At 58.0% G+C, this 54,247-nt stretch carries 62 protein-coding genes and 1 tRNA gene (1 of these 63 only partly in view); 52 read left to right on the plus strand and 11 right to left on the minus strand.

The window, feature by feature from the left end; translation table 11 throughout:
- From tuf (CKW29_RS19065) to bfr, 44 genes are all read left to right on the plus strand, one after another.
- The coding region (gene tuf, locus CKW29_RS19065; RefSeq protein WP_095148935.1) for an elongation factor Tu at positions 1 to 892 on the plus strand (892 nt) is incomplete at its 5' end.
- Between the two features lie 53 nt (positions 893 to 945).
- A tRNA-Trp gene (locus tag CKW29_RS19070) sits at positions 946 to 1,021 on the plus strand.
- 45 nt (positions 1,022 to 1,066) lie between these two features.
- A complete protein-coding gene (secE, locus tag CKW29_RS19075) occupies positions 1,067 to 1,435 on the plus strand; it encodes a preprotein translocase subunit SecE (protein ID WP_095147411.1) in 369 nt (122 codons plus the stop codon).
- Positions 1,436 to 1,444: 9 nt separating this feature from the next.
- Positions 1,445 to 1,978, plus strand: a complete 534-nt coding sequence (nusG, locus tag CKW29_RS19080) for a transcription termination/antitermination protein NusG (RefSeq protein ID WP_003186097.1) — start codon at positions 1,445 to 1,447, stop codon at positions 1,976 to 1,978.
- A 117-nt stretch (positions 1,979 to 2,095) separates the two neighbouring features.
- Positions 2,096 to 2,527, plus strand: a complete 432-nt coding sequence (rplK, locus tag CKW29_RS19085; RefSeq protein ID WP_095147410.1) for a 50S ribosomal protein L11 — start codon at positions 2,096 to 2,098, stop codon at positions 2,525 to 2,527.
- The gene (gene rplA, locus CKW29_RS19090) at positions 2,527 to 3,222 is read left to right on the plus strand and encodes a 50S ribosomal protein L1 (protein WP_095147409.1); all 696 of its coding nucleotides are present in this window, start codon (positions 2,527 to 2,529) and stop codon (positions 3,220 to 3,222) included. Before rplK ends, rplA begins: the two co-directional genes overlap by 1 nt.
- A gap of 198 nt (positions 3,223 to 3,420) precedes the next feature.
- A complete protein-coding gene (gene rplJ / locus CKW29_RS19095; RefSeq protein ID WP_095147408.1) occupies positions 3,421 to 3,921 on the plus strand; it encodes a 50S ribosomal protein L10 in 501 nt (166 codons plus the stop codon).
- A gap of 77 nt (positions 3,922 to 3,998) precedes the next feature.
- On the plus strand, positions 3,999 to 4,364 hold the full coding sequence (rplL, locus tag CKW29_RS19100) for a 50S ribosomal protein L7/L12 (protein WP_095147407.1): 366 nt from the start codon (positions 3,999 to 4,001) through the stop codon (positions 4,362 to 4,364).
- 220 nt (positions 4,365 to 4,584) lie between these two features.
- Entirely contained in the window at positions 4,585 to 8,658 is a 4,074-nt protein-coding gene (gene rpoB / locus CKW29_RS19105) for a DNA-directed RNA polymerase subunit beta (RefSeq protein WP_095147406.1), read from the plus strand.
- A gap of 64 nt (positions 8,659 to 8,722) precedes the next feature.
- On the plus strand, positions 8,723 to 12,922 hold the full coding sequence (rpoC, locus tag CKW29_RS19110; protein ID WP_095147405.1) for a DNA-directed RNA polymerase subunit beta': 4,200 nt from the start codon (positions 8,723 to 8,725) through the stop codon (positions 12,920 to 12,922).
- 216 nt (positions 12,923 to 13,138) lie between these two features.
- Complete coding sequence (rpsL, locus tag CKW29_RS19115) at positions 13,139 to 13,510, plus strand: 30S ribosomal protein S12 (RefSeq protein ID WP_003186084.1); 372 nt, start codon at positions 13,139 to 13,141, stop codon at positions 13,508 to 13,510.
- Positions 13,511 to 13,628: 118 nt separating this feature from the next.
- On the plus strand, positions 13,629 to 14,099 hold the full coding sequence (rpsG, locus tag CKW29_RS19120; RefSeq protein WP_002555493.1) for a 30S ribosomal protein S7: 471 nt from the start codon (positions 13,629 to 13,631) through the stop codon (positions 14,097 to 14,099).
- Positions 14,100 to 14,129: 30 nt separating this feature from the next.
- Positions 14,130 to 16,235, plus strand: coding sequence for an elongation factor G (gene fusA / locus CKW29_RS19125; protein WP_095147404.1), 2,106 nt, complete (start codon positions 14,130 to 14,132; stop codon positions 16,233 to 16,235).
- A gap of 30 nt (positions 16,236 to 16,265) precedes the next feature.
- Entirely contained in the window at positions 16,266 to 17,459 is a 1,194-nt protein-coding gene (gene tuf / locus CKW29_RS19130) for an elongation factor Tu (RefSeq protein WP_003186103.1), read from the plus strand.
- Positions 17,460 to 17,600: 141 nt separating this feature from the next.
- A complete protein-coding gene (rpsJ, locus tag CKW29_RS19135; RefSeq protein WP_003186070.1) occupies positions 17,601 to 17,912 on the plus strand; it encodes a 30S ribosomal protein S10 in 312 nt (103 codons plus the stop codon).
- Between the two features lie 80 nt (positions 17,913 to 17,992).
- Positions 17,993 to 18,628 (plus strand): 50S ribosomal protein L3, encoded by a 636-nt coding sequence (gene rplC / locus CKW29_RS19140; protein WP_003186059.1) that lies wholly within the window; start codon positions 17,993 to 17,995, stop codon positions 18,626 to 18,628.
- A gap of 12 nt (positions 18,629 to 18,640) precedes the next feature.
- Positions 18,641 to 19,243, plus strand: a complete 603-nt coding sequence (gene rplD, locus CKW29_RS19145; RefSeq protein WP_007924200.1) for a 50S ribosomal protein L4 — start codon at positions 18,641 to 18,643, stop codon at positions 19,241 to 19,243.
- The gene (gene rplW / locus CKW29_RS19150) at positions 19,240 to 19,539 is read left to right on the plus strand and encodes a 50S ribosomal protein L23 (protein ID WP_002555488.1); all 300 of its coding nucleotides are present in this window, start codon (positions 19,240 to 19,242) and stop codon (positions 19,537 to 19,539) included. The genes rplD and rplW overlap by 4 nt, the downstream gene beginning before the upstream one ends.
- Before the next feature lie 14 nt (positions 19,540 to 19,553).
- Positions 19,554 to 20,378, plus strand: a complete 825-nt coding sequence (gene rplB / locus CKW29_RS19155; RefSeq protein WP_095147403.1) for a 50S ribosomal protein L2 — start codon at positions 19,554 to 19,556, stop codon at positions 20,376 to 20,378.
- 16 nt (positions 20,379 to 20,394) lie between these two features.
- A complete protein-coding gene (gene rpsS / locus CKW29_RS19160) occupies positions 20,395 to 20,670 on the plus strand; it encodes a 30S ribosomal protein S19 (protein WP_002555486.1) in 276 nt (91 codons plus the stop codon).
- 11 nt (positions 20,671 to 20,681) lie between these two features.
- Positions 20,682 to 21,014, plus strand: a complete 333-nt coding sequence (gene rplV / locus CKW29_RS19165; RefSeq protein WP_003103908.1) for a 50S ribosomal protein L22 — start codon at positions 20,682 to 20,684, stop codon at positions 21,012 to 21,014.
- A gap of 13 nt (positions 21,015 to 21,027) precedes the next feature.
- Positions 21,028 to 21,714 (plus strand): 30S ribosomal protein S3, encoded by a 687-nt coding sequence (rpsC, locus tag CKW29_RS19170; RefSeq protein WP_003176422.1) that lies wholly within the window; start codon positions 21,028 to 21,030, stop codon positions 21,712 to 21,714.
- Positions 21,715 to 21,726: 12 nt separating this feature from the next.
- Positions 21,727 to 22,140 (plus strand): 50S ribosomal protein L16, encoded by a 414-nt coding sequence (gene rplP, locus CKW29_RS19175; RefSeq protein WP_003186052.1) that lies wholly within the window; start codon positions 21,727 to 21,729, stop codon positions 22,138 to 22,140.
- On the plus strand, positions 22,140 to 22,331 hold the full coding sequence (gene rpmC / locus CKW29_RS19180) for a 50S ribosomal protein L29 (RefSeq protein ID WP_002555481.1): 192 nt from the start codon (positions 22,140 to 22,142) through the stop codon (positions 22,329 to 22,331). The genes rplP and rpmC overlap by 1 nt, the downstream gene beginning before the upstream one ends.
- A 2-nt stretch (positions 22,332 to 22,333) precedes the next feature.
- Entirely contained in the window at positions 22,334 to 22,600 is a 267-nt protein-coding gene (gene rpsQ, locus CKW29_RS19185) for a 30S ribosomal protein S17 (protein ID WP_003176419.1), read from the plus strand.
- A gap of 23 nt (positions 22,601 to 22,623) precedes the next feature.
- On the plus strand, positions 22,624 to 22,992 hold the full coding sequence (gene rplN, locus CKW29_RS19190; RefSeq protein ID WP_002555479.1) for a 50S ribosomal protein L14: 369 nt from the start codon (positions 22,624 to 22,626) through the stop codon (positions 22,990 to 22,992).
- Between the two features lie 11 nt (positions 22,993 to 23,003).
- Positions 23,004 to 23,318, plus strand: coding sequence for a 50S ribosomal protein L24 (gene rplX / locus CKW29_RS19195; RefSeq protein WP_042561341.1), 315 nt, complete (start codon positions 23,004 to 23,006; stop codon positions 23,316 to 23,318).
- 20 nt (positions 23,319 to 23,338) lie between these two features.
- Positions 23,339 to 23,878, plus strand: coding sequence for a 50S ribosomal protein L5 (gene rplE, locus CKW29_RS19200; RefSeq protein WP_003210069.1), 540 nt, complete (start codon positions 23,339 to 23,341; stop codon positions 23,876 to 23,878).
- Between the two features lie 13 nt (positions 23,879 to 23,891).
- A complete protein-coding gene (rpsN, locus tag CKW29_RS19205) occupies positions 23,892 to 24,197 on the plus strand; it encodes a 30S ribosomal protein S14 (RefSeq protein ID WP_093426479.1) in 306 nt (101 codons plus the stop codon).
- 209 nt (positions 24,198 to 24,406) lie between these two features.
- Positions 24,407 to 24,799, plus strand: a complete 393-nt coding sequence (rpsH, locus tag CKW29_RS19210; RefSeq protein WP_017848802.1) for a 30S ribosomal protein S8 — start codon at positions 24,407 to 24,409, stop codon at positions 24,797 to 24,799.
- Positions 24,800 to 24,811: 12 nt separating this feature from the next.
- Entirely contained in the window at positions 24,812 to 25,345 is a 534-nt protein-coding gene (gene rplF, locus CKW29_RS19215) for a 50S ribosomal protein L6 (protein ID WP_007896774.1), read from the plus strand.
- A 10-nt stretch (positions 25,346 to 25,355) separates the two neighbouring features.
- Positions 25,356 to 25,706: a 50S ribosomal protein L18 gene (gene rplR / locus CKW29_RS19220; RefSeq protein WP_003186037.1), complete on the plus strand. Its 351-nt coding sequence runs from the start codon at positions 25,356 to 25,358 to the stop codon at positions 25,704 to 25,706.
- A gap of 3 nt (positions 25,707 to 25,709) precedes the next feature.
- Positions 25,710 to 26,210: a 30S ribosomal protein S5 gene (gene rpsE / locus CKW29_RS19225; RefSeq protein WP_003186035.1), complete on the plus strand. Its 501-nt coding sequence runs from the start codon at positions 25,710 to 25,712 to the stop codon at positions 26,208 to 26,210.
- 2 nt (positions 26,211 to 26,212) lie between these two features.
- Positions 26,213 to 26,389: a 50S ribosomal protein L30 gene (rpmD, locus tag CKW29_RS19230; RefSeq protein WP_003186033.1), complete on the plus strand. Its 177-nt coding sequence runs from the start codon at positions 26,213 to 26,215 to the stop codon at positions 26,387 to 26,389.
- Positions 26,390 to 26,392: 3 nt separating this feature from the next.
- Entirely contained in the window at positions 26,393 to 26,830 is a 438-nt protein-coding gene (rplO, locus tag CKW29_RS19235; RefSeq protein ID WP_003228720.1) for a 50S ribosomal protein L15, read from the plus strand.
- Positions 26,831 to 28,159, plus strand: a complete 1,329-nt coding sequence (secY, locus tag CKW29_RS19240) for a preprotein translocase subunit SecY (RefSeq protein WP_095080431.1) — start codon at positions 26,831 to 26,833, stop codon at positions 28,157 to 28,159.
- 24 nt (positions 28,160 to 28,183) lie between these two features.
- A complete protein-coding gene (gene rpmJ / locus CKW29_RS19245) occupies positions 28,184 to 28,300 on the plus strand; it encodes a 50S ribosomal protein L36 (RefSeq protein ID WP_002555468.1) in 117 nt (38 codons plus the stop codon).
- Between the two features lie 130 nt (positions 28,301 to 28,430).
- Complete coding sequence (gene rpsM / locus CKW29_RS19250; RefSeq protein ID WP_042729624.1) at positions 28,431 to 28,787, plus strand: 30S ribosomal protein S13; 357 nt, start codon at positions 28,431 to 28,433, stop codon at positions 28,785 to 28,787.
- Between the two features lie 30 nt (positions 28,788 to 28,817).
- Entirely contained in the window at positions 28,818 to 29,207 is a 390-nt protein-coding gene (gene rpsK / locus CKW29_RS19255) for a 30S ribosomal protein S11 (protein WP_002555466.1), read from the plus strand.
- Positions 29,208 to 29,225: 18 nt separating this feature from the next.
- Entirely contained in the window at positions 29,226 to 29,846 is a 621-nt protein-coding gene (gene rpsD, locus CKW29_RS19260) for a 30S ribosomal protein S4 (RefSeq protein ID WP_003210056.1), read from the plus strand.
- Between the two features lie 22 nt (positions 29,847 to 29,868).
- Entirely contained in the window at positions 29,869 to 30,870 is a 1,002-nt protein-coding gene (gene rpoA / locus CKW29_RS19265) for a DNA-directed RNA polymerase subunit alpha (protein ID WP_007924176.1), read from the plus strand.
- A 42-nt stretch (positions 30,871 to 30,912) separates the two neighbouring features.
- Positions 30,913 to 31,299: a 50S ribosomal protein L17 gene (rplQ, locus tag CKW29_RS19270; protein ID WP_024778333.1), complete on the plus strand. Its 387-nt coding sequence runs from the start codon at positions 30,913 to 30,915 to the stop codon at positions 31,297 to 31,299.
- 228 nt (positions 31,300 to 31,527) lie between these two features.
- Positions 31,528 to 32,976 (plus strand): catalase, encoded by a 1,449-nt coding sequence (locus CKW29_RS19275; protein ID WP_095147402.1) that lies wholly within the window; start codon positions 31,528 to 31,530, stop codon positions 32,974 to 32,976.
- A 155-nt stretch (positions 32,977 to 33,131) separates the two neighbouring features.
- Complete coding sequence (gene bfr / locus CKW29_RS19280) at positions 33,132 to 33,596, plus strand: bacterioferritin (RefSeq protein ID WP_095147401.1); 465 nt, start codon at positions 33,132 to 33,134, stop codon at positions 33,594 to 33,596.
- A gap of 70 nt (positions 33,597 to 33,666) precedes the next feature.
- Here bfr and uvrA read toward each other — a convergent pair whose 3' ends face one another.
- The gene (gene uvrA, locus CKW29_RS19285; RefSeq protein WP_095145342.1) at positions 33,667 to 36,501 is read right to left on the minus strand and encodes an excinuclease ABC subunit UvrA; all 2,835 of its coding nucleotides are present in this window, start codon (positions 36,499 to 36,501) and stop codon (positions 33,667 to 33,669) included.
- Between the two features lie 191 nt (positions 36,502 to 36,692).
- On the opposite strand from uvrA, the gene CKW29_RS19290 reads away from it, so the two are divergent.
- Positions 36,693 to 38,090: an MFS transporter gene (locus CKW29_RS19290; protein WP_095145343.1), complete on the plus strand. Its 1,398-nt coding sequence runs from the start codon at positions 36,693 to 36,695 to the stop codon at positions 38,088 to 38,090.
- A gap of 9 nt (positions 38,091 to 38,099) precedes the next feature.
- On the plus strand, positions 38,100 to 38,627 hold the full coding sequence (locus CKW29_RS19295; RefSeq protein WP_095080439.1) for a single-stranded DNA-binding protein: 528 nt from the start codon (positions 38,100 to 38,102) through the stop codon (positions 38,625 to 38,627).
- A gap of 104 nt (positions 38,628 to 38,731) precedes the next feature.
- Here the strand turns inward: CKW29_RS19295 and CKW29_RS19300 are convergent, their stop codons facing one another.
- Entirely contained in the window at positions 38,732 to 39,556 is an 825-nt protein-coding gene (locus tag CKW29_RS19300; RefSeq protein WP_095145344.1) for an alpha/beta fold hydrolase, read from the minus strand.
- Between the two features lie 37 nt (positions 39,557 to 39,593).
- Complete coding sequence (locus CKW29_RS19305) at positions 39,594 to 40,148, minus strand: cysteine hydrolase family protein (protein WP_095145345.1); 555 nt, start codon at positions 40,146 to 40,148, stop codon at positions 39,594 to 39,596.
- Between the two features lie 98 nt (positions 40,149 to 40,246).
- Here CKW29_RS19305 and CKW29_RS19310 point away from each other — a divergent pair, with 98 nt between their 5' ends.
- The 3 genes from CKW29_RS19310 (at position 40,247) to CKW29_RS19320 (ending at position 43,284) form a co-directional block, all read left to right on the plus strand.
- Positions 40,247 to 41,242 (plus strand): GlxA family transcriptional regulator, encoded by a 996-nt coding sequence (locus tag CKW29_RS19310; RefSeq protein ID WP_095145346.1) that lies wholly within the window; start codon positions 40,247 to 40,249, stop codon positions 41,240 to 41,242.
- Positions 41,243 to 41,426: 184 nt separating this feature from the next.
- A complete protein-coding gene (locus CKW29_RS19315) occupies positions 41,427 to 42,542 on the plus strand; it encodes a DUF3182 family protein (RefSeq protein WP_095145347.1) in 1,116 nt (371 codons plus the stop codon).
- The gene (locus tag CKW29_RS19320) at positions 42,526 to 43,284 is read left to right on the plus strand and encodes a S9 family peptidase (protein WP_095145348.1); all 759 of its coding nucleotides are present in this window, start codon (positions 42,526 to 42,528) and stop codon (positions 43,282 to 43,284) included. Before CKW29_RS19315 ends, CKW29_RS19320 begins: the two co-directional genes overlap by 17 nt.
- A 36-nt stretch (positions 43,285 to 43,320) precedes the next feature.
- Here the strand turns inward: CKW29_RS19320 and CKW29_RS19325 are convergent, their stop codons facing one another.
- The 3 genes from CKW29_RS19325 to CKW29_RS19335 are packed head-to-tail and all read right to left on the minus strand — an operon-like array spanning position 43,321 to position 46,395.
- Entirely contained in the window at positions 43,321 to 44,292 is a 972-nt protein-coding gene (locus tag CKW29_RS19325; RefSeq protein ID WP_095148936.1) for a lysylphosphatidylglycerol synthase domain-containing protein, read from the minus strand.
- On the minus strand, positions 44,279 to 45,586 hold the full coding sequence (gene clsB / locus CKW29_RS19330; protein WP_095145350.1) for a cardiolipin synthase ClsB: 1,308 nt from the start codon (positions 45,584 to 45,586) through the stop codon (positions 44,279 to 44,281). Before clsB ends, CKW29_RS19325 begins: the two co-directional genes overlap by 14 nt.
- Positions 45,583 to 46,395 carry an endonuclease/exonuclease/phosphatase family protein gene (locus CKW29_RS19335; protein WP_095145351.1) on the minus strand — a complete coding sequence of 271 codons (813 nt, stop codon included), beginning with the start codon at positions 46,393 to 46,395 and terminating at the stop codon, positions 45,583 to 45,585. Before CKW29_RS19335 ends, clsB begins: the two co-directional genes overlap by 4 nt.
- Before the next feature lie 204 nt (positions 46,396 to 46,599).
- On the opposite strand from CKW29_RS19335, the gene CKW29_RS19340 reads away from it, so the two are divergent.
- The 3 genes from CKW29_RS19340 to CKW29_RS19350 all read left to right on the plus strand — a co-directional run bounded on the left by CKW29_RS19340 (position 46,600) and on the right by CKW29_RS19350 (position 50,729).
- Positions 46,600 to 48,738 (plus strand): mechanosensitive ion channel family protein, encoded by a 2,139-nt coding sequence (locus CKW29_RS19340; protein ID WP_095145352.1) that lies wholly within the window; start codon positions 46,600 to 46,602, stop codon positions 48,736 to 48,738.
- A gap of 184 nt (positions 48,739 to 48,922) precedes the next feature.
- A complete protein-coding gene (locus CKW29_RS19345) occupies positions 48,923 to 49,807 on the plus strand; it encodes a sugar nucleotide-binding protein (RefSeq protein WP_095145353.1) in 885 nt (294 codons plus the stop codon).
- Entirely contained in the window at positions 49,800 to 50,729 is a 930-nt protein-coding gene (locus CKW29_RS19350) for an NAD-dependent epimerase/dehydratase family protein (protein ID WP_095148937.1), read from the plus strand. The genes CKW29_RS19345 and CKW29_RS19350 overlap by 8 nt, the downstream gene beginning before the upstream one ends.
- 85 nt (positions 50,730 to 50,814) lie before the next feature.
- On the opposite strand, the gene CKW29_RS19355 is transcribed toward CKW29_RS19350, so the two are convergent.
- The 5 genes from CKW29_RS19355 to CKW29_RS19375 all read right to left on the minus strand — a co-directional run.
- Positions 50,815 to 51,513: an OmpW family protein gene (locus tag CKW29_RS19355; protein WP_095148938.1), complete on the minus strand. Its 699-nt coding sequence runs from the start codon at positions 51,511 to 51,513 to the stop codon at positions 50,815 to 50,817.
- Positions 51,514 to 51,691: 178 nt separating this feature from the next.
- The gene (locus CKW29_RS19360; protein ID WP_095148944.1) at positions 51,692 to 52,210 is read right to left on the minus strand and encodes a DUF3299 domain-containing protein; all 519 of its coding nucleotides are present in this window, start codon (positions 52,208 to 52,210) and stop codon (positions 51,692 to 51,694) included.
- A gap of 11 nt (positions 52,211 to 52,221) precedes the next feature.
- Positions 52,222 to 53,487, minus strand: coding sequence for an ABC transporter permease (locus CKW29_RS19365; RefSeq protein WP_095148939.1), 1,266 nt, complete (start codon positions 53,485 to 53,487; stop codon positions 52,222 to 52,224).
- Position 53,488: 1 nt separating this feature from the next.
- Positions 53,489 to 54,199 (minus strand): ABC transporter ATP-binding protein, encoded by a 711-nt coding sequence (locus CKW29_RS19370; protein WP_095145357.1) that lies wholly within the window; start codon positions 54,197 to 54,199, stop codon positions 53,489 to 53,491.
- A gap of 47 nt (positions 54,200 to 54,246) precedes the next feature.
- On the minus strand, position 54,247 holds a 1-nt sliver of the coding sequence (locus CKW29_RS19375) for a DUF2796 domain-containing protein (RefSeq protein WP_095148940.1). It continues 608 nt past the right edge of the window; only 1 of the gene's 609 nt is visible here; its start codon lies beyond the right edge, outside the window — the gene reads right to left on this strand; its stop codon straddles the right edge of the window (only 1 of its three bases is visible, at position 54,247).

Genomic DNA, 54,247 nt, shown 5'->3' on the forward strand with positions numbered 1-54,247 from the left:
CGCTATCCTGGTTTGCTCGGCCGCTGATGGTCCGATGCCACAAACCCGTGAGCACATCCTGCTGTCCCGTCAGGTAGGCGTTCCGTACATCGTTGTCTTCCTGAACAAGGCTGACATGGTAGACGACGCTGAGCTGCTGGAGCTGGTTGAGATGGAAGTGCGCGATCTGCTGAGCACTTACGACTTCCCAGGTGACGACACTCCGATCATCATCGGTTCGGCGCTGATGGCTCTGAACGGTCAAGACGACAACGAGATGGGTACCACTGCCGTCAAGAAGTTGGTTGAGACTCTGGACAGCTACATTCCAGAGCCAGAGCGTGCAATCGACAAGCCGTTCCTGATGCCAATCGAAGACGTATTCTCGATCTCGGGTCGCGGTACTGTTGTGACTGGTCGTGTTGAGCGTGGCATCGTCCGCATTCAGGAGGAGGTTGAGATCGTTGGTCTGCGCGATACTCAGAAAACTACCTGTACCGGCGTTGAAATGTTCCGCAAGCTGCTCGACGAAGGTCGTGCTGGCGAGAACTGTGGCGTTCTGCTGCGCGGCACCAAGCGTGACGACGTTGAGCGTGGCCAGGTTCTGGTCAAGCCAGGCACCGTCAAGCCGCACACCAAGTTCACCGCAGAGGTTTACGTTCTGAGCAAGGAAGAAGGCGGTCGTCATACTCCGTTCTTCAAAGGCTACCGTCCACAGTTCTACTTCCGTACAACTGACGTGACTGGTAACTGCGAGCTGCCAGAAGGCGTTGAAATGGTAATGCCAGGTGACAACATCCAGATGACTGTCACTCTGATCAAAACCATCGCGATGGAAGATGGCCTGCGTTTCGCTATCCGTGAGGGCGGTCGTACCGTCGGCGCTGGTGTCGTAGCCAAAGTCATCGAGTAAGTTGTTGTAATGTCTTTTTCGGGCCGGCATAATGGTCGGCCTGATTTTGTTTTAGGTCAGTAGCTCAATTGGCAGAGCGACGGTCTCCAAAACCGTAGGTTGGGGGTTCGATTCCCTCCTGACCTGCCAGATTCACTCAGTGTGTCTGGCTTTCTTTTCACAGGATCTTCATAGATGACTCCTAAAGCTGAAGCTCAAGGCTCTCGCTTCGATCTGCTTAAGTGGCTAGTGGTAGCTGCTTTGGTGGTTGTTGGCGTTGTTGGCAATCAGTATTACTCTGCTTCGCCGATCCTGTACCGTGTACTCGCTTTGCTTGCTATTGCTGCTGTAGCTGCCTTTGTAGGCCTGCAGACGGCGAAGGGCAAGTCTTTCTTTGTACTGGTTAAGGAAGCTCGCACCGAGATTCGTAAAGTCGTTTGGCCAACTCGCCAAGAAACCACGCAGACCACCCTGATTGTGGTGGCTGTTGTTCTGGTTATGGCGTTGCTGTTGTGGGGTCTTGATTCCCTGCTCGGCTGGCTTGTTTCCTTGATTGTCGGCTAAGGGTGTCCCGTGGCTAAGCGTTGGTATGTTGTGCATGCTTACTCGGGTTACGAGAAGCATGTAATGCGCTCGCTGGTAGAGCGCGTAAAGCTGGCTGGCATGGAAGATGGCTTCGGCGAAATTCTGGTTCCCACTGAAGAAGTGGTTGAAATGCGTAATGGCCAGAAGCGCAAAAGCGAGCGTAAGTTCTTCCCTGGCTATGTGCTGGTCCAGATGGATATGAACGAGGGTACTTGGCACTTGGTCAAGGACACTCCTCGTGTGATGGGCTTTATCGGCGGTACCGCTGATAAGCCGGCACCAATTACTGATAAAGAAGCAGAAGCGATTCTGCGTCGCGTTGCTGATGGTAGCGACAAGCCGAAGCCGAAGACGTTGTTCGAGCCAGGCGAAGTGGTTCGTGTTACCGACGGTCCGTTTGCCGATTTCAATGGCACGGTCGAAGAAGTTAACTACGAAAAGAGCCGGATCCAAGTGGCGGTGCTCATTTTCGGTCGCTCTACTCCGGTAGAGCTAGAGTTCAGCCAGGTCGAAAAGGTCTAGCCGAACAAGCATCCCAACCCCGCAGCCCTAGGCTGTGGGGTTTTGTCGTCACTGGGATAAACGCGCAAGTAACCGGGGAGCCTCTCGAGGCGTTTGAACCCGTAATTGGAGTGCCTCATGGCCAAGAAGATTACCGCTTACATCAAGCTGCAAGTGAAGGCCGCTCAGGCTAACCCAAGCCCACCTGTTGGTCCGGCCCTGGGTCAGCACGGCGTGAACATCATGGAATTCTGCAAGGCTTTCAACGCCCGTACTCAGGGTCTTGAAGCTGGTCTGCCGACTCCAGTGATCATCACTGTCTACAGCGACCGTAGCTTCACGTTCGAAACCAAGTCGACCCCTGCTTCGGTTCTGCTGAAGAAGGCTGCTGGTCTGACTAGCGGTTCCGCTCGTCCAAACACCGTTAAGGTTGGCACTGTAACTCGTGCTCAGCTGGAAGAAATCGCGAAAACCAAAAACGCGGATCTGACTGCAGCTGATATGGAAGCAGCCGTGCGTACTATCGCCGGTTCTGCTCGTAGCATGGGCCTTAACGTGGAGGGTGTGTAATGGCTAAGCTGACCAAGCGCCAAAAGGCTATCGCCGGCAAAATCGAAGCGGGTAAAGCCTACAGCTTCGTTGACGCTGCTGCTCTCCTGACCGAGCTGTCGACTGTCAAGTTCAGCGAGTCGGTAGACGTCGCTGTAAACCTGGGTGTTGACCCGCGTAAATCTGACCAGGTTGTTCGTAGCGCTACTGTGCTGCCACACGGCACTGGCAAGACTGTTCGCGTTGCTGTGTTCACCCAGGGCCCGGCAGCTGAAGCTGCTCTGGCTGCTGGCGCTGATCGCGTAGGCATGGACGACCTGGCTGCCGAAATGAAAGGCGGCGACCTGAACTATGACGTGGTTATCGCATCCCCGGATGCAATGCGCGTTGTGGGTCAGTTGGGTCAGATCCTCGGTCCACGTGGTCTGATGCCTAACCCTAAAGTCGGCACCGTGACTCCAGACGTAGCTACCGCGGTTAAAAACGCCAAGGCTGGTCAGGTTCGTTATCGCACCGACAAAAACGGCATCATCCACACTTCCGTTGGCAAGGTTGGCTTCGACGCCACCAAGCTGAAGGAAAACGTTGAAGCCCTGATCGCTGATCTGAAGCGTATCAAGCCAGCTTCCTCGAAAGGTATCTACGTCAAGCGCGTAACCCTGAGCACCACTATGGGCCCAGGTCTGGTCATCGACCAAGGCTCGCTGGACGTATAAGTAACATGTTGGCGTGAGTGATCGCGCCAATTGAAAGATTGGGGTCCCTGCCTGGCGGGGGCTATCCAAGACCGTAGGCGACGCAAGTCTTAAACCTCAAGCCTACGCAGATGGTGCTCCCGGTTCCTTACCGAATCAGACACCAAAACGACATCAGGCTCAGGCCAGATGAAACGGTAACAAGCAGGAGTTAAACCCGTGGCAATTAAACTCGAAGACAAGAAGGCCATCGTCGCTGAAGTCAACGAGGCTGCCAAAGTCGCTCTGTCCGCTGTCGTGGCTGATGCCCGTGGCGTAACAGTAGGCGCGATGACCGGACTCCGTAAAGAGGCTCGTGAAGCTGGCGTTTACGTACGTGTTGTACGTAACACCCTGCTCAAGCGCGCTGTTGCTGACACTGAATACAGTGTTCTCAACGACGTGTTCACTGGCCCGACCTTGATCGCGTTCTCCAACCAACATCCAGGCGCTGCTGCCCGTTTGTTCAAAGAGTTCGCTAAAGGTCAGGACAAGTTCGAGATCAAGGCAGCTGCGTTCGAGGGCAAGTTCCTCGCAGCTAACCAAATCGACGTGCTGGCAACTCTGCCGACCCGCGACGAAGCAATTTCTCAGCTGATGAGCGTGATCCAAGGCGCTACCAGCAAATTGGCTCGTACTCTGGCGGCTATTCGCGACCAAAAAGAAGCTGTTGCAGCCTAAGGCTGAGCACTTCCTTTCGCGCTTTTTTGTTTATTTCGATGGTCGCGTAGGCCGTCCCCAAATCAGGAATTAGAGTCATGTCTATCTCTCAAGACGATATCCTCAACGCCGTAGCTGAAATGTCGGTTATCCAGGTTGTTGAGCTGATCAAAGCTTTCGAAGAAAAATTCGGTGTTACCGCTGCTGCTGCATCGGCAGGTCCAGCTGCTGCTGCCGCTGTTGTTGAAGAGCAAACCGAATTCAACGTCATGCTGACCGAAGCTGGCGAGAAGAAAGTTAACGTGATTAAGGCTGTACGTGAACTGACCGGTCTGGGCCTGAAAGAAGCCAAGGCTGTAGTTGACGGCGCTCCTGCCATGGTTCTGGAAGCTGTTGCCAAAGACGCAGCTGACAAAGCCAAAGCAGCTCTGGAAGAAGCAGGCGCTAAAGTCGAGCTGAAGTAAGCATCGACTTTGCGTCTCCAGCCCGAGCGTTAAGCGAAAGGCTGATGGCTGGTGGCTCTTGCCACCGGCCTTTTTCCGTTATTGGCGGCCGACTGGGTCGGCGCCGATAACGTGCTGTAACCATCCGATGTGGTGGCGCAAACCATGGGGTTTGCACGATTTTCTGGCTGCTCCCGTCGGGAGGGGCCAAACAAGCAGGTGACCAAGCTGGGGAACGCTGATGGCTTACTCATATACTGAGAAAAAACGTATCCGCAAGGACTTTAGCAAGTTGCCGGACGTCATGGATGTGCCGTACCTCCTGGCCATCCAGCTGGATTCGTATCGTGAATTCTTGCAAGCGGGAGCGACTAAAGATCAGTTCCGCGACGTGGGCCTGCATGCGGCCTTCAAATCCGTTTTCCCGATCATCAGCTACTCCGGCAATGCTGCGCTGGAGTACGTCGGTTATCGCCTGGGCGAACCGGCATTTGATGTCAAAGAATGCGTATTGCGCGGTGTAACTTACGCCGTACCTTTGCGGGTAAAAGTGCGCCTGATCATTTTCGACAAAGAATCGTCGAACAAAGCGATCAAGGACATCAAAGAGCAAGAAGTCTACATGGGTGAAATCCCCCTGATGACTGAGAACGGTACCTTCGTAATCAACGGTACCGAGCGTGTAATCGTTTCCCAGCTGCACCGTTCCCCGGGCGTGTTCTTCGACCACGACCGTGGCAAGACGCACAGCTCCGGTAAACTGCTGTACTCCGCGCGGATCATTCCTTACCGCGGTTCGTGGCTGGACTTCGAGTTCGACCCGAAGGACTGCGTATTCGTGCGTATCGACCGTCGTCGCAAGCTGCCTGCATCGGTACTGCTGCGCGCGCTCGGTTACACCACTGAAGAAGTGCTGGACGCGTTCTACACCACCAACGTATTCCACGTGAAAGGTGAAAACCTGAGCCTGGAGCTGGTGCCTCAGCGCCTGCGCGGTGAAATCGCTGTCCTCGATATTCAGGATGACAAAGGCAAGGTTATTGTCGAGCAGGGTCGTCGTATCACCGCTCGCCACATCAACCAGCTGGAAAAAGCCGGGATCAAAGAGCTGGAAGTGCCTCTGGACTACGTCCTGGGTCGCACCACCGCCAAGGTCATCGTGCATCCGGCAACCGGCGAAATCCTGGCAGAGTGCAACACCGAGCTGAACACCGAGATCCTGGCGAAAATCGCCAAATCCCAGGTTGTTCGCATCGAAACTCTGTACACCAACGATATCGATTGCGGTCCGTTCGTCTCCGACACCCTGAAGATCGATTCCACCAGCAACCAACTGGAAGCGCTGGTCGAAATCTATCGCATGATGCGTCCAGGCGAGCCGCCAACCAAAGACGCTGCCGAGACCCTGTTCAACAACCTGTTCTTCAGCCCTGAGCGCTACGACCTGTCTGCGGTCGGCCGGATGAAGTTCAACCGTCGTATCGGTCGTACCGAGATCGAAGGTTCGGGCGTGTTGTGCAAGGAAGACATCGTCGCGGTATTGAAGACCCTGGTCGACATCCGTAACGGTAAAGGCATCGTCGATGACATCGACCACCTGGGTAACCGTCGTGTTCGCTGCGTAGGCGAAATGGCCGAGAACCAGTTCCGCGTTGGCCTGGTACGTGTTGAACGTGCGGTCAAAGAGCGTCTGTCGATGGCTGAAAGCGAAGGCCTGATGCCGCAAGACCTGATCAACGCCAAGCCAGTGGCTGCGGCGGTGAAAGAGTTCTTCGGTTCCAGCCAACTGTCCCAGTTCATGGACCAGAACAACCCGCTGTCCGAGATCACCCACAAGCGCCGTGTTTCTGCACTCGGCCCTGGCGGTCTGACTCGTGAGCGTGCCGGCTTTGAGGTTCGTGACGTACACCCGACTCACTACGGTCGTGTCTGCCCGATTGAAACGCCGGAAGGTCCGAACATCGGTCTGATCAACTCCCTGGCGGCCTATGCGCGCACCAACCAGTACGGCTTCCTCGAGAGCCCGTACCGCGTGGTGAAAGACGCCCTGGTTACCGACGAGATCGTGTTCCTGTCCGCCATCGAAGAAGCTGATCACGTGATCGCTCAGGCTTCGGCCACGATGAACGACAAGAAAGTCCTGATCGACGAGCTGGTAGCTGTTCGTCACTTGAACGAGTTCACCGTCAAGGCGCCGGAAGACGTCACCTTGATGGACGTATCGCCGAAGCAGGTAGTTTCGGTCGCAGCGTCGCTGATCCCGTTCCTCGAGCACGACGACGCCAACCGTGCGTTGATGGGTTCGAACATGCAGCGTCAAGCTGTACCAACCCTGCGCGCTGACAAGCCGCTGGTCGGTACCGGCATGGAGCGTAACGTAGCCCGTGACTCCGGCGTTTGCGTCGTGGCTCGTCGTGGCGGCGTGATCGACTCCGTCGATGCCAGCCGTATCGTGGTTCGTGTTGCTGATGACGAAGTTGAAACCGGCGAAGCTGGTGTCGACATCTACAACCTGACCAAATACACCCGCTCCAACCAGAACACCTGCATCAACCAGCGTCCGCTGGTGCGTAAGGGTGATCGGGTTCAGCGTAGCGACATCATGGCCGACGGTCCGTCCACCGATATGGGTGAGCTGGCTCTGGGTCAGAACATGCGCATCGCCTTCATGGCATGGAACGGCTTCAACTTCGAAGACTCCATCTGCCTGTCGGAACGCGTTGTTCAAGAAGACCGTTTCACCACGATCCACATCCAGGAACTGACCTGTGTGGCACGTGACACCAAGCTTGGGCCAGAGGAAATCACTGCAGACATCCCTAACGTGGGTGAAGCTGCACTGAACAAGCTGGACGAAGCCGGTATCGTTTACGTAGGTGCTGAAGTTGGCGCTGGCGACATCCTGGTTGGTAAGGTCACTCCGAAAGGCGAGACTCAACTGACTCCGGAAGAGAAGCTGTTGCGCGCGATCTTCGGTGAAAAAGCCAGCGACGTTAAAGACACCTCCCTGCGCGTACCTACCGGTACCAAGGGTACTGTCATCGACGTACAGGTCTTCACCCGTGACGGCGTCGAGCGTGATGCTCGTGCACTGTCGATCGAGAAGACCCAGCTCGACGAGATCCGCAAGGACCTGAACGAAGAGTTCCGTATCGTTGAAGGGGCCACTTTCGAACGTCTGCGTTCCGCTCTGGTCGGCCACAAAGCCGAAGGCGGCGCCGGTCTGAAGAAAGGTCAGGACATCACCGACGAAGTGCTGGACGGTCTTGAGCACGGCCAGTGGTTCAAACTGCGCATGGCTGAAGATGCTCTGAACGAGCAACTCGAGAAGGCTCAGGCCTACATCGTTGATCGTCGCCGTCTGCTGGACGACAAGTTCGAAGACAAGAAGCGCAAACTGCAGCAGGGCGATGACCTGGCTCCAGGCGTGCTGAAAATCGTCAAGGTTTACCTGGCAATCCGTCGCCGCATCCAGCCGGGCGACAAGATGGCCGGTCGCCACGGTAACAAAGGTGTGGTCTCCGTGATCATGCCGGTTGAAGACATGCCGCACGATGCCAATGGCACCCCGGTCGACGTCGTCCTCAACCCGTTGGGCGTACCTTCGCGTATGAACGTTGGTCAGATCCTTGAAACCCATCTGGGCCTCGCGGCCAAAGGTCTGGGTGAGAAGATCAACCGTATGATCGAAGAGCAGCGCAAGGTTGCCGAGCTACGCAAGTTCCTGCACGAGATCTATAACGAGATCGGCGGGCGTCAAGAGAGCCTTGACGACTTCTCCGACCAGGAAATCCTGGATCTGGCGAAGAATCTGCGCGGTGGCGTACCGATGGCCACTCCAGTGTTCGACGGTGCCAAGGAAAGCGAAATCAAGGCCATGCTGAAACTGGCGGACCTGCCAGAAAGCGGCCAGATGCAGCTGACCGACGGCCGTACCGGCAACAAGTTCGAGCGCCCGGTAACCGTTGGCTACATGTACATGCTGAAGCTGAACCACTTGGTAGACGACAAGATGCACGCTCGTTCTACCGGTTCGTACAGCCTGGTTACCCAGCAACCGCTGGGTGGTAAGGCGCAGTTCGGTGGTCAGCGTTTCGGGGAGATGGAGGTCTGGGCACTGGAAGCATACGGTGCCGCTTACACTCTGCAAGAAATGCTCACAGTGAAGTCGGACGATGTGAACGGCCGTACCAAGATGTACAAAAACATCGTGGATGGCGATCACCGTATGGAGCCGGGCATGCCCGAGTCCTTCAACGTGTTGATCAAGGAAATTCGTTCCCTCGGCATCGATATCGATCTGGAAACCGAATAACACGTGACGCGAATCGAGAGCGGGGCAGGATTGCCCGCTCTCTGCTCCGCCAGGAGGAAAGGCCTTGAAAGACCTACTGAATTTGCTGAAAAACCAGGGTCAAGTCGAAGAGTTCGACGCCATCCGTATCGGATTGGCATCGCCTGAGATGATCCGTTCGTGGTCGTTCGGTGAAGTTAAAAAGCCGGAAACCATCAACTACCGTACGTTCAAACCTGAGCGTGACGGCCTGTTCTGCGCCAAGATCTTTGGCCCGGTAAAGGATTACGAGTGCCTGTGCGGTAAGTACAAGCGCTTGAAGCATCGTGGTGTGATCTGCGAGAAGTGCGGCGTTGAAGTCGCGCTGGCAAAAGTTCGTCGTGAGCGCATGGCGCACATCGAACTGGCCTCGCCAGTTGCCCACATCTGGTTCCTGAAGTCGCTGCCGTCCCGTATCGGCTTGCTGATGGACATGACCCTGCGTGATATCGAACGCGTTCTCTACTTCGAGAGCTATGTCGTTATCGATCCAGGCATGACCACCCTTGAAAAAGGTCAGCTGCTCAATGACGAGCAGTATTTCGAAGCGCTGGAAGAGTTCGGCGACGATTTCGATGCCCGCATGGGTGCCGAAGCTGTCCGCGAACTGCTGCACGCTATCGACCTGGAGCACGAGATTGGCCGCCTGCGTGAAGAAATTCCGCAAACCAACTCCGAAACCAAGATCAAGAAGCTGTCCAAGCGTCTGAAGTTGATGGAAGCCTTCCAGGGTTCCGGCAACCTGCCAGAGTGGATGGTGCTGACCGTTCTGCCGGTTCTGCCGCCAGATCTGCGTCCACTGGTCCCGCTTGATGGCGGTCGCTTCGCGACTTCCGACCTCAACGATTTGTATCGTCGAGTGATCAACCGTAACAACCGCTTGAAGCGCCTGCTTGATCTGTCCGCTCCGGACATCATCGTGCGCAACGAAAAGCGTATGTTGCAGGAAGCTGTCGACGCCTTGCTCGACAACGGTCGTCGTGGCCGCGCTATCACCGGTTCCAACAAGCGTCCTCTGAAATCCCTGGCTGACATGATCAAGGGTAAGCAAGGTCGTTTCCGTCAGAACTTGCTCGGTAAGCGTGTTGACTACTCCGGTCGTTCGGTAATTACCGTAGGTCCGACCCTGCGTCTGCACCAGTGCGGTCTGCCGAAGAAAATGGCTCTCGAGCTGTTCAAGCCGTTCATTTTCGGCAAGCTGGAAATGCGTGGTCTCGCGACCACCATCAAAGCTGCCAAGAAGATGGTCGAGCGCGAGCTGCCAGAGGTTTGGGACGTTCTCGCTGAAGTGATTCGCGAACACCCAGTGCTCCTCAACCGTGCACCGACCCTTCACCGTCTGGGTATCCAGGCGTTTGAGCCGGTACTGATCGAAGGTAAGGCTATCCAGCTGCACCCGCTGGTCTGCGCCGCGTACAACGCCGACTTCGACGGCGACCAAATGGCCGTGCACGTACCGCTGACACTGGAAGCCCAGCTCGAAGCGCGTGCGTTGATGATGTCGACCAACAACATTCTGTCGCCAGCCAACGGTGAGCCAATCATCGTTCCGTCGCAGGACGTTGTATTGGGTCTGTACTACATGACTCGTGAAGCGATCAACGCCAAGGGCGAAGGTCGTGTGTTCGCGGATCTGCAAGAAGTTGACCGTGTGTTCCGTGCTGGCGAAGCCGCACTGCACGCCAAGGTCAAAGTGCGGATCAACGAAACCGTCAACGATCGTGATGGTGGCAGCGTCAAGAACACTCGTATCGTCGACACCACTGTCGGCCGTGCGCTGTTGTTCCAGGTTGTTCCACCTGGCCTGTCGTACGACGTCGTCAACCAGCCGATGAAGAAAAAGGCGATCTCCAAGCTGATCAACCAGTGCTATCGCGTGGTTGGTTTGAAAGAGACCGTGATCTTCGCTGACCAGTTGATGTACACCGGTTTTGCCTATTCGACCATTTCCGGCGTTTCCATCGGTGTTAACGACTTCGTTATCCCGGATGAAAAAGCCCGCATCATCGGTGCTGCTACCGACGAAGTGAAAGAGATCGAAAGTCAGTACGCCTCCGGCCTGGTAACTCAGGGCGAGAAGTACAACAAAGTGATCGACCTTTGGTCCAAGGCGAACGACGAAGTCTCCAAGGCGATGATGGCCAACCTCTCGAAAGAGAAAGTCATCGACCGTCATGGCGACGAAGTTGACCAGGAATCCTTCAACTCGATGTACATGATGGCCGACTCGGGCGCACGGGGTTCTGCTGCGCAGATCCGTCAGCTCGCCGGTATGCGTGGCCTGATGGCCAAGCCGGACGGTTCCATCATTGAAACGCCGATTACTGCGAACTTCCGTGAAGGTTTGAGCGTACTTCAGTACTTCATCTCCACTCACGGTGCTCGTAAAGGTCTGGCGGATACCGCGTTGAAAACGGCGAACTCCGGTTACCTGACTCGTCGTCTGGTAGACGTGGCGCAGGATCTGGTCGTAACCGAGATCGATTGCGGCACCGAACACGGTCTGCTGATGACGCCGCACATTGAAGGCGGTGACGTTGTAGAGCCGTTGGGTGAGCGCGTATTGGGTCGTGTGATTGCCCGTGACGTATTCAAGCCAGGTACCGAGGACGTTATCGTTCCTGCCGGCACCCTGGTAGACGAGAAGTGGGTTGAGTTCATCGAGCTGAACAGCATCGACGAAGTGATCGTGCGTTCGCCGATCAGCTGCGAAACCCGCTATGGCATTTGCGCCAAGTGCTACGGCCGTGATCTGGCTCGTGGTCACCAGGTGAACATCGGTGAAGCGGTCGGCGTTATCGCTGCCCAGTCCATCGGTGAGCCGGGTACCCAGCTGACGATGCGTACGTTCCACATCGGTGGTGCGGCAAGCCGGACCTCCGCAGCCGACAGCGTTCAGGTGAAGAATGGCGGTACCGTCCGTCTGCACAACCTGAAGCACGTTGAGCGAGTGGATGGTCACCTGGTTGCTGTGTCCCGTTCTGGTGAGCTGGCCATCGCTGATGACTTCGGTCGTGAGCGCGAGCGCTACAAGCTGCCGTACGGTGCTGTGATTTCGGTTAAAGAAGGTGACAAGGTCGACGCTGGCGCCATCGTGGCCAAGTGGGATCCGCACACTCACCCGATCGTTACCGAAATGAAAGGTACCGTGACCTACGTGGGCATGGAAGAAGGCATCACGATCAAGCGTCAGACTGACGAATTGACCGGTATGACCAACATTGAAGTACTCGACGCCAAAGACCGTCCGGCTGCCGGCAAGGACATCCGTCCTGCGGTGAAGATGGTCGATGACAACGGCAAGGATCTGTTGCTGCCAGGCACTGACGTAATCGCTCAGTACTTCCTGCCAGCCAACGCCCTGGTCGGTGTCGCGGATGGTGCGAAGATCGCGATCGGTGATGTTATCGCTCGTATCCCGCAAGAAACTTCGAAGACCCGTGACATCACCGGTGGTTTGCCGCGTGTTGCCGACTTGTTCGAAGCTCGTCGTCCGAAAGAAGCGTCGATTCTGGCTGAAGTCAGCGGCACCATCGCGTTCGGTAAAGAGACCAAAGGCAAGCGCCGTCTGGTTATTACCCCGAACGACGGTACCGATCCGTATGAAGAGCTGATTCCGAAGTGGCGTCACCTGAACGTCTTCGAAGGCGAACAAGTGAACCGCGGCGAAGTTATCTCCGACGGCCCAAGCGATCCACACGACATCCTGCGTCTGCTGGGTGTGAGTGCGCTGGCCAAGTACATCGTTAACGAGATCCAGGACGTTTACCGTCTGCAAGGCGTGAAGATCAACGATAAGCACATCGAGACCATCCTGCGTCAGATGCTGCGTAAAGTTGAAATCGCTGAATCCGGCGATTCCAGTTTCATCAAGGGCGACCAGATGGAACTGACTCACGTACTGGTAGAGAACGAGCGCTTGAGCGGCGAAGACAAATTTGTCTCCAAGTTCACTCGCGTTCTGCTGGGTATCACCAAGGCGTCGTTGTCGACCGAATCGTTCATCTCGGCGGCTTCCTTCCAGGAAACCACCCGTGTACTGACCGAAGCGGCAGTCACCGGCAAGCGCGATTACCTGCGCGGCCTGAAAGAAAACGTGGTCGTGGGTCGTCTGATCCCGGCGGGTACCGGTCTGGCTTATCACAGCGAGCGCAAGCGCCGCCGTGATGCAGACAAACCGTTGCGCGTAAGCGCCAGTGAAGTGGAAGCTGCACTGACCGAAGCGCTGAACTCGAGCGGTAACTGAGTTCTGCGATAAACAAGGGTGGGGCCCTGGCGGCCCCGCTCGTCGAATCGAGACAAAATGTCGAGGTTGGATGGGCGGGGAGGTCGGGGCCTTGTCTTGACTGGGGACAAGATCCTCTTTAGACTCTTGTACCCCTAAATTTGGCGGGAACTCGTTCCTGCCATTTTGCTTTTCTTGCAAGACAATAGCGTCGCAAGACAACAGTGGAGCTAGTAGATGGCAACTATCAACCAGCTGGTACGTCAGCCGCGTAAGCGTATCGTCGAGAAATCCGACGTGCCTGCGCTGCAGAACTGCCCGCAACGTCGTGGCGTATGCACCCGTGTGTATACCACCACGCCGAAAAAACCTAACTCGGCACTGCGTAAAGTATGCCGTGTGCGTCTGACCAACGGTTTCGAGGTTTCCTCGTACATCGGCGGTGAAGGCCACAACCTGCAAGAGCACAGCGTGGTATTGATCCGTGGCGGTCGTGTAAAAGACTTGCCAGGTGTTCGTTACCACACCGTTCGCGGCTCTCTGGATACTTCGGGCGTTAAAGGCCGTAACCAGGGTCGTTCGAAGTACGGTACCAAGCGTCCGAAGTAATCGGTCGTTTGTTGCAAAAAACTGATTTCTATTTTCTGAGTCGATAAGAGTAAGGTCGGAGGCGTCCCGCAAGGGCACCGATTCCGAGCGAACCTGAAGACCGTTTGAGGGCTTATCCATGCCAAGAAGACGCGTAGCAGCCAAGCGCGAAGTGCTTGACGATCCAAAATACGGAAGCCAAATCCTGGCCAAGTTCATGAACCACGTGATGGAAAGCGGCAAGAAAGCCGTTGCCGAGCGTATCGTTTATGGCGCGCTGGAGAAGGTTAAAGAACGCAAGAACAGCGATCCCCTGGAAATCTTCGAGAAAGCTCTCGACGCCATCGCTCCGCTGGTCGAAGTGAAGTCGCGCCGTGTAGGCGGTGCTACTTACCAGGTTCCGGTCGAAGTTCGTCCGTCCCGTCGTAACGCCCTGGCAATGCGCTGGTTGGTAGACTTCGCCCGTAAGCGCGGCGAGAAGTCTATGGCCCTGCGTTTGGCTGGCGAACTGTTGGACGCTGCTGAAGGTAAAGGTGCTGCAGTTAAGAAGCGTGAAGACGTGCACCGTATGGCTGAAGCTAACAAAGCTTTCTCGCACTACCGCTTCTAATTTTAGCGTCACTAATTTTGCGAGGGCTTTATGGCTCGTACTACTCCGATTAATCGCTACCGTAACATCGGTATCGTTGCCCACGTGGATGCTGGTAAAACCACCACCACCGAGCGCGTCCTTTTTTACACTGGCAAAAGTCACAAGATGGGCGAGGTGCATGACGGCGCCGCGACCACAGACTGGATGGTGCAGGAGCAGGAGCGTGGTATTACCATTACTTCTGCTGCCATTACCGCCTTCTGGCAGGGTTCCGAGAAGCAGCACAAAGATCAATACCGCTTCAACGTCATTGACACCCCGGGCCACGTAGACTTCACCATTGAAGTTGAGCGTTCCCTGCGTGTACTCGACGGCGCGGTCGTTGTGTTCTGCGGTACTTCGGGTGTTGAGCCTCAGTCGGAAACCGTATGGCGTCAAGCCAACAAATACGGCGTTCCACGTCTTGTTTACGTCAACAAGATGGACCGTGCTGGTGCCAACTTCCTGCGCGTGATCGGTCAGATCAAGCAGCGTCTGGGTCATACCCCGGTGCCAATCCAGTTGGCCATCGGTTCTGAAGACAACTTCCAGGGTCAGATCGATCTGATCAACATGCAAGCTGTCTACTGGAACGATGCCGACAAAGGCATGACGCCTCGTCGTGAAGCTATCCCTGCCGAGTTGCAGGAGCTGGCTGAAGAGTGGCGCAGCAACATGGTTGAGGCTGCGGCCGAAGCCAGCGAAGAGCTGATGAACAAGTACCTCGAAGGTGAAGAACTCACCATCGCGGAAATCAAGGGCGCTCTGCGTCAGCGTACTATCGCTGGTGAAATCGTTCTGGCTGTTTGCGGTTCTTCCTTCAAGAACAAGGGTGTTCCCCTGGTTCTCGACGCCGTTATCGACTTCCTGCCTGCACCAACCGACATTCCTGCCATCAAGGGTACCGACCCGGATGACGAGGAAAAGGAAATGGAGCGTCACGCAGACGACAACGAGCCTTTCGCGGCTCTGGCGTTCAAGATCGCTACCGACCCATTCGTGGGTACCTTGACCTTCGTTCGAGTTTACTCGGGCGTGTTGAACTCCGGCGACGGCGTTATCAACTCGGTTAAAGGCAAGAAAGAGCGCGTGGGTCGTATGGTGCAAATGCACGCAAACGCCCGTGAAGAAATCAAGGAAGTGCGCGCTGGCGACATCGCGGCCTTGATCGGCATGAAGGACGTCACCACCGGTGAAACCTTGTGCAACGCTGACAAGCCAATCATCCTGGTTCGCATGGACTTCCCGGAGCCGGTTATTTCGGTTGCCGTAGAGCCTAAGACCAAGGATGACCAGGAAAAAATGGGTATCGCTCTGGGCAAACTTGCTCAGGAAGACCCTTCTTTCCGCGTTAAAACCGATGAAGAGACTGGTCAGACGATCATCTCCGGCATGGGCGAGCTGCACCTGGACATCCTGGTTGACCGGATGCGCCGTGAGTTCAACGTCGAAGCCAACATCGGCAAGCCTCAGGTTTCCTATCGTGAGCGCATCACGAAGAACTGCGAAATCGAAGGCAAGTTCGTTCGTCAGTCCGGCGGTCGTGGCCAGTTCGGTCACTGCTGGATCCGTTTTGCGCCTGCTGACGAAGGTCAGGAAGGTCTGCAATTCGTGAACGAAGTTGTAGGTGGTGTGGTTCCTAAGGAATACATCCCGGCTATCCAGAAGGGTATCGAAGAGCAGATGAAGAACGGCGTTGTCGCCGGCTATCCGCTGATCGGCCTGAAGGCTACCGTGTTCGATGGTTCTTACCACGACGTCGACTCCAACGAGATGGCGTTTAAGGTGGCTGCTTCCATGGCGACCAAGCAACTGGCTACCAAAGGTGGTGGTGAGCTGCTCGAGCCGATCATGGCGGTAGAGGTTGTTACGCCTGAAGACTATATGGGTGATGTGATGGGCGACCTTAACCGTCGTCGTGGCATGATCCAGGGTATGGAAGACACGGTATCCGGCAAGGTAATTCGCGCCGAGGTTCCGCTGGGTGAGATGTTCGGTTATGCGACCGACGTTCGTTCCATGTCCCAGGGTCGCGCAAGCTACTCTATGGAATTCAAAAAATACGATACAGCTCCGACGCACATCGTCGAATCTGTTACCAAAAAACAAGGCTGATTCAGCCCTTTAGGCAAGGAGTTAATTGTCGTGGCTAAAGAAAAATTTGAACGTAACAAACCGCACGTCAACGTTGGCACCATCGGTCACGTTGACCACGGTAAAACCACTCTGACCGCTGCTCTGACCCGCGTTTGCTCCGAAGTTTTCGGTTCGGCCAAGGTTGACTTCGACAAGATCGACAGCGCTCCAGAAGAAAAAGCTCGCGGTATCACCATCAACACCGCTCACGTTGAATACGATTCGGCCGTGCGTCACTACGCACACGTTGACTGCCCAGGTCACGCCGACTACGTAAAAAACATGATCACCGGTGCTGCCCAGATGGACGGTGCTATCCTGGTTTGCTCGGCCGCTGATGGTCCGATGCCACAAACCCGTGAGCACATCCTGCTGTCCCGTCAGGTAGGCGTTCCGTACATCGTTGTCTTCCTGAACAAGGCTGACATGGTAGACGACGCTGAGCTGCTGGAACTGGTTGAGATGGAAGTGCGCGATCTGCTGAGCACTTACGACTTCCCAGGTGACGACACTCCGATCATCATCGGTTCGGCGCTGATGGCTCTGAACGGTCAAGACGACAACGAGATGGGCACCACTGCCGTCAAGAAGTTGGTTGAGACTCTGGACAGCTACATCCCAGAACCAGAGCGTGCAATCGACAAGCCGTTCCTGATGCCAATCGAAGACGTATTCTCGATCTCGGGTCGTGGTACTGTTGTGACTGGTCGTGTTGAGCGTGGCATCGTCCGCATCCAGGAAGAAGTTGAGATCGTTGGTCTGCGCGATACTCAGAAAACTACCTGCACCGGCGTTGAAATGTTCCGCAAGCTGCTCGACGAAGGTCGTGCTGGCGAGAACTGCGGCGTTCTGCTGCGAGGCACCAAGCGTGACGACGTTGAGCGTGGCCAGGTTCTGGTCAAGCCAGGCACCGTCAAGCCGCACACCAAGTTCACCGCAGAAGTTTACGTTCTGAGCAAGGAAGAAGGCGGTCGTCATACTCCGTTCTTCAAAGGCTACCGTCCACAGTTCTACTTCCGTACTACTGACGTGACCGGTAACTGCGAGCTGCCAGAAGGCGTTGAAATGGTAATGCCAGGTGACAACATCCAGATGACTGTCACTCTGATCAAAACCATCGCGATGGAAGATGGTCTGCGTTTCGCTATCCGTGAAGGCGGTCGTACCGTCGGCGCTGGCGTCGTAGCCAAAGTCATCGAGTAAGTTTCGATGAGTTGAAAAAGCCCCCGCTCAGCGGGGGTTTTTTTATTGGGTTGACACCTATCTGGGGCGTCTATAGAATTGCGCCTCCTTTTAACGGGCGCAGTGCGCCCGGTGGGAATAGCAGCCGGAGTCTGAAATCCAATGCAAAATCAGCAAATCCGTATCAGGTTGAAGGCTTTTGACCATCGTCTGATCGACCAATCCACCCAGGAAATCGTGGAAACCGCGAAACGTACTGGTGCTCAAGTGCGTGGTCCAATTCCACTGCCTACCCGTAAAGAGCGGTTCACCGTTCTGGTCTCCCCGCACGTCAACAAAGACGCGCGTGACCAGTACGAGATCCGTACTCATAAGCGCGTTCTGGACATCGTCCAGCCAACGGATAAAACCGTTGATGCACTTATGAAGCTTGATCTTGCGGCCGGTGTGGAAGTGCAGATCAGCCTCGGCTAAGACTCGGTCTTAGTCGTGTAACGCTCTGAAATGGGCGGCCATAGCGGGTGAAAGCCCCGTACACTCATGAGGTTTACAACATGACTATTGGTGTAGTCGGTCGTAAATGCGGTATGACCCGTATTTTCACCGAAGAAGGTGTCTCCATTCCGGTCACGGTCATTGAGATCGAGCCGAATCGCGTCACCCAGTTCAAAACTGAAGAGACCGATGGCTATCGTGCAGTGCAAGTCACTGTCGGCGAGCGTCGTGCTTCGCGTGTAACAGCAGCTCAGGCTGGCCACTTCGCTAAAGCGAACGTTGCCGCTGGTCGTACCGTAATGGAATTCCGCCTTGAAGAAGGCGAGTACCAGGCCGGCGATCTGATCAACGCTGAAATCTTCGCCGCTGGTCAACTGGTTGATGTAACCGGTCAGTCCAAGGGTAAAGGCTTCCAGGGTACGATCAAGCGTTGGAATTTCCGCGGGCAAGATAACACCCACGGTAACTCCGTATCCCACCGCGTCCCAGGCTCTATCGGCCAGTGCCAGACTCCTGGTCGTGTATTCAAGGGCAAGAAAATGTCCGGTCATATGGGCGCTGAGCGCGTGACCGTGCAGTCCCTGGAAGTAGTGCGCGTGGACGCTGAACGCAATCTGTTGTTGGTCAAGGGTGCTGTTCCTGGCGCTACTGGCGGCAACCTGGTTGTACGTCCAGCAGCCAAGGCTCGCGGTTAAGGGGAAGCTGACATGCAATTAAATGTAAATGACGCTCAAGCGATCGAAGTTTCCGAACTGACATTTGGCGGCGAATTCAACGAGACGCTGGTTCACCAAGCAGTCGTGGCCTACATGGCCGGCGGCCGTCAAGGTAGCAAGCAGCAAAAGACCCGTTCCGACGTTTCTGGTGGCGGTAAGCGCCCTTGGCGTCAGAAAGGTACTGGCCGTGCTCGTGCCGGTACTATCCGTAGCCCAATCTGGCGTGGCGGCGGTACCACTTTCGCAGCTCGTCCTCAGGATCACTCCCAGAAGCTGAACAAGAAGATGTATCGCGCAGCAATGCGTTCCATCCTTGCTGAGCTGGTGCGTACTGATCGTCTGGTCGTGGTTCAGGATTTCGCCGTTGAAACGCCGAAAACCAAAGACCTGCTGGGCAAACTGAACAACATGAGCCTGACCGACGTTTTGATCGTGTCTGACGCTGTTGATCAGAACCTGTACCTGGCTGCTCGTAACCTGCCACACGTTGATGTGCGTGACGTGCAAGGTTCCGATCCAGTTAGTCTGATCGCATACGACAAGGTGTTGATCACCGTGTCGGCCGTGAAGAAATTCGAGGAGCTGCTGGGATGAACCAGGAACGCGTATTTAAAGTTCTGCTTGGCCCGCACGTTTCCGAGAAGGCTACGGTTCTGGCAGACAAGAAAGGCCAGTTCGTTTTCAAGGTTGCTACTGATGCAACCAAGCTGGAAATCAAGAAGGCCGTCGAAAGCCTGTTCAGCGTGAAAGTAGAGCGTGTTACTACCCTGAATGTTCTGGGTAAGAGCAAGCGCACTGCTCGCGGTCTGGGCAAGCGTAATGACTGGAAGAAGGCAGTTATCTCCCTTCAGCCAGGCCAAGATCTCGATTTCAGCAGCAGTGCTGAGTAAGGAAGGGGTGCATCATGGCAATCGTTAAATGCAAACCGACTTCCCCTGGCCGCCGTTTTGTGGTCAAGGTGGTCAACCAGGAGCTGCATAAAGGCGCTCCTCACGCACCGCTGCTCGAGAAAAAATCGAAGACTGGTGGTCGTAACAACAATGGCCGTATTACCACTCGTCACATCGGTGGTGGTCATAAGCAGCATTACCGTATGGTCGATTTCCGTCGCAACGACAAAGATGGCATCGTCGCCACTGTCGAGCGTATCGAATACGATCCAAACCGTACTGCCCACATCGCACTGCTGTGCTACGCAGACGGCGAGCGCCGCTACATCATCGCCCCTAAAGGCGTGAGTGCTGGCGACCAGCTGATCGCAGGTGCTCTGGCTCCAATCAAGCCAGGCAACTCCCTGCAACTGCGCAACATCCCAGTGGGTAGCACCATTCACGGCATCGAACTGAAGCCGGGCAAAGGTGCACAGATCGCTCGTTCCGCTGGTGCTTCGGCTCAGCTGATCGCTCGTGAAGGTGTCTATGTGACCCTGCGTCTGCGCTCTGGTGAAATGCGTAAAGTCCTGGCTGAATGCCGTGCGACCCTGGGCGAAGTCTCGAACTCCGAGCACAGCCTGCGTTCGCTGGGTAAAGCTGGTGCCAAACGCTGGCGTGGCGTTCGCCCAACCGTTCGTGGTGTTGCCATGAACCCGGTTGACCACCCACATGGTGGTGGTGAAGGTCGTACCTCTGGTGGTCGTCATCCGGTATCGCCATGGGGCTTCCCGACTAAGGGCGCGAAGACTCGTGGTAATAAGCGTACCGACAAAATGATCGTCCGTCGTCGCAAGTAAATAGAGGGATACGACAGTGCCACGTTCTCTGAAAAAAGGTCCTTTTATCGATCTTCACCTACTGAAGAAGATCGAAGTGGCGGCGGAAAAGAACGATCGCAAACCGGTGAAAACCTGGTCGCGTCGTTCGATGATCCTGCCACAAATGGTCGGTCTGACCATCGCAGTACACAACGGTCGTCAGCACGTCCCAGTTCTCGTGAACGAAGACATGGTCGGCCACAAACTGGGCGAGTTCGCCGGTACCCGCACATATCGCGGGCACGTGGCAGACAAGAAAGCCAAGCGTTAAGGGGTTAGGAAATGGAAGTAGCCGCTAAGTTGTCGGGCGCTCGAATCTCCGCCCAGAAAGCCCGCTTGGTCGCCGACCAGATCCGCGGGAAGAAGGTGGGCGAAGCGCTCAACCTGTTGGCTTTCAGCAGTAAGAAAGCCGCCGAGATCATGAAGAAAGTGCTGGAGTCGGCCGTAGCCAACGCCGAGCATAACGAAGGCGCAGACGTTGATGACCTGAAGGTCAGCACCGTTTTCGTCAACGAAGGGCGTTCGCTGAAGCGCATCATGCCACGTGCCAAAGGCCGTGCTGATCGCATCGTCAAGCGGTCTTGCCATATCACTGTCAAGGTTGCTGACAAGTAACGGAGTCGAAGAGATGGGTCAGAAAGTACATCCCATTGGCATTCGCCTGGGAATCGTCAAGGAGCACACCTCCGTCTGGTACGCAGACGGTCGGACTTATGCGGACTACTTGTTCGCTGATCTGAAGGTGCGTGAGTATCTCCAAGACAAACTAAAAAGCGCGTCCGTAAGCCGTATCGACATCCATCGTCCGGCCCAAACTGCACGTATCACCATCCACACCGCTCGTCCAGGTATCGTTATCGGGAAGAAAGGTGAAGATGTTGAGAAACTGCGTCAGGACCTGACCAAGCAAATGGGTGTGCCTGTGCACATCAATATCGAAGAGATCCGCAAGCCGGAGCTCGACGGTATGCTGGTTGCGCAGAGCGTAGCTCAGCAGCTGGAGCGTCGCGTAATGTTCCGTCGCGCTATGAAGCGCGCTGTTCAGAACGCCATGCGCATTGGTGCCAAAGGCATCAAAATCCAAGTGAGCGGTCGTCTCGGCGGTGCTGAAATCGCACGTACTGAATGGTATCGCGAAGGTCGTGTGCCATTGCACACCCTGCGTGCCGACATCGACTATGCCAACTACGAAGCTCACACCACTTACGGTGTGATCGGTGTAAAGGTTTGGATCTTCAAAGGCGAAGTAATTGGTGGTCGCCAAGAAGAGCTGAAACCACAAGCACCAGCGCCTCGTAAAAAAGCTGCTAAGTAAGGGGTACGCCAAATGTTGCAACCAAAGCGTACGAAGTTCCGCAAGCAAATGACTGGCCACAACCGTGGTCTGGCATTGCGCGGTAGCAAAGTCAGCTTCGGCGAGTTCGCGCTGAAGTCTGTAGCTCGTGGTCGTCTCACCGCTCGTCAGATCGAGTCAGCGCGTCGTGCTCTGACCCGTCACGTAAAACGTGGCGGCAAGATCTGGATCCGTGTGTTCCCGGACAAGCCTGTCACCAAGAAGCCACTCGAAGTTCGGATGGGTAAAGGTAAGGGTAACGTGGAATACTGGGTTGCCCAGATTCAGCCAGGCAAAGTCCTGTATGAAATCGAGGGTGTTTCTGAAGAGTTGGCGCGTGAGGCGTTCGCCCTGGCTGCTGCAAAGCTGCCACTCGCCACCTCCTTTGTTAAGCGGACGGTGATGTGATGAAAGCGAATGAACTTCGTGAAAAATCAGCACAGCAGCTGAACGAGCAACTGCTCGGCCTGCTGCGCGACCAGTTCAATCTGCGTATGCAGAAAGCAACTGGCCAGTTGGGGCAGTCTCATCTGCTCTCGCAAGTTAAACGTGACATCGCTCGCGTGAAGACTGTGCTCAACCAGCAGGCAGGTAAGTAATCATGGCTGAAGCCGAAAAAACTGTCCGTACGCTGACTGGCCGTGTTGTCAGCGACAAGATGGACAAGACCATCACCGTTCTGATCGAGCGTCGCGTTAAGCACCCGATCTACGGTAAATACGTTAAGCGTTCGACTAAGCTGCACGCGCACGACGAAACCAATCAGTGCCACATCGGCGACAAAGTCACTATTCGTGAAACTCGTCCGCTGGCCAAGACCAAGTCTTGGGCACTGGTTGATGTTCTCGAACGCGCTGTGGAAGTCTAAGGACTAGGGGTCGGAGAAATTATATGATTCAGACTCAATCCATGCTCGATGTGGCCGATAACAGCGGCGCACGCCGCGTTATGTGCATCAAGGTGCTGGGTGGCTCCCATCGTCGTTACGCTGGTATCGGTGACATCATCAAAGTTACCGTGAAGGAAGCAATTCCTCGCGGTAAAGTGAAAAAAGGCCAAGTGATGACTGCTGTTGTAGTCCGCACTCGCCACGGCGTTCGCCGTGCTGATGGCTCCATTATCCGCTTTGATGGCAACGCTGCTGTTCTGTTGAACAACAAGCAAGAGCCGATCGGCACCCGTATCTTTGGGCCAGTGACCCGTGAACTTCGTACTGAGAAGTTCATGAAGATCGTCTCGCTCGCCCCAGAAGTGCTGTAAGGAGATCCGACATGCAAAAGATTCGTCGTGACGACGAGATCATCGTGATCGCCGGCAAAGACAAAGGTAAGCGCGGTAAGGTGCTGAAGGTTCTTGCTGACAACCGTCTGGTTGTTGGTGGTCTGAACCTGGTCAAGCGTCATACCAAGCCTAACCCGATGTCGGGCGTACAGGGCGGTATCGTCGAGAAAGAAGCGCCACTGCACGCTTCCAACGTCGCCATCTTCAACGGCGAAACCAACAAGGCTGACCGCGTTGGTTTCAAAGTAGAAGAAGGTAAGAAAATTCGTGTCTTCAAGTCGACCCAAAAAGCGGTTGATGCTTGAACACTGCTAGGTAGAAGACCATGGCACGACTAAAAGAGATTTACCGGAAGGAAATCGCACCGAAACTTAAGGAAGAACTTAAGCTTTCGAACGTGATGGAAGTTCCGCGCGTTACCAAAATCACCCTGAACATGGGTCTGGGCGAAGCGATCGGCGACAAAAAAGTCATCGAGCACGCTGTTGCTGACCTGGAAAAGATCACCGGCCAGAAAGTCGTTGTGACCTACGCTCGCAAATCTATCGCTGGCTTTAAAGTCCGTGAAGGTTGGCCGATCGGCGTCAAAGTGACCCTGCGCCGTGAGCGTATGTACGAATTCCTGGATCGTCTGCTGTCGATCTCCCTGCCTCGGGTTCGCGACTTCCGCGGCCTGAATGCCAAGTCCTTCGATGGTCGTGGTAACTACAGCATGGGCGTGAAAGAGCAGATCATTTTCCCGGAAATCGATTACGACAAGATCGATGCTCTCCGCGGTCTGGACATTACCCTGACCACCACTGCCAAGAACGATGATGAAGGTCGCGCTCTGCTGCGCGCTTTCAAATTCCCGTTCCGCAACTGATTGGAGTAGGAAAATGGCCAAGAAGAGCATGAAAAACCGTGAGCTGAAGCGTCAGCTCACCGTTGCCAAGTACGCCACCAAGCGTGCAGCGCTGAAAGCTATCATCGTCGATCTGAACGCAAGTCCAGAAGCGCGTTGGGAAGCTTCCGTAGCACTGCAGAAGCAGCCACGTGACGCAAGCGCTTCGCGCATGCGTAACCGCTGCCGCCTGACTGGTCGTCCGCACGGCGTTTACCGCAAGTTCGGCCTGGGCCGTAACAAACTGCGTGAAGCGGCAATGCGTGGTGACGTACCAGGTCTGGTTAAAGCCAGCTGGTAAGTGCTATCAAAGTCTCGGTGTTCGGGATCGCAAGATCCTGACCATCGGTGGCCTTGAAACTGAATCAAGCCCCTTTTGGGGCTTGATTCATTTCTGGGGTGTGTCTAGAATGACCGGCTCGCCTGAGCCCGTGTTTTCTATGCCCGGAGTTTCTCGGCGACAAGTAGTAGCCGCAAGGCTAATTTTTCTGTATTAGGAGCGTCTAGCCCATGAGTATGCAGGACCCGTTAGCGGACATGCTAACTCGAATCCGTAATGCCCAGATGGCTGAAAAGTCCGTCGTAAGCATGCCGTCTTCCACGTTGAAGGTGGCTGTAGCCAAAGTCCTGAAGGACGAAGGTTACATCGCGGGTTATCAGATCAGCAGCGAAATCAAACCACTGCTGTCCATCGAGCTGAAGTACTTCGAAGGCCGTCCGGTCATCGAGGAAGTGAAGCGCGTTAGCCGTCCAGGCCTGCGTCAGTACAAGTCCGTCGAGGATCTGCCAAAAGTTCGTGGCGGTCTCGGTGTGTCTATCGTCTCCACCAACAAGGGTGTGATGACTGATCGTGCTGCGCGCGCTGCCGGTGTCGGCGGCGAAGTTCTTTGCACTGTGTTCTAAGGGGGGATAAGCATGTCTCGCGTCGCTAAGAACCCCGTTAAGCTGCCAGCCGGCGTCGAAGTAAAATTCGCAGGCCAACAGCTTTCGGTAAAGGGTGCCAAGGGCACTCTCGAACTGAACATCCATTCGTCCGTTGAGATCGTTGAAGAAGCCGGTGAGCTGCGTTTTGCTGCTCGCAATGGCGATCAACAGACTCGCGCAATGGCTGGTACCACTCGTGCGTTGGTTAACAACATGGTCCAAGGCGTAAGCCAAGGCTTCGAGCGCAAGCTCCAGCTGGTCGGTGTTGGTTACAAAGCGCAAGCAAAAGGCACAGTGCTGAACCTGGCTCTCGGCTTCTCGCACCCAGTGGATTACGAACTGCCGGAAGGCATCACCGCTGAGACTCCTAGCCAGACCGATATCCTGATCCGGGGTATCGACAAGCAGCTGGTAGGTCAAGTGGCCGCCGAGATCCGCGACTTCCGTCCACCAGAGCCGTACAAAGGCAAAGGTGTGCGCTACGCGGACGAAGTCGTCCGTCGTAAAGAAGCCAAGAAGAAGTAGGGCATAGCAAATGACCGACAAAAAAGTTACTCGACTGCGTCGCGCTCGCAAAGCACGCCTGAAAATGCACGAACTCGAAGTCGTGCGTCTCTGCGTGTTCCGCTCTTCGCAGCACATCTACGCCCAGGTCATTTCGGCCGACGGCAACAAAGTCCTGGCAAGTGCCTCGACTTTGGACAAAGAACTGCGTGATGGTGCCACCGGCAACATCGACGCGGCCACTAAGGTTGGCCAGCTGGTCGCTACGCGTGCTAAAGCCGCTGGCGTCTCGCAGGTGGCTTTCGACCGCTCTGGCTTCAAGTACCACGGCCGCGTCAAGGCGCTGGCTGATGCTGCTCGTGAAGCTGGGCTGGAGTTCTAAGTTATGTCAAATAACGACCAAAAGCGCGACGAAGGCTACATCGAGAAGCTGGTTCAAGTTAACCGCGTAGCCAAAACCGTTAAAGGCGGCCGTATCTTCACTTTCACCGCGTTGACCGTGGTTGGTGATGGTAAGGGTCGCGTTGGCTTCGGCCGTGGCAAGTCGCGTGAAGTGCCTGCTGCGATCCAGAAGGCAATGGAAGCTGCTCGCCGCAACATGATCCAGGTTGATCTGAACGGCACCACTCTGCAGTACGCAATGAAGTCCGCTCACGGCGCTTCGAAGGTGTACATGCAGCCTGCTTCTGAAGGTACCGGTATCATCGCTGGCGGCGCTATGCGTGCTGTCCTCGAAGTTGCTGGCGTTCAGAACGTTCTGGCCAAGTGCTACGGCTCGACTAACCCTGTAAACGTGGTTCACGCCACTTTCAAGGGTTTGAAAGCAATGCAGTCTCCTGAATCCATTGCCGCCAAGCGTGGCAAAAGCGTCAAGGAGATCTTCTGATCATGGCTACCGTAAAAGTAACGCTGATCAAAAGCATGACCGGCCGCATCCCTAACCACAAACTGTGCGTTAAGGGTCTGGGTCTGCGTCGCATCGGTCACACTGTAGAAGTGCTGGATACTCCCGAGAATCGCGGGATGATCAACAAGGCTTACTACATGCTGCGTGTCGAGGGTTAATCGATGAAACTCAATGATCTGAGTCCAGCGCCGGGTTCCCGTCGCGAAAAGCATCGTCCGGGCCGTGGTATCGGTAGTGGTTTGGGTAAGACTGGTGGCCGTGGCCACAAAGGTCAGACCTCCCGCTCCGGTGGCACCATTGCTCCAGGCTTTGAAGGCGGTCAACAGCCGCTGCATCGTCGCCTGCCGAAGTTCGGTTTCGTTTCCCTGAAAGCCATGGACCGCGCAGAAGTGCGTCTGTCCGAGCTGGCCAAAGTGGAAGGCGACATCGTCACCGTGCAGTCCCTGAAAGATGCCAACGTGATCAACGTCAACGTACAGCGTGTGAAAATCATGCTGTCCGGTGAAGTGACTCGCGCTGTCACTATCGGCAAGGGAATCGGCGCCACCAAAGGTGCGCGTGCGGCTATCGAAGCAGCTGGCGGCAAGTTCGAGGAATAAATGGCTAAGCAAGGTGCTCTCTCTGCGCTCGGCAAAGGCGGTATGTCTGAACTCTGGGCTCGTCTGCGTTTTCTGTTCCTGGCGATTATCGTCTACCGAATAGGCGCACACATCCCGGTTCCAGGTATCAACCCGGACCGACTCGCGGACCTGTTTCGACAGAATGAGGGGACCATTCTTAGCTTGTTCAACATGTTTTCCGGCGGCGCGCTGGAACGGATGAGCATCTTTGCACTGGGGATCATGCCGTACATTTCGGCATCGATCATCATGCAACTGATGACCGCCGTCAGCCCGCAGCTGGAGCAGTTGAAGAAGGAAGGTGAAGCTGGCCGTCGCAAGATCAGCCAGTACACCCGCTACGGCACTGTCGTCCTCGCTCTTGTTCAGGCTATCGGCATGTCCGTAGGTCTGGCAGGGCAGGGCGTTGCGTTCACTGGTGACTTTGGCTTCCATTTCGTTGCGGTAACCACGTTTGTGGCTGGCGCAATGTTCATGATGTGGCTGGGTGAGCAGATTACTGAGCGTGGTGTTGGCAACGGTATCTCGATGTTGATTTTCGCGGGTATCGTGGCCGGTCTTCCGAGAGCAATCGGGCAGTCTTTCGAGTCTGCGCGTCAGGGTGATATCAACATCTTCGCCCTGGTTGCCATCGGTCTGCTGGCAGTAGCGATTATCGGTTTCGTGGTGTTCATTGAGCGTGGTCAGCGTCGTATTGCTGTTCACTACGCCAAGCGTCAGCAGGGCCGCAAGGTCTTCGCTGCGCAGACTAGCCACCTGCCGTTGAAGGTGAACATGGCCGGCGTTATTCCGGCTATTTTCGCAAGCAGCATTTTGCTGTTTCCGGCTTCGTTGGGTGCCTGGTTCGGTCAGTCTGAAGGTATGGGCTGGTTGCAGGACATCTCGCAGTCGATCGCTCCTGGTCAGCCGTTGAATATTCTGCTGTTTAGTGCAGGGATTATTTTCTTCTGCTTCTTCTATACGGCGTTGATGTTCAATCCGAAAGACGTAGCGGAAAACCTGAAGAAGTCCGGTGCCTTTATTCCGGGCATCCGTCCAGGCGAGCAGTCTGCGCGCTATATTGATGGCGTTCTGACCCGCTTGACCATGTTCGGTGCTCTCTATATGACGGCCGTGTGCTTGCTGCCCCAGTTCCTGGTGGTTGCAGCAAACGTTCCGTTCTACCTTGGCGGGACCTCGTTGCTGATCGTCGTCGTGGTTGTGATGGACTTCATGTCCCAAGTACAATCGCACCTCGTTTCGCACCAGTACGAATCCCTGATGAAGAAAGCCAACCTGAAGGGTTACGGCAGCGGCATGCTGCGCTGACCCATAAGGTTCGAGGAGTTGGTGATGAAAGTTCGTGCATCGGTGAAAAAGCTGTGCCGTAACTGCAAGATTATTCGCCGCGAAGGTGTTGTTCGAGTAATTTGCAGCGCGGAACCGCGTCACAAACAGCGCCAAGGCTGAGTGTGATTGTGCTTCAAGCCCAGCAGCTAGTGCGCTGCTGGGTTGATTATTTGTTATTACAGCGATATTATCTCGCGCCCTATTTCTTGGCTTCCGGGGCGTAGGTAGCTGTCAATTGGAGTCCCACTGAATGGCCCGTATTGCAGGCGTTAACATTCCAGATAACAAGCATACTGTTATCTCGCTGACCTACATCTATGGTGTTGGTCGCACTACTGCACAGAAGATCTGTGCAGATGCTGGGGTAAACCCGGCCGCAAAGATCAAGGATCTGAGCGACGAGCAAATTGAACAGCTGCGTGGCGAAGTGGCGAAGTTCACCACTGAAGGTGACCTGCGTCGCGAAATCAACATGAAAATCAAGCGCTTGATGGACCTCGGTTGCTATCGCGGTCTGCGTCATCGTCGTGGTCTGCCAGTACGCGGTCAGCGTACCAAGACCAACGCGCGTACCCGTAAAGGTCCGCGTAAGCCGATCCGCAAGTAATCGCCCCAGCGAATCGACAGGAATTTAATCATGGCAAAACCTGCTGCTCGTCCTCGTAAAAAAGTTAAAAAGACAGTGGTTGATGGCATCGCCCACATCCATGCATCTTTTAACAACACAATCGTGACCATCACCGACCGTCAAGGTAACGCTCTTTCCTGGGCTACCTCCGGTGGTTCGGGTTTCCGCGGTTCCCGCAAGTCCACCCCGTTTGCTGCTCAAGTAGCTGCTGAACGTGCTGGTCAAGCTGCGCTGGAATACGGCCTGAAAAACCTCGACGTTAACGTCAAGGGTCCAGGTCCAGGTCGTGAGTCCGCTGTCCGTGCTTTGAACGGCTGTGGCTATAAGATCGCCAGCATCACCGACGTGACGCCAATCCCGCACAACGGGTGCCGTCCGCCGAAGAAGCGCCGCGTGTAATCCAGGAGATTGTAAAGAATGGCTCGTTACATTGGTCCAAAATGCAAACTCGCTCGTCGCGAAGGCACCGATCTCTTCCTGAAGAGCGGCGTGCGCGCGATCGAATCGAAGTGCAACATTGAAGCAGCACCTGGTATCCACGGCCAACGCCGCGGTCGCCAGTCCGACTACGGCACCCAACTGCGTGAAAAGCAGAAGGTCCGTCGTATCTACGGCGTTCTCGAGCGTCAGTTCAGCGGCTACTACAAAGAAGCCGCCGGCAAGAAAGGTGCAACCGGTGAAAACCTGCTGCAACTGCTCGAATGCCGTCTGGACAACGTTGTATACCGTATGGGCTTTGGTTCGACTCGTGCCGAATCCCGTCAGCTGGTATCGCACAAATCCGTCAGCGTTAACGGTCAGACCGTAAACGTTCCGTCCTACCAGGTTCGTGCTGGTGACGTGGTCGCGATTCGCGAGAAAGCAAAGAATCAACTTCGCATTGTCCAAGCTCTCGATCTGTGTGCCCAACGTGGCCGCGTAGAATGGGTAGAAGTAGACACTGAGAAGAAGTCGGGCGTTTTCAAGAACGTTCCAGCTCGCAGTGATCTGTCCGCCGACATCAACGAAAGCCTGATTGTCGAGCTCTACTCCAAGTAAGGGCTAGAAAATAGGTGCATCCATGCAGATTTCGGTAAATGAGTTCCTGACACCCCGCCATATTGATGTGCAGGTTGTCAGTCCAACCCGCGCCAAGATCACTCTCGAGCCTCTCGAGCGTGGTTTTGGCCACACCCTGGGCAACGCGCTGCGCCGCATCCTGTTGTCCTCAATGCCCGGCTGTGCAGTAGTCGAGGCCGAGATTGACGGTGTGCTCCACGAGTACAGCGCCATCGAAGGTGTACAGGAAGACGTAATTGAAATCCTGTTGAACCTTAAAGGTCTGGCTATCAAGCTGCACGGCCGTGACGAAGTTACGCTGACCTTGTCGAAGAAGGGTTCGGGGGTGGTTACCGCTGCCGATATTCAGCTGGATCATGATGTCGAGATCGTTAATCCCGATCACGTAATCGCTAACCTGGCGTCTAACGGCGCCCTGAACATGAAGCTCGTAGTAGCTCGTGGTCGTGGTTATGAACCGGCCGACTCGCGTCAGAGCGATGAAGACGAAAGCCGCAGCATTGGTCGCTTGCAGCTTGACTCTTCGTTCAGCCCGGTTCGCCGTATCGCATACGTGGTGGAAAACGCCCGTGTCGAGCAGCGTACTAACCTGGACAAGCTGGTTATTGATCTGGAAACCAACGGTACTCTGGATCCTGAAGAGGCTATCCGCCGCGCTGCAACCATCCTGCAACAGCAGTTGGCTGCGTTCGTCGACCTCAAGGGTGACAGTGAGCCAGTGGTAATCGAGCAGGAAGACGAGATCGATCCGATCCTGCTTCGCCCGGTTGACGATCTGGAACTGACTGTACGTTCGGCTAACTGCCTTAAGGCGGAAAACATTTACTACATCGGCGACCTGATTCAGCGTACCGAAGTAGAACTGTTGAAGACTCCGAACCTGGGCAAGAAATCCTTGACTGAAATCAAGGACGTTCTGGCCTCCCGCGGTCTGTCCCTCGGCATGCGCCTCGACAACTGGCCGCCTGCAAGTCTTAAGAAGGACGACAAGGCGACTGCCTGATCGTCGTAATCACCGAACGTAGTGTTTGGTAAGGAATGAACCATGCGTCATCGTAAAAGTGGGCGTCACCTGAGCCGCACCAGCTCGCACCGCAAGGCCATGTTCCAAAACATGGCGGTGTCGCTGTTCGAGCACGAGCTGATCAAAACTACACTGCCGAAAGCCAAAGAACTGCGCCGCGTTGCTGAGCCGCTGATCACTTTGGCCAAGACAGACAGCCTGGCTAACCGCCGTCTGGCTTTCGACCGTACTCGTTCGAAAGCTATCGTTGGTAAGCTCTTCAACGACCTGGGCAAGCGTTACGCTACCCGTGAGGGTGGCTACCTGCGCATCCTCAAGTGCGGTTTCCGCGCTGGCGACAACGCGCCTATGGCGTACGTCGAGTTGGTTGATCGTGCTACCGGCGGTGAAGCTGTATCCGCTGAGTAAGACGTCAGTCTGAAACAAAAAACCGGGCCTCGTGCCCGGTTTTTTGTGCGCGCAAGAAAAGTCAGTGCTGGCAACAGGTCGATCCGGGTGCTGTCCAGTGGTGCTGGCTATTAGTTTATTTCTATTGATGTCGATCAATTAATAAATTTGATGGTGTCATGTTCATGGTCAATACTCCCTCTCAGCCGATTAGCCGGCAGTTTCCAGGACTGAAGAGGAAGATTGAGCATGAGCCAAAACAAAACGCTGACTACCGCTAGCGGCGCACCTGTCGCCGATAACCAGAATTCCCGTTCCGCCGGCCCTCGTGGCCCGCTGCTGCTCGACGATTTCCACCTGATCGAGAAGCTTGCCCACTTCAACCGTGAAAACATCCCGGAGCGCCGTGTACACGCCAAGGGCTCGGGTGCTTACGGTACGTTCACTGTTACGCGCGACATTACCCAGTACACCAGCGCCAAGCTGTTCGAATCGGTGGGTAAACAAACCCCTACGTTTCTGCGGTTCTCCACTGTCGGTGGCGAGCGCGGCTCAGCTGACACCGAACGCGATCCACGTGGTTTTGCGCTCAAGTTCTATACCGAGGAAGGCAACTGGGACATCGTGGGCAATAACACGCCAGTGTTCTTCATTCGCGACCCGTTGAAGTTCCCGGATTTCATCCACACCCAGAAACGCCTGCCGCAGAGCAACCTGAAAAGTGCACAGATGATGTGGGACTTCTGGTCGCACTCACCTGAGGCGCTGCACCAGGTCACCATCCTGTTCTCTGATCGGGGTATCCCTGACGGCTACCGTCACATGCACGGCTTCGGCAGCCACACCTACAGCCTGATCGGCGCCCAAGGCGAGCGTCACTGGGTCAAGTGGCACTACAAGACCAAGCAGGGCATCAAGAACCTGGCGCCGGCCGAGGCGGCACGTCTGGCCGGTACGGATCCGGATTACGCTCAGCGTGATCTGTTTGGTGCGATCGAGCGCGGTGACTTCCCGAAATGGCGGGTATGCATCCAGATCATGAGCGAGGCCCAAGCCGCGGCGCATTACGAAAACCCGTTCGACGTGACCAAGACCTGGTCGCAGAAGGAGTTCCCGCTGATTGAAGTGGGTGAACTGGAGCTCAACCGTAATCCGCAGAACTACTTCGCTGAAGTCGAGCAGGCAGCCTTTGGTCCAAGCAACATGGTGCCAGGGGTGGGTCTGTCGCCGGACCGCATGCTGCAAGGTCGGGTTTTTGCCTACGCGGATGCCCACCGCTACCGCGTCGGTACCAATCACCAGCAGTTGCCGGTGAATGCGCCTCGCAGTCCGGTCAACAGCTACCAGCGCGACGGCTCGATGGCGTTTGGCAGTAACGGTGGTGCGACACCTAACTATGAGCCCAACAGCTACGTGGAAGCGCCCAAGCAGGCCCCTCGTTTTGCCGAGCCGGCATTGGCATTGAGTGGCGCGGCTGATCGCTACGATCACCGTGAAGACACCGACTACTACAGCCATGCCGGTGCGTTGTTCCGGTTGATGAGCGATGAGCAGAAAGCCCTGCTGATCAGCAACATTGCCGGTGCCATGGCGGGTGTTTCCGGTGACGTGGTCGATCGCCAGCTGCAGCATTTCTTCAAGGCTGACCAGGCCTATGGCGAAGGCATCGCGAAGGCGTTGGGCGTACAGCTTAACTAAGTCTAAACGATAAGCAGAACCGCCCTCATTTGGGCGGTTTTTGCGTTATTTAAACTGATTTTCTCAGAATATCTTCGCTTTTATCGCGCGATTCGAGTGACCAAACGGTCGCCTTGGTTCAAACTACAGACTTTCAAGCAGGGAGATGTAGGGCAATGCAAGGTCACCCGGACGTAATCGATTACCTCAACACATTGCTCACGGGCGAACTGGCAGCGCGTGATCAGTATTTCATCCATTCGCGGATGTATGAGGACTGGGGCTTTACCGAGCTCTACGAGCGCATCAATCACGAAATGGAAGAAGAGACTCAGCACGCCGATGCACTGATGCGCCGGATCCTGATGCTCGAAGGCACGCCACGCATGCGTGCGGACGATCTGGACGTCGGGACTACGGTGCCTGACATGTTCGCCGCCGACCTGCGCCTGGAGTACAAGGTGCGTGCAGCGCTCTGCAAAGGCATCGAGCTCTGCGAGCGGCACAAGGATTACATCAGCCGCGACATGCTGCGCATTCAGTTGGCCGATACCGAAGAAGATCACACCTACTGGCTGGAGAAACAGCTGGGACTGATCAAACTGATCGGTCTGGAGAACTACCTGCAATCGCAGTTCTAACGCGCCTGCAGATCGCACAAAAAAGCCCCTGGCACTGAATAAGTGCCAGGGGCTTTTTCATGAGGCAGTGTTAAGCCCGATCACGTTCCAGCAGCGGCTTGAGGTAGTACCCGGTATGGGACTGCTTCATCTCCGCCACTTCTTCAGGCGTGCCCACGGCAATGATCTGGCCGCCCTTGGAACCGCCTTCCGGACCCAGGTCCACCAGCCAGTCGGCAGTCTTGATCACATCCAGGTTGTGTTCGATCACCACCACGGTATTACCGTGGTCGCGCAGGCGATGCAGGACGTCGAGCAGTTGCTGGATGTCCGCGAAGTGCAGGCCGGTGGTCGGCTCATCAAGGATGTACAGGGTCTTGCCGGTGTCGCGTTTGGACAGCTCGCGGGACAGCTTCACCCGTTGTGCCTCACCCCCCGACAGCGTTGTCGCCGATTGCCCCAGCTTGATGTATGACAGGCCGACATCCATCAACGTCTGGAGCTTGCGCGCCAGGGCTGGAACCGCATCGAAGAACACCCGCGCCTCTTCAATGGTCATCTCCAGGGTTTCGTGGATGCTCTTGCCCTTGTACTTGATCTCCAGGGTTTCACGGTTATAGCGCTTGCTCTTGCAGACGTCGCACGGGACATAGATGTCCGGCAGGAAGTGCATCTCGACCTTGATCAGGCCATCGCCTTGGCACGCTTCGCAGCGTCCCCCCTTCACGTTGAACGAGAAGCGCCCCGGGCCATAACCCCGGGAACGGGATTCCGGAACGCCGGCAAACAGTTCGCGAATCGGCGTGAACAACCCGGTGTAGGTGGCGGGGTTGGAGCGTGGCGTACGGCCGATCGGGCTTTGGTCGATGTCGACCACCTTGTCCAGGTGTTCCAGGCCCTTGATGCCGTCGTGAGCGGCGGCTTCCAGAGTGGTCGCGCCATTCAGTGCCGTGGCGCTAAGAGGGAACAGGGTGTTGTTGATCAGCGTCGACTTGCCGGAACCGGATACGCCGGTCACGCAGGTCAGCAGGCCAATCGGGATATCCAGGTCGACATTGCGCAGGTTGTTGCCCCGGGCACCCTTGAGCGACAGCGAGAGCTTCTTGTTGCGTGGCGTACGCTTGGCCGGCACTTCGATCTTGACCCGGCCGGACAGGTACTTGCCGGTCAGCGAGTCCGGGTGGGCCATGACTTCGGCGGGTGTGCCTTCGGCGACGATATGCCCGCCATGCACGCCCGCGCCCGGGCCGATATCCACCACGTAGTCGGCCAGGCGAATGGCGTCTTCGTCGTGCTCGACCACGATCACGGTGTTGCCGATGTCGCGCAGATGCTTGAGGGTCCCCAGCAAGCGGTCGTTGTCCCGCTGGTGCAGGCCAATCGACGGTTCGTCGAGGATGTACAGCACGCCCACCAGCCCGGCGCCGATCTGGCTGGCCAGGCGAATGCGTTGTGCTTCGCCGCCTGACAGGGTGTCGGCGCTGCGGTCCAGCGACAGGTAGTCGAGGCCGACGTTGACCAGGAACTGCAAGCGCTCGCGGATTTCCTTGAGGATCTTGTCGGCGATTTCGCCGCGGCGACCGGGCAGGCTCAGCGTGCCGAAGTAGTCGCACGCATCACCGATCGGCAGATTGGTCACGGCCGGCAACGTTTTTTCGCCCACCCATACGTGCCGCGCTTCGCGACGCAGGCGGGTGCCACGGCAGTCCGGGCACGGCTGGGTGCTGAGGAACTTGGCCAGCTCTTCGCGTACCGAAGCGGATTCAGTTTCGCGGTAGCGACGGTCCAGGTTCGGCACGATGCCTTCGAACGGGTGTGAGCGTTTGACGATGTCGCCACGGTCGTTCAGGTATTTGAAGTCGACGTTCTGCGTACCGCTGCCATGCAGGATGACTTTTTGCTGGTCCGCCGGCAGTTGGCCGAACGGCACTTCCAGGCTGAAGCCGTAATGCGAGGCCAGTGAGCCGAGCATCTGGAAGTAATAGACGTTACGCCTGTCCCAGCCGCGTATCGCGCCTTCGGCCAGGGTCAGTTCGCTGTTGACCAGGCGCTTGATGTCGAAGAACTGCTTGACCCCCAGGCCGTCACAGGTCGGGCAGGCGCCGGCCGGGTTGTTGAAGGAGAACAGCTTGGGCTCCAGCTCGCTGATGGCGTGGCCGCAGATCGGGCAGGCGAAGCGCGCGGAGAAGATCATCTCCTCGCCTGGCTCGTCGTCCATCGGAGCGACCAGGGCAATGCCATCGGCCAGCTTCAACGCCGTTTCGAAGGATTCGGCCAAGCGCTGTTGCAGGTCGTCGCGCACCTTGAAGCGGTCGACCACGACGTCGATCGAGTGCTTCTTCTGTTTATCCAGCTTGGGCAGTTCGTCCAGCTCGCAGAGCCTGCCGTTGACCCGGGCCCGGACAAAGCCCTGGGCGCGCAGTTCTTCGAAGACCGACAGGTGTTCGCCTTTTCGCTCGCGGATCACCGGGGCCAGCAGCATCAGCTTGCTGCCTTCGGGTTGGGCCAGGACCAGGTCGACCATCTGACTGACGGTCTGGGCTTCCAGTGGAATATCGTGATCCGGGCAGCGCGGAATACCGGCGCGGGCGTAAAGCAGGCGCAGATAGTCGTAGATTTCGGTGATGGTGCCGACGGTGGAGCGCGGGTTGTGCGAGGTTGATTTCTGTTCGATGGAAATCGCGGGCGACAGGCCTTCGATGGTGTCGACGTCAGGCTTTTCCATCATCGACAGGAACTGTCGGGCGTAGGCCGACAGCGATTCGACATAGCGTCGCTGGCCTTCGGCGTACAGCGTGTCGAATGCCAGGGAAGACTTGCCGGACCCGGACAAGCCGGTGATGACGATCAGCTTGTCCCGTGGCAGGGTCAGGTCGATGTTCTTCAGGTTGTGGGTTCGAGCCCCACGAATCAGGATCTTGTCCAAGATGGCCTCGCTTGGCGGGCGTCGAAAACCCAAGAGTATACGGCCAAATACTGGATGGATGCACACTGTCAAATGAGCTCGGCGCAGCCTTACATGAAGAGTCTGTCATCCGTGCGCGTCAAAGCGTCACCCTATACCCCGTCAACCGATGGGACTGGTAGAATCGCCGCCGGTTCACATGAGGTAATTCCATGCACGATCCCCACAGCGAACGCATGAGTGGTAGCGAGACCCGCGCGGCAAGCGGTCTGGCCCTGGTGTTCGCGTTCCGTATGCTTGGCATGTTCATGGTGTTGCCGGTACTGGCGACCTACGGCATGGACCTGGCAGGCGCGACCCCGGCCCTGATCGGCCTGGCGATTGGTGCCTATGGCCTGACACAGGCACTGTTCCAGATTCCGTTCGGGGTGATTTCCGACCGTATCGGTCGGCGCCCGGTGATTTACCTGGGGCTGATCGTCTTCGCCCTGGGCAGTGTGCTGGCTGCCAATGCCGATTCGATCTGGGGCGTGATCGCCGGACGCATCCTGCAAGGCGCCGGGGCGATCTCCGCCGCGGTCATGGCCTTGCTGTCCGACCTGACTCGCGAACAACACCGCACCAAGGCCATGGCCATGATCGGCATGACCATCGGCCTGTCGTTTGCCGTGGCCATGGTGGTCGGGCCGTTGCTGACCCGCGCATTTGGGCTGTCCGGGCTGTTCCTGGCGACGGGTGGCATGGCGCTGATCGGCATCCTGATCGTGATGTTCATGGTGCCGCGCTCCACCGGCCCCCTGCAGCACCGCGAATCCGGCGTGGCCCGCCAGGCCCTGATGCCGACGCTCAAGCACCCGGACCTGCTGCGCCTGGACCTGGGTATTTTTGTGTTGCACGCGATGTTGATGTCGAGCTTCGTCGCCTTGCCGCTGGCGCTGGTCGAGAAGGCCGGGCTGCCCAAGGAGCAGCACTGGTGGGTGTACCTGACCGCGCTGCTGATTTCCTTCTTCGCCATGATCCCGTTCATTATCTACGGCGAGAAGAAACGCAAAATGAAACGAGTTTTACTCGGTGCCGTCGTGACGCTGATGCTCACTGAGCTATTCTTCTGGCAGTTCGGCGACAGCTTGCGGGCTCTGGTGATCGGGACGGTGGTGTTCTTTACCGCCTTCAATCTGCTGGAAGCTTCGTTGCCGTCGCTGATCAGCAAGGTTTCACCGGCAGGCGGCAAGGGCACGGCGATGGGGGTTTACTCCACCAGCCAGTTCCTCGGTTCGGCACTCGGCGGGATCATGGGTGGCTGGATGTTCCAGCATGGCGGTCTGTCGGTTGTGTTCCTCGGATGCGCAGGTCTGGCTGCCCTCTGGCTGGCCTTTGCTGTTACCATGCGTGAACCTCCCTATGTGACGAGCCTGCGCTTGCCGTTATCGCCTGAAGCGGTCCGCGAAGCCGGTCTGGTCGAGCGCCTTTTGGCCGTTGTAGGGGTAACAGATGCCGTTGTAGTCGCCGATGAAGCGGCGATCTACATCAAATTGGACACCGAACTATTGGATCGCACCACCCTCGAGCGCCTGGTCAACAACCCGGCGCCGACAGCGTGCGAAGCCTAGGAGAACGTTATGGCCCGTGGGGTTAACAAAGTCATATTGGTCGGCACTTGCGGCCAGGATCCCGAAGTTCGCTACTTGCCTAACGGTAATGCCGTGACCAACCTGAGTCTGGCGACCAGCGAACAGTGGACCGACAAGCAAACCGGTCAGAAAGTCGAAAAGACCGAATGGCACCGTGTGTCGATGTTCGGCAAGGTTGCAGAGATCGCCGGCGAATACCTGCGTAAAGGTTCGCAGGTCTACATCGAAGGGAAGCTGCAGACCCGCGAGTGGGAAAAAGACGGTATCAAGCGTTACACCACCGAAATCGTGGTCGACATGCAAGGCACCATGCAGTTGCTGGGCGGCCGTCCACAGGGCGATCAACAAGGCCAGGGCGGCGGTAACAACTACCAGCAATCCGCTCCGCGCCAGCAGGCTCCGCGTCCTGCACCGCAACAACAGCCGCAGCGTGAGTCGCGTCCAGCGCCACAGCAACAGGCCGCACCGCAGCCGGCTGCGGATTTCGACAGCTTTGATGACGATATTCCGTTCTAAGGCAGCAACACGCTTCAAGCCACAAGCTGCAAGCTAAAAAAAACCGCGCTTCGGTCCACGAAGCGCGGTTTTTTTGCTTTTGCTTGTCGCTAAAAGCTTGCCGCTTAACGCTGCGCGAAGCGCAACATATCCGCATTCACCTGCTCTTTATGGGTATCCGTCAGCCCATGGGGTGCCCCCGGATAGACGATCAGTTCGGCGTGCTCGATCAATCGCTTGCTCTCCAGCCCTGCCGCCTGGATCGGCACGATCTGGTCATCGTCGCCATGGATGATCAGCGTCGGCACATCAAACTTCTGCAAATCCTCGCGAAAGTCGGTTTCCGAAAACGCCTTGATGCTGTCGAGGGTGTTTTTGTGACCGCCCATCATGCCTTGCATCCAGAACGAATCGATCAGCCCTTGGGATGATGTCGCGCCTGGGCGGTTGAAGCCGAAGAACGGGCCGCCGGCAATGTCCTTGTACAGCTGCGAGCGGTCGGCGATGGAGCCGGCGCGGATGCCGTCGAAGACTTCGATCGGCAGACCCTTGGGGTTCGTTTCGGTTTTGAGCATCAAGGGCGGTACAGCGGAAATCAGCCCGGCCTTGGCCAGGCGCCGGGTGCCGTGGCGGCCAATGTAACGCGCGACTTCACCGCCGCCGGTGGAGAAGCCGAAGAGGATCACGTTGTTCAGGTCCAGGTGTTCGATCAGCTCGGCGAGGTCGTCGGCGTAGTGATCCATGTCGTTGCCATCCCACGGCTGGCTCGAGCGCCCGTGACCGCGGCGATCATGGGCGATGGCGCGAAAGCCGTTGTTGGCAAAGTGCAGCATCTGCGATTCCCAACTGTCGGCGCTCAGTGGCCAACCGTGGCTGAACACCACTGGTTGCCCGTGGCCCCAGTCCTTGTAATACAGGGTGTTGCCTTCGCGAGTCGTGAGAGTAGCCATGTCTTTCGTCTCCAATGAATGCTCAGGTGGGTGAGGCTCAGTGGTGGGCAGCCAGAAACGTTTCGGTGGACACCACATTGGCGTAGGCAAAGCCCAGGGCCGACATGAACGCGGCATGGACCTGGGCGGCCGGCACAACAAGACCGTTGAACTCCAGGTCACGGGTCGCACAGGCGTCGTGGATGACCGTCACGGTGTAGCCAAGGTCGGCCGCGGCTCGAGTGATGCCATCGACGCACATGTGACTCATGCTGCCGACGATCACCAGGCTCTCGATGCCTTGCTGGTCGAGGATTGACTGTAGTTCGGTTTCACGGAACGAGTTGACGAAGTGCTTGAGCACCACCGATTCGTCAGGGCGGTTGAGGACTTTGGGGTGCAGCTTCGCGCCTTCGGAGCCCGGGGTGAAAAACGGTGCCGCGTCGGCATTGAATTCGTGGCGAACGTGCACCACCTGATCACCGGCCTCGCGAAAGGCCTGGATCAGTTTCGCCGCGTTATCGGCGGCGGCGTCTGCACCGACCAGCGGCCATTTGCCTTGGGGGAAGTAGTCATTCTGGATATCGACTACGATGAGTGCTTGCTTGGCCATGGGTGTTTCCTCGAACGGTTGGATGTGGCACGAAGTATCGGGTTTGGCAGGCGTTTCGAGGATTGGCCGCACCGACAATAGCAGGGGGAAAACTGACAATGGGCATGGCTCGCGCAGTCGCCGAATTGGGCGTGCTGATCTATCCCGGCGCACAGCTGGCCGCGGTACACGGCTTGACCGATCTGTTTGGCGTTGCCAACCGCATTGCCACCGAGCATCGGAGCGCGCAACTGCCGCTGTTGCGGATCAGCCACTGGCAAGTGGATGCCGACCAGGCACCCAGACGTACCTACGACAGTCATCCCGGTCCCGAAGGGGCGCTGGTGGCACTGTTGATCCCGCCGTCGATTGGCGGTTTTTCCGAAGGCCAGGCATCACCCGCGCTGATCGAATGGATACGTCAGCAACACGCTGCTGGCGCGACCTTGGGGGGCGTGTGTGTAGGCTCGATCCTGCTGGCCGAAAGCGGTCTGCTCGACGGTCGCAGCGCCACCACCCACTGGACCTCGGCCAAGCCGTTCGCCGCGCGTTACCCGAAGATCAAACTCCATGCCCATAAGCCCATCGTCGACGATGGCGACCTGATCACCACTGCCGGCCTGATGGCTTGGTCCGAGCTGGGGTTGCGGCTGGTCGACCGCTTGCTGGGGCCGAGCATCGCCACTGGCACCGCGCGTTTCCTGGTGGTCGAGCACAGTGACAGCGCCAGTCAGTGCGGCAGCAACTTTGCGCCGATCCTGAGCCATGGCGACGCGGCGATTCTCAAGGTTCAGCACTGGTTGCAAGGCAATGGCGCGGTGGAGGTTTCACTGAGCGTGATGGCGCAGCAGGCCGGGCTTGAGGAACGGACGTTCCTGCGGCGTTTTCGGGCGACGACGGGTTTGAAACCCACTGAGTACTGCCAGCACCTGAGAGTCGGCAAGGCCCGGGAGATGCTTGAATTCAGCAACGGCACCATTGATCACATTGCCTGGAGCGTGGGTTATGCGGATCCCGGAGCGTTTCGCGCCACGTTCAAGAAAATCACCGGGTTGACGCCCAGCGATTACCGCGCCCGGTTCGGTGTGAGCCCTTCGCCAGTCGTGTCGCGATAGGGGGGGCGAGTTGATCGTGCAGCATGCCGGAGTGCCGGTCGTCGTCGTGCAGAATAAAACGCAGCCGCAGCCACTACTGTTGTAACAGCGGGTGGAGGTTGCCCGTGTCGGGCTGTCGGTGGGGTTGGCCTGATCCCTGCTCCCCTTCAGCGACATTCATCGAGCGCATATGGCAGGGGGACGCATGACCCCGACAAATCGCAAAAAGCTGGTGGTTGCCCACTCGACCCGAGCCGAGGCGCCGCTTCACGAAGTCGAGACCAACCGTGCGCTGGCCCAATGGCTGGCGCAGATTCTCGGCTGGCCGTACGGCGGCAGCTTTGACCCGGACCTGCATGGCGGGCGCGACCTCTACCTGCTGCCCAGCCAGACCCTGGTCGGCGCTGCCGAGGCCCGGCAACTGGGGGTCAAGGGGCCGGAGGATCTGTGGGGCGGCTACGTTGACCATGCTTTCATCTGCACCAAGGCGATTGTTCACGGTTTATTGAACCGGGATGCGCTGGCGCCTGAAGGCTGGGTCGCGCTGTTCCCCGAGCGGGTGCGCAAGGTGGTGCTCGAGGGCATCAGCGTGTTTTCGCTGGCGGACGCGCGGCTGGCGGCCGAGCAGTTGCTCGAGCACGGTCCGATCCGCCTGAAGCCGATTCATGCCTGCGCCGGACGTGGCCAAGAGGTGATCCGCAACCTCGACTTCTTCAGAAAGATCCTCACCCGTCCCGATACCGACGCGTTGTTCGCCGCCGGGGTGGTGCTGGAACAGGAGCTGAAAAACGTCGTGACCCACAGCGTGGGCCAGAGCTTCATCGGCGACAGGGTCCTGAGCTATTGCGGCCAGCAGCACCTGACCGAGGACGGGCAGGGCGAGAAGGTCTATGGCGGTTCGGACTTGCTGGTGGTGCAGGGCTACTACGACGACCTGCTCAAATTACCGCTGGCCGATGACGTACGTCTGGCGATTGAGCAGGCGCAGGTGTTCGACAGCGCGGCGGACGAGTCCTACCCCGGGTTCTATGCCTCACGCCGCAACTACGATATTGCCCAGGGGCTGGACGCCCATGGCCAGAAGCGTAGCGGCGTACTCGAGCAGTCCTGGCGCGTGGGCGGTGCCAGCAGTGCGGAGGTGGCGGCCTTGCAGAGCTTCGTCAATCACCCGGCGGTGGACGCGGTCTGCGTGTCGGCGGTGGAAACCTACAGTGACCGCCCCTTGCCCGCAGGCGCCATCGAGGTCTATCGCGGCCCGGCAGCAAACAGTGAATGCCTGCTCAAGTACGTAACGGTCAAACCCTATGACGGCCAAAAGTGAAACCATTGACATCGAGATCGACGGCGAATGCATGAGCGCGACCTTCCTCACCCCCAAATCCAGGGTGCCTGGCGTGTTGTTCGTGCATGGCTGGGGCGGTAGCCAGGAGCGGGACCTGGAGCGGGCCAAGGGCATCGCCGGCCTTGGCTGCGTGTGCCTGACCTTCGACCTGCGCGGGCACACCGGTGGCACGGGCATTCCCCTGTCCCGTGTCACCCGTGAAGACAACCTCAGGGATTTGCTGGCGGCCTATGACCGCTTGCTCGCACACCCGGCCATCGATACCTCGGCGGTGGCGGTGGTGGGGACCAGTTATGGCGGCTACCTGGCGGCCATCCTCAGCACGTTGCGTCCGGTGCGTTGGCTGGCGTTGCGAGTCCCGGCGCTGTACCGCGACGAGCGGTGGGACGCCCCCAAGCGCGACCTCGACAAACAGGATCTGCTGGATTACCGCAGCCGACTGGTGCCCGCCGACAGCAATCGAGCGTTGCATGCCTGCTCGCAATTTACCGGCGATGTGCTGCTGGTGGAGTCGCAAAGTGATGAGCATGTGCCTCACGCGACGTTGATGAGTTATCGCACGGCGTTTCAGCATACCCATTCCATGACTCACCGGATCATCGATGGCGCCGATCACGCCCTGAGCGAGCCGGTGGGGCAGCAGGCCTATACGTCGATCCTGGTCGGCTGGATCACTGAAATGGTGGTGGGTGAGCGTCTGAGCATTATTCAGTCGAGCTGAAGGCTGAACTGTTTGCAGCGAGGAGGGTGATCGGGTTCAGTCAGGTTTTTTCGCGATGCGCAGCGCCCTGGCCCGGGCTTCGATCAGCAGGTACATGGCCACGGCGATTAGCAGTGGCAGGATAAAATAGATCGCCCGATAAGCAATCAGCCCGGCAATCAGGCTGCCGCGCGAGGCCTGGTGTTGCAGCAGCGCGACGAACACCGCCTCAAGCACGCCGAGCCCGGCGGGAATGTGGGTAATGACCCCGGCGATGGCGCTGATCAGCAAGACCCCGAGTACCAACGGGTAGTCGAGCTTGCCGGGCAACAGGGTGAAGATCACTGCCGCCATCAACGACCAGTTCAGCGCACCCAATGCCAGTTGCAGTAATGCCATGCGCGCAGAGGGCAGGTTGATTTCCACACCGCGAACCACCCACCCGCGACGCCCGGAAAACCGACAGGCTGCCAGATACCCCGTACTCACCAACAGCAACAGGACTCCTACGGCTTGCAGCGCGGCGCTGCTGAGTGTCCAGCCCGGCGGCATGCGCACCAGGCCGCTGCTGAAGATCGCACCGGCCACGGCCATGTAGCCAAGCCAGTTTGTGGTCAGGCTCAATCCCAGGATTCTGGCGATATTGCCTTTGCTCACGCCCAGCCGCGAATACAAGCGATAGCGCATGGCGACGCCCCCGACCCAGGCGCTGAGGTTGAGGTTGAAGGCGTAGCTGATGACGCCCACGGGCAGGACTTGCCGCCAGCTCAGGCGTTGGCGGATGTAGGTGCGGCCGATCAGGTCGAAGCAGGCGTAGGTCAGGAAGCTCAGCACAGTGAACATCGAGGCGATGATCAGCGTGCGCACTTTGAACGCGGCCAGGGTGTCGAACACTTCGTTCCAGTCGATGCGTTGGGCGAGCAGTGTGAACAGCACGATCAGCAGTAAAAAGAACAGCGCGGTGAGGGGGTTCTTCACGCGATGCCAGCGCGAGTGCCACTGTCCGGCATGGGACTCAGGGCGGTTCATGGGGTTCACCGGCGGGCTGGGTGGGCGCTGTGAATGGCTGCAGGCGGGCTTTGTGCGCCGGTAGCCAGCCGGCCCAGGCAGGAAAATGGCGCAGGCAGTGAAAGACCAGGAAGCCGATGGTCATGCGCCACAGCAACCCGCGGGGTGACGGGTTGACGGGCATGACGGTGCAATGCTCGTGGCTCAGTTGATCCAGGCGCTCGAACAGTTCGCGATTAAACGCCCGGTCGCGAATCAGCACATTGGCTTCAAGGTTCAGCGACAGGCTCAAGGGGTCGAGGTTGCTGGAGCCGACGGTGCTCCAGTCTTCGTCCACCAGGGCCACTTTGCCGTGCAGCGGGCGGTCGCAGTATTCGTAGATCGCCACCCCGGATTTTTGCAGGTAGTCATAGGTCAGGCGCGCCGCGAGTTTGGCCACCCGCATGTCTGGCTGGCCTTGCAGAATCAGGCGCACCTCGACACCACGGCGGGCGGCGTTGCGAATCTCGCGCAGCAGGTGATAGCCCGGAAAGAAGTAGGCGTTGGCGATCAGCACACGGCGCTGGGCACTGCGTAGCGCCTGCAAGTACGCGTCTTCGATGTCCCGCGGGTGATCGCGGTTATCGCGGTAAACCAATCGCACCTGGCCACCGTGATCGTTGAGCGCCAATTCCGTACGCTGGCGCTTGCGGCGCCGCCAGCCATAGCGGGCCCTGGCACGGCGCCCGTTTTGCACCAGCACAAAGTGATGGATATCCACCACCGCCGGTCCTTCGATCAGGACGGCGTAATCCTGTTTGGCTTCGGGGCCGAAGTCGGCCAGGTGATCGGCGCTGAAGTTGATCCCGCCGATAAACGCGATGGCGCCATCCACCACCACGATCTTGCGGTGCAGGCGACGGAACCAGTTGGTGCGAATGCCCAGGCGTCGCGGTGCCGGGTCGAACAGTTGCAACTGAACCCCGGCATCGCACATCGCCAGCAGGAATTCACTGGCCACTTCACCGCAGCCAAAGCCGTCCAGGCTGACGGTGACCCGCACACCCCGCTGCGCGGCCTCGATCAGAATCTGCTGCAATTCGTTGCCGACTTTGTCCTCGAACAGGATGAAGGTCTCCAGCAGGATTTCGTGCTTGGCCTGACGCAATGCCTCGAACACCTTGGGGAAGTAGGCCTCGCCGTTTTCCAGCAATTCGACGCGGTTACTGCCGTGCCAGCCATAATCGAGGTCACACAGAGCAGGGTCGCTGAGGGCCGGGCCCGGTGTCCCGGTGGTGGGCCTGAGCCCTGTTTTTTCCAGGGGGGCGCTGCTCATGGCTCGATCTCCACCGACAGCGGGACGTGATCGGAAAGGTGTGACCAGGGGCGCGCGGCCAGTACCTGCGGGCGATGAGCCTTGAGATTGCGCACGTAGATGCGGTCCAGGCGCAGCATTGGCAGCCGTGCCGGGAAACTGCGCGCCGGTTTGCCGTGGTGTTCGGCAAACACTTCGCGCAGTCCCCAGGGTTTGAGCAGGGTGTCGGCGCGCTGGCGCCAATCGTTGAAGTCGCCGGCGACAATCACTTTCGCCTCCGCCGGCAAGCCGTCCAGACGCTGGATCAGCAGTGCGAGCTGTTGAGTCCGATGGCTTTCACGCAGGCCCAGGTGCACACAGATGGCATGCACGTACTGGCTGTCACCCGGCAGGCACAGCACGCAATGCAGCAGGCCTCGGCCCTCGTGGCCACTGATGGATATGTCGAGGTTGTCATGGCCAATGATCTGGAATTTCGACAGCAGGGCGTTGCCGTGGTCACCTTCCGGATACACCGCGTTACGCCCGTAGGCAAACTGCGGCCACAGGCTGTCGGCCAGGAACTCGTACTGGGGCATGCTCGGCCAGCGGCTGTAGCGCCGGGAATGGAGCTCGTGGGTGCCATGGACCTCCTGCAAAAACACCACGTCGGCGGACACACTGTGCACCGCGTCGCGCAATTCAGGCAGGATGAAGCGCCGGTTCAGTGCGGCGAAGCCCTTGTGGGTATTGACCGTCAGCACAGTGAAACGGCGCACGCTGGCGGGGCGTTCGATCAGTCCGTCCGGTTGACACGCGTACTCACCGTTTCCACAGTCAAACGCCGCCATGTGTCCTCCCGCCGAATAGTCTTCGAGCTGCCCCTGTTTGTTGATGACCGCCGGGTCATCAAGAAAGTTTCGATGGGGCTACGGACGGTATAGGGAGGGAAATGCGCGGGTGTCAGAGCGCCGATGGGCATCTACGCTTGTAGCAACCGCTCAAGGCTGCGATCTTCTGTGTTCACCACTCATCGTCAATAGGAGCGCCGCGTTTTGGCTCATCTCAAGACTGCGATCTGGCTCGCGTTACTGCTGTGCATCGCCAGCCCCCAATGGTCGGAGGCGGCACTGCCCGGGCTGGCGGCCGTGAAGGGGACCGCGACAACCGCGGCACCCGAACCGATCGTGCAGGGCGGTCTGCTCGGGGCAATCAGTAACAGCATCGATGACGCACAGGAAAAACTCGATCTCAATGAGCACCTGGTCGAAGCCTGGCGCGAGCGGGCGGACCGGGCAGTCGATGAGGTGGACCAGTTGGTCAACGAGCCGTCGCCTCGTTCGAGCTGGCGCGTGACTGGCGACTTCGTGTTGTTGACCTGTGTGTGGATCGGTCTTTTTGCGCTGCTGCGACTGCTGGGGGGCATGCTGGCCAAGCGCCTTGCAACGTCACGCATATTGCGTGCCCGCGAACGCGGCCGGGCGTTGCTCGACTACTTGCTGGGCTACACCTTGCCGGCCGCGGTCAGCCTGCCCGTGACGCTCTATATCAGCCTGCTTCTGCAAGCCTCGGCCGGTCGGGCGCTGGCACTGTGCCTGGCCTACGCCACCAGTGCCGGCCTGTTCGCGGCTTCGCTGCTGTTGTCGCTGGTGGTGCTGTTCAACGTCGGGCACAAACGGAGTGCGGTGCGGATCGTTCGCCAGCACTGCCCAAGACCGTTGTTCCTGATGGGGTTTCTGGTTGCCCTCAGCGACGCCTTGACCAGCCCGCAGATCGCCCACCGCCTGGGCGACAACCTCACCAGCAGTATCGCGGTGTTTACCGGGGTGTCGGCGTCGATCATTTTCGGCCTGCTGGTGATTCGCTTGCGCCGGCCAGTCGGCCAGATGATCCGGATTCTGCCACTGGCCCAGCGGACCAGTCAGCCGGCATTGCGCGAGACATTGCGGGTCTTTTCCGGCGTCTGGTACTGGCCGATTCTGTTGATGGTGCTGGTCTCGGTGATCAACCTGATCGGCATTGGCGACGACAACCAGAAGGTGCTGCGCTGCGCGTTGTTCACCACCATCCTGCTGATTGCCACCGTGTTCATCAGCACCATGCTGCAACACATGTTCAAGTCCTCCGGTGCGCTGGCGGCGCAGCGCAGCAGTGCCTATAAAGAGCGTTTTCTCACTCTGTCCCACGCCTTGCTGCGGATCCTCATGGCGATTGCCTTCATCGACATCCTGGGGCGGATCTGGGGTGTGTCGTTGTTCGAGTTCGCGGTCAGCAATGCCGTTGGCCGGGCGATCAGCGACTCCCTGAGCCGCATCGGCTTGATCTTCCTGATCACCTGGCTGGTGTGGGTAGTGCTGGACACGGCCATCCATGAGGCGCTCAAGCCCCCGGTCAACAAGCGCAATGCCCGCCAGCCCAGCACCCGGATCAAAACCATCCTGCCGCTGCTGCGCAACGCGATCAAAATCATCCTGGTGGTGATCTGCGCGATCACCACCATGGCCAACCTGGGGATCAACGTCGCTCCCTTCCTGGCGGGTGCCGGGGTGGTGGGGCTGGCAATTGGTTTCGGCTCGCAGCAGTTGGTGCAGGACGTGATCACCGGGTTGTTCATCATCGTCGAAGACACCCTGTCGATTGGCGATTGGGTGGTGCTCGACTCGGGCCATGCCGGCACGGTGGAAGGGTTGACCATCCGCACTCTGCGTCTGCGTGACGGCAAGGGGTTCGTGCACTCGGTACCATTCGGGCAGATCAAGGCCGTCACCAACCAGTCGCGGCAGTTCGCCTTTGCGTATTTCTCGGTGCAATTCACCTATGACACCGACGTCGACAAGGCCATCTTGTTGATCCGCGAGGCGGGCCGCTCGATCAGCGAAGACCCGTTCCTCAAGTACAACCTGCAGGGGCCGCTGGAGGTCTTCGGTGTCGACAAGATGGACCTCAACGGCATTGTCCTGACGGCGCAGTTCCGTACCGTATCGGGTGGGCAGTATGCGGTGAACAGGGCGTTCAACCTGCGCTTGAAAAAGCTTGTGGATAACAGTCCGTGGGTGCATTTCGCGCAAACTTATCCACAGCAGGTGCTGTTGCATGAGCGACACTTGGACAAACCCGAGGACAAGCATGACGAAGACGCTGGCGCCAAGGACAGTCCGGGGGTGGTGCTGCCTCAGCCGACACGCAACCTGTAACCCCCTTTGCCTCAACACATTCATTGGCCAGAGGGTGGGCGTGTAACGGGGCGATCTACACTTTACGGGTGACGGTTGCGCTTTAAACCCGCAAAATGCAAGGATTCTGGCAATTCTCAACGACAACGCCCGTGGGTGCTGTCGACACAACCATCGTTCCAAACAGACTGGGCCTGCTGACTCTATGCGAATGCGCCTTATGTTACTGGGTGGCGGAAATGCCCTTGGGCAGGCGCTGATTCGCCTCGGTGCGGAGGAAGACATCGGTTTCCTCGCGCCCCGTCCACCCCAAGACGGCTGGGACGCCGCGAGCCTGACACAACTGCTCGACGACACGCGCCCTGACGCGCTGATCAACCTCGCCTACTACTTCGACTGGTTCCAGGCCGAAACCGTGGCCGAGGCGCGCCTGGCGGCACAGGAAAGAGCGGTCGAACGGCTGGCCGAACTGTGCCAGCACCACAACATCGTGTTGCTACAGCCCTCCAGCTATCGCGTATTCGATGGCTCGAGGGCAACGGCCTACAGCGAAAAAGACGAGCCCGTCCCTCTGGGGCTGCGTGGCCAGGCCTTGTGGCGTATCGAGCAAAGCGTGCGCGCCACTTGCCCGCAACACGTGATGTTACGCTTTGGCTGGTTGCTCGATGACAGTATCGAGGGCTCCCTTGGGCGTTTCCTGGCGCGTGCCGAACTGACCGAAGAGTTGCTGTTGGCTGATGACCGGCGTGGCAACCCGACACCGGTGGATGACGCCGCGCGGGTGATCATTTCGGTGCTCAAGCAACTCGATTGCGCGGCGCCGCTGTGGGGCACTTACCACTACGCCGGGCACGAGGCGACCACGCCGTTGGCGCTGGGCCAGGCGATCCTCGCCGAAGCCCGCAACCTGCACCCGCTGGCCATCGAAGCACCGACCGCCCAGGCTCACGCCGCGCGCCCGGATGCCGCCGAAGAACCGCAGCACGCGGTTCTGGCCTGCAAGAAAATTCTGCACACCTTCGGGATCAAGCCTCGCGCCTGGCGCGCAGCCCTCCCGGCCTTACTGGATAGGTTTTATCGTCATGGTTGATAGTCCTGTTTTGATCACCGGCGGCGCCGGTTTCATTGGTTCGCACCTCACCGATGCCTTGCTCGCCAAGGGCTATTCGGTGCGTATCCTCGATGACCTGTCCACCGGCAAGCGCAGCAACCTGGCGCTGGATAACCCACGGGTCGAGCTCATCGAAGGCGATGTGGCTGACGCCGCGCTGGTGGCCAGGGCGATGGTCGGTTGCCGTGCGGTGGTGCACCTGGCCGCCGTGGCCTCGGTGCAGGCGTCGGTGGACGATCCGGTGCGTACGCACCAGAGCAACTTCATCGGCACCTTGAACGTCTGTGAAGCCATGCGTCAGGCGAGCGTCAAGCGCGTGCTGTTCGCCTCGAGCGCGGCGGTCTATGGCAACAACGGTGAAGGTGAGTCGATCGACGAAGACACTGCCAAGGCACCGCTCACGCCCTACGCTTCGGATAAGCTGGCGAGTGAGTATTACCTCGACTTCTACCGTCGTCAGCACGGGCTGGAACCGGCCATTTTCCGTTTCTTCAACATCTTTGGCCCGCGCCAGGACCCCTCGTCGCCGTACTCCGGGGTGATCAGCATTTTCAGCGAGCGTGCGCAAAAAGGCCTGCCGATCACCGTGTTCGGTGATGGTGAGCAGACGCGCGATTTCGTCTATGTCGAAGACCTGGTGGACGTGCTGGTGCAGGCCATCGAGGCGCCGGCACTGGAAGTGGGTGCGGTCAATGTCGGCTGGAACCAGGCGACGACCCTCAAGCAAATGCTCCAGGCCTTGAAAGAGGTGGTCGGTGAGTTGCCACCGATCACCTATGCACCGGCCCGCGCCGGTGACATCCGTCATTCCCGTGCCAATAACCAGCGGCTGTTGCAGCGTTTCAGCTCCCCCGAGCAGACGCCGATGAGTGTCGGGCTGGCCCGGTTGTTGGGGCGCTGAGGGCGGTTCAACGGACAAAAGAAGGCGCCCCTCGGGGCGCCTTCTTTGTGTGTCGCAGATCGCTTTTTGTGGTGAGGTGTCCGGCTTAGAACTTGTAGCCAAGGCCCACCATGTAGACCCATGGGTCCACATCGATATCCACCTTGGCACGGGTGCCCGCGGCGAGAGCGTCGTTGTTCACGTAGCCGGTGGTATCGATGTCGATGTAGCGTACCTGGCCGTTGATCATGATGCGGTCGGTCAGCATGTAGTCGGCACCGACCTGCCATGCCAGGCCCCAGGAGCTGTCCGCGCGGAAGTTGTCGAAACCTTTGGCGCTGGCCTCGCTGCCCACGTGTTCGTCGTAGACCCAGGTGTAGTTGATGCCGGCACCCACATAAGGTTGGAAGACCGACTTGTGGTCCAGTGGGTAGTACACCAGGCTCAGGGTGGGTGGCAGTTGCTTGATGGTGCCGAGTTTGCCGTTGACTGCTCCAAGCGCGGTGTTCTTGAGCTTGACGTCATGCTCGAACGGGGTGGCTGCCAGCAGTTCGATCGCCAGGTTATTGGTGATCATGTACGCGAAGTTCAGACCCAGCTGAGTGTCGCTGCTCAAGGTTGCCTTGCCACCCAAGTCGGCACCCGCCAGCGGGCCTTGATCGACCTTGACGCTGGAACTGTCAGCGTCCGGGTTCACGGTGATGGCACCGGCGCGCAGGATGATGTCGCCGGCTTCAAAGGCCTGGGCGAACGGGGTTGCAAGCGCGAATGCAAGGAGGGAAGCGCTAAGCAATGACTTGTGCATGGGGGCTCCAAGGGACAATTTAAATTCTATGTCCCATTTTATGGAGCGCTCCAGCAGGGGTTTTGACACAGCTCAATGAAAGCGTGATGGCGCATTAAGATCGTTGCAACTGCACGCGGTCATTGTAGACGCTGGTTTGAGCGCGGGTGTCAGGTCAGGCCATAAGCATCTACCGGACTCACTCCGGCAATTCGTACAGGTAAATCTTGTCCGCTTCCATCTGATACCCGGCATCCGCCAACTCGCTGGTGGATGCCTTGACCTGCATCGCGCCTTCAATCCAGTACGGCTGGTACAACTCTTCGAGCTTCACGCCGACTTCGCTTCTGACATGAACGATCTGGTTCGACGGCGGTGGTGGAACATGGATGCAGGCGCCGAAGTAGGGCACCAACAGAAACTCGGTGGTGCGGCCTGCCTCGCTGACCTCCAGTGGCACGATGTACCCCGGCAGCCGGATGTGCTGACCGTCCAGGCTTTGCACCACCGGGGCATTGGGCATGTCCTGCCTGGCGGCTGGCGCCGACTCGGCCGACAGCGCCTCGCTGATCTGCGACAGGTCGTGCAGCGGTTTCATGTTCGGCACTTCGACCGGCGCGTCCGGCGGGATCATTTGCGACCAGGTCAGGTCCTTGGGCTCGGCCGCCCACAGCGGCAGCGCGACCAGCATCAACAGCGCAAGCAAGGCGCGGGGCATCTTCAACATCCTCATAAACGGATCGACAGGCCATCGGCCAGGGATTGGCGATAGGCGCGCCAGGCCGGCACGCTGCCCATCAGCAGGGCGGCGAGCAGGATGCCACCGAGCAACGTCCATTCATACTCGCTTGGCCAGGCCAGCGGCAGGTACAAGCCGTAGTTGGACTGGACATACCCCTGGGCCACGGCGATCCCCAGGTACAGCAGGCCCAGCCCCGCGACCACCCCGGACACGGCCAGGGCAAAGGCTTCCAGCACCAGTAATGTCGCGATATGCCAGGGCCGGGCACCGACCGAACGCAGGATCGCCATTTCCCGGCGGCGCTCGTTGAGGCTGGTGAGAATTGCCGTGAGCATGCCGATCAATCCGGTCAGCACCACGAACAGCGATACCACGAACAGGGCTTTCTCGGCGGTGCCCATCAGGCTCCAGAGTTCCTGTAAGGCCACGCCCGGGAGGATCGCCTGCATCGGCTCACCACGGAATTCGTTGATCTCGCGTTGCAGGGCGAACGTCGCGATCTTGTTGTTCAGGCCGAGCATGAACGCGGTGATGGCTTGCGGCGTGAGGTCCATGTTGCGCGCCTGGTCGGTGCTGACACGACCATCGCCCCGGGCCGGTACGCCGTTGTGCCAGTCGACATGGATTGCTTCCATGCCTCCTAGGCTGATGTGCAGGGTGCGATCGACCGGCGTACCGGTGCGTTTCAGGATACCGACCACGGTGAAGGGCTTGTCGTCGTGCTTGACCAGGCTGATCGCCGCCACACCGTGAGCCAGTACCAGTTTTTCACCGAGTGTGTAGTGCAGCGCCTCAGCCACTTCGGCACCCAGCACCACTTCGAACGGGTCCGTGGCAAAGGCCCGGCCGCTGGCCAGTTGCAGGTTTTGCTGGCGCCCGTATTGATAGTGCTGGAAGTAGGCGTCGGTAGTGCCCATCACCCGGTAGCCGCGATGGGAGTCTCCCAGGGACATCGGGATCGCCCATTTCACTTTCGGGTTATTGGCAAAGTGCTCGAAGCTGTCCCAGCGGATGTTGTTGGTGGCGTTGCCGATGCGAAACACCGAGTACAGCAGCAGGTTCACCGAGCCGGAGCGTGCGCCGACAATCAGGTCGGTGCCGCTGATGGTACTGGCAAAGCTGGCGCGGGCTTCGGTGCGCACACGCTCCACGGCCAACAGCAGGCACACGGACAGGGCGATGGCGAGTGCCGTGAGGATTGCGGTGAAGCGGCGGTTAGCCAGGCTGGCCATGGCCAGACGAAACAAATACATCTCAGACCTCTGCGGGCGTGGTGGCGCGGTTGAGTTCGGCCAGCGACAGGTGGCGATCGAACAGCGGTGCCAGGCTCTGGTCGTGGCTGACAAACAACAGGCTGGAGCCGGCCTCGCGACACTCGGCAAACAGCAGGCGGATGAAGGCTTCGCGAGCGTCGTAGTCGAGGGCCGAGGTCGGTTCGTCGGCGATCACCAGTTCCGGTTGACCGATCAGCGCGCGGGCCGCGGCGACCCGTTGTTGCTGGCCGATGGACAGTGAGTCGGCGCGACGGCTGAGGATGTTTTCGTCCTTGAGGCCCAGGTGCGCCAGCAAGGTCGCGGCGGCGCTGTCGACACTGCCATGGCGCTGGATCGCGCGGCGGGCGCGCAGTGTGGAAAAGTGGCACGGCAGCTCGACGTTCTCGCGTACAGACAGAAACGGCAGCAGGTTGAACTGCTGGAAGATGTAGCCGGTATGGTCGACCCGAAAGCGATCGCGGGCACCGGCCGAAAGTTCGGTCAGCTCCTGGCCAAGCAGGCGCAGGCTGCCGCGATCGGGTTTCTGCACGCCGCCGAGCAAGCCCAGCAGGGTGGTTTTGCCACTGCCGCTGGGGCCCTTGAGGAACAGCGTTTCGCCGGGTTCCAGGCGAAACGCCGGGATGTCCAGCAAGGGCGGGTGACCGGGCCAGCTGAAACCCAGGTCCGACAGTTCGATGAGTGCTTGGGTCATGTGGAGCCGGTCCGGTTGGAGGTGAGCCCTGTGGGAGTGGGCGGCACT

The sequence above is a fragment of the Pseudomonas sp. Irchel s3a18 genome, assembly GCF_900187535.1.
Taxonomy (GTDB): domain Bacteria; phylum Pseudomonadota; class Gammaproteobacteria; order Pseudomonadales; family Pseudomonadaceae; genus Aquipseudomonas.

Excerpts from the sequence above, each read along its gene's own strand:
- rpmJ (WP_002555468.1), top strand. The coding sequence starts at position 28,184 with ATGAAAGTTCGTGCATCGGTGAAAAAGCTGTGCCGTAACTGCAAGATT.
- rpsK (WP_002555466.1), top strand. The coding sequence starts at position 28,818 with ATGGCAAAACCTGCTGCTCGTCCTCGTAAAAAAGTTAAAAAGACAGTG.
- CKW29_RS19365 (WP_095148939.1), bottom strand. The coding sequence starts at position 53,487 with ATGTATTTGTTTCGTCTGGCCATGGCCAGCCTGGCTAACCGCCGCTTC.
- rpsC (WP_003176422.1), top strand. The coding sequence starts at position 21,028 with ATGGGTCAGAAAGTACATCCCATTGGCATTCGCCTGGGAATCGTCAAG.
- rpsJ (WP_003186070.1), top strand. The coding sequence starts at position 17,601 with ATGCAAAATCAGCAAATCCGTATCAGGTTGAAGGCTTTTGACCATCGT.
- CKW29_RS19290 (WP_095145343.1), top strand. The coding sequence starts at position 36,693 with ATGCACGATCCCCACAGCGAACGCATGAGTGGTAGCGAGACCCGCGCG.
- rpsQ (WP_003176419.1), top strand. The coding sequence starts at position 22,334 with ATGGCTGAAGCCGAAAAAACTGTCCGTACGCTGACTGGCCGTGTTGTC.
- bfr (WP_095147401.1), top strand. The coding sequence starts at position 33,132 with ATGCAAGGTCACCCGGACGTAATCGATTACCTCAACACATTGCTCACG.
- rplR (WP_003186037.1), top strand. The coding sequence starts at position 25,356 with ATGACCGACAAAAAAGTTACTCGACTGCGTCGCGCTCGCAAAGCACGC.
- CKW29_RS19350 (WP_095148937.1), top strand. The coding sequence starts at position 49,800 with ATGGTTGATAGTCCTGTTTTGATCACCGGCGGCGCCGGTTTCATTGGT.
- secE (WP_095147411.1), top strand. The coding sequence starts at position 1,067 with ATGACTCCTAAAGCTGAAGCTCAAGGCTCTCGCTTCGATCTGCTTAAG.
- rplN (WP_002555479.1), top strand. The coding sequence starts at position 22,624 with ATGATTCAGACTCAATCCATGCTCGATGTGGCCGATAACAGCGGCGCA.
- rpoB (WP_095147406.1), top strand. The coding sequence starts at position 4,585 with ATGGCTTACTCATATACTGAGAAAAAACGTATCCGCAAGGACTTTAGC.
- CKW29_RS19275 (WP_095147402.1), top strand. The coding sequence starts at position 31,528 with ATGAGCCAAAACAAAACGCTGACTACCGCTAGCGGCGCACCTGTCGCC.
- CKW29_RS19320 (WP_095145348.1), top strand. The coding sequence starts at position 42,526 with ATGACGGCCAAAAGTGAAACCATTGACATCGAGATCGACGGCGAATGC.
- rpsN (WP_093426479.1), top strand. The coding sequence starts at position 23,892 with ATGGCCAAGAAGAGCATGAAAAACCGTGAGCTGAAGCGTCAGCTCACC.
- rplW (WP_002555488.1), top strand. The coding sequence starts at position 19,240 with ATGAACCAGGAACGCGTATTTAAAGTTCTGCTTGGCCCGCACGTTTCC.
- rplO (WP_003228720.1), top strand. The coding sequence starts at position 26,393 with ATGAAACTCAATGATCTGAGTCCAGCGCCGGGTTCCCGTCGCGAAAAG.
- CKW29_RS19325 (WP_095148936.1), bottom strand. The coding sequence starts at position 44,292 with ATGAACCGCCCTGAGTCCCATGCCGGACAGTGGCACTCGCGCTGGCAT.
- rpsE (WP_003186035.1), top strand. The coding sequence starts at position 25,710 with ATGTCAAATAACGACCAAAAGCGCGACGAAGGCTACATCGAGAAGCTG.
- rpsH (WP_017848802.1), top strand. The coding sequence starts at position 24,407 with ATGAGTATGCAGGACCCGTTAGCGGACATGCTAACTCGAATCCGTAAT.
- rplB (WP_095147403.1), top strand. The coding sequence starts at position 19,554 with ATGGCAATCGTTAAATGCAAACCGACTTCCCCTGGCCGCCGTTTTGTG.
- fusA (WP_095147404.1), top strand. The coding sequence starts at position 14,130 with ATGGCTCGTACTACTCCGATTAATCGCTACCGTAACATCGGTATCGTT.
- rplE (WP_003210069.1), top strand. The coding sequence starts at position 23,339 with ATGGCACGACTAAAAGAGATTTACCGGAAGGAAATCGCACCGAAACTT.
- CKW29_RS19335 (WP_095145351.1), bottom strand. The coding sequence starts at position 46,395 with ATGGCGGCGTTTGACTGTGGAAACGGTGAGTACGCGTGTCAACCGGAC.
- CKW29_RS19360 (WP_095148944.1), bottom strand. The coding sequence starts at position 52,210 with ATGCCCCGCGCCTTGCTTGCGCTGTTGATGCTGGTCGCGCTGCCGCTG.
- rplX (WP_042561341.1), top strand. The coding sequence starts at position 23,004 with ATGCAAAAGATTCGTCGTGACGACGAGATCATCGTGATCGCCGGCAAA.
- rpsG (WP_002555493.1), top strand. The coding sequence starts at position 13,629 with ATGCCAAGAAGACGCGTAGCAGCCAAGCGCGAAGTGCTTGACGATCCA.
- CKW29_RS19370 (WP_095145357.1), bottom strand. The coding sequence starts at position 54,199 with ATGACCCAAGCACTCATCGAACTGTCGGACCTGGGTTTCAGCTGGCCC.
- rplK (WP_095147410.1), top strand. The coding sequence starts at position 2,096 with ATGGCCAAGAAGATTACCGCTTACATCAAGCTGCAAGTGAAGGCCGCT.
- rplV (WP_003103908.1), top strand. The coding sequence starts at position 20,682 with ATGGAAGTAGCCGCTAAGTTGTCGGGCGCTCGAATCTCCGCCCAGAAA.
- CKW29_RS19315 (WP_095145347.1), top strand. The coding sequence starts at position 41,427 with ATGACCCCGACAAATCGCAAAAAGCTGGTGGTTGCCCACTCGACCCGA.
- rplC (WP_003186059.1), top strand. The coding sequence starts at position 17,993 with ATGACTATTGGTGTAGTCGGTCGTAAATGCGGTATGACCCGTATTTTC.
- rpsL (WP_003186084.1), top strand. The coding sequence starts at position 13,139 with ATGGCAACTATCAACCAGCTGGTACGTCAGCCGCGTAAGCGTATCGTC.
- rplD (WP_007924200.1), top strand. The coding sequence starts at position 18,641 with ATGCAATTAAATGTAAATGACGCTCAAGCGATCGAAGTTTCCGAACTG.
- CKW29_RS19295 (WP_095080439.1), top strand. The coding sequence starts at position 38,100 with ATGGCCCGTGGGGTTAACAAAGTCATATTGGTCGGCACTTGCGGCCAG.
- rpoA (WP_007924176.1), top strand. The coding sequence starts at position 29,869 with ATGCAGATTTCGGTAAATGAGTTCCTGACACCCCGCCATATTGATGTG.
- secY (WP_095080431.1), top strand. The coding sequence starts at position 26,831 with ATGGCTAAGCAAGGTGCTCTCTCTGCGCTCGGCAAAGGCGGTATGTCT.
- CKW29_RS19355 (WP_095148938.1), bottom strand. The coding sequence starts at position 51,513 with ATGCACAAGTCATTGCTTAGCGCTTCCCTCCTTGCATTCGCGCTTGCA.
- CKW29_RS19305 (WP_095145345.1), bottom strand. The coding sequence starts at position 40,148 with ATGGCCAAGCAAGCACTCATCGTAGTCGATATCCAGAATGACTACTTC.
- rpsD (WP_003210056.1), top strand. The coding sequence starts at position 29,226 with ATGGCTCGTTACATTGGTCCAAAATGCAAACTCGCTCGTCGCGAAGGC.
- rpmD (WP_003186033.1), top strand. The coding sequence starts at position 26,213 with ATGGCTACCGTAAAAGTAACGCTGATCAAAAGCATGACCGGCCGCATC.
- CKW29_RS19300 (WP_095145344.1), bottom strand. The coding sequence starts at position 39,556 with ATGGCTACTCTCACGACTCGCGAAGGCAACACCCTGTATTACAAGGAC.
- rplL (WP_095147407.1), top strand. The coding sequence starts at position 3,999 with ATGTCTATCTCTCAAGACGATATCCTCAACGCCGTAGCTGAAATGTCG.
- clsB (WP_095145350.1), bottom strand. The coding sequence starts at position 45,586 with ATGAGCAGCGCCCCCCTGGAAAAAACAGGGCTCAGGCCCACCACCGGG.
- CKW29_RS19345 (WP_095145353.1), top strand. The coding sequence starts at position 48,923 with ATGCGAATGCGCCTTATGTTACTGGGTGGCGGAAATGCCCTTGGGCAG.
- rplP (WP_003186052.1), top strand. The coding sequence starts at position 21,727 with ATGTTGCAACCAAAGCGTACGAAGTTCCGCAAGCAAATGACTGGCCAC.
- rplQ (WP_024778333.1), top strand. The coding sequence starts at position 30,913 with ATGCGTCATCGTAAAAGTGGGCGTCACCTGAGCCGCACCAGCTCGCAC.
- rpsM (WP_042729624.1), top strand. The coding sequence starts at position 28,431 with ATGGCCCGTATTGCAGGCGTTAACATTCCAGATAACAAGCATACTGTT.
- rpmC (WP_002555481.1), top strand. The coding sequence starts at position 22,140 with ATGAAAGCGAATGAACTTCGTGAAAAATCAGCACAGCAGCTGAACGAG.
- rplA (WP_095147409.1), top strand. The coding sequence starts at position 2,527 with ATGGCTAAGCTGACCAAGCGCCAAAAGGCTATCGCCGGCAAAATCGAA.
- rplF (WP_007896774.1), top strand. The coding sequence starts at position 24,812 with ATGTCTCGCGTCGCTAAGAACCCCGTTAAGCTGCCAGCCGGCGTCGAA.
- CKW29_RS19310 (WP_095145346.1), top strand. The coding sequence starts at position 40,247 with ATGGGCATGGCTCGCGCAGTCGCCGAATTGGGCGTGCTGATCTATCCC.